The sequence below is a fragment of the Chitinibacter tainanensis DSM 15459 genome, from assembly GCF_000429785.1.
Taxonomy (GTDB): Bacteria; Pseudomonadota; Gammaproteobacteria; order Burkholderiales; family Chitinibacteraceae; genus Chitinibacter; species Chitinibacter tainanensis.
On sequence record NZ_AUCN01000017.1, the window covers coordinates 223,980 to 281,650 of the forward strand.

General features: G+C 58.2%; 47 protein-coding genes, 1 tRNA gene and 1 pseudogene (2 of these 49 cut by a window edge). 20 read left to right on the forward strand and 29 right to left on the reverse strand.

Going from position 1 to position 57,671, the window contains the following annotated elements; all coding sequences use genetic code 11:
- Positions 1–52 carry the 5' end (the start) of a superoxide dismutase gene (locus tag G482_RS0105840; RefSeq protein WP_028449259.1) on the reverse strand. It extends 542 nt beyond the left edge of the window, so the window shows 52 of its 594 coding nt (coding positions 1–52); the start codon lies at positions 50–52; its stop codon lies beyond the left edge, outside the window.
- 198 nt (positions 53–250) lie between these two features.
- Here G482_RS0105840 and G482_RS0105845 point away from each other — a divergent pair, with 198 nt between their 5' ends.
- Both G482_RS0105845 and G482_RS0105850 read left to right on the forward strand, forming a co-directional pair.
- Positions 251–1,171, forward strand: coding sequence for a CobD/CbiB family protein (locus G482_RS0105845; protein ID WP_028449260.1), 921 nt, complete (start codon positions 251–253; stop codon positions 1,169–1,171).
- 12 nt (positions 1,172–1,183) lie between these two features.
- Entirely contained in the window at positions 1,184–1,831 is a 648-nt protein-coding gene (locus G482_RS0105850) for a fumarylacetoacetate hydrolase family protein (RefSeq protein ID WP_028449261.1), read from the forward strand.
- Positions 1,832–1,876: 45 nt separating this feature from the next.
- Here G482_RS0105850 and G482_RS19485 read toward each other — a convergent pair.
- Both G482_RS19485 and tsaD read right to left on the reverse strand, forming a co-directional pair.
- Positions 1,877–2,311 (reverse strand): annotated as a pseudogene (locus G482_RS19485) (FxDxF family PEP-CTERM protein); the annotation flags it as partial.
- Positions 2,312–2,531: 220 nt separating this feature from the next.
- Positions 2,532–3,557, reverse strand: coding sequence for a tRNA (adenosine(37)-N6)-threonylcarbamoyltransferase complex transferase subunit TsaD (gene tsaD / locus G482_RS0105860; RefSeq protein WP_028449262.1), 1,026 nt, complete (start codon positions 3,555–3,557; stop codon positions 2,532–2,534).
- 175 nt (positions 3,558–3,732) lie between these two features.
- Between tsaD and rpsU the strand changes: the two genes are divergently transcribed.
- The 6 genes from rpsU to G482_RS0105890 all read left to right on the forward strand — a co-directional run bounded on the left by rpsU (position 3,733) and on the right by G482_RS0105890 (position 9,039).
- Complete coding sequence (rpsU, locus tag G482_RS0105865) at positions 3,733–3,945, forward strand: 30S ribosomal protein S21 (RefSeq protein ID WP_028449263.1); 213 nt, start codon at positions 3,733–3,735, stop codon at positions 3,943–3,945.
- Between the two features lie 110 nt (positions 3,946–4,055).
- A complete protein-coding gene (locus G482_RS0105870; RefSeq protein ID WP_028449264.1) occupies positions 4,056–4,496 on the forward strand; it encodes a GatB/YqeY domain-containing protein in 441 nt (146 codons plus the stop codon).
- A 54-nt stretch (positions 4,497–4,550) separates the two neighbouring features.
- Positions 4,551–4,934 (forward strand): GNAT family N-acetyltransferase, encoded by a 384-nt coding sequence (locus G482_RS0105875; RefSeq protein ID WP_051258767.1) that lies wholly within the window; start codon positions 4,551–4,553, stop codon positions 4,932–4,934.
- Between the two features lie 4 nt (positions 4,935–4,938).
- On the forward strand, positions 4,939–6,894 hold the full coding sequence (gene dnaG / locus G482_RS17485; RefSeq protein WP_034619014.1) for a DNA primase: 1,956 nt from the start codon (positions 4,939–4,941) through the stop codon (positions 6,892–6,894).
- 116 nt (positions 6,895–7,010) lie between these two features.
- Complete coding sequence (gene rpoD / locus G482_RS0105885; protein ID WP_028449266.1) at positions 7,011–8,948, forward strand: RNA polymerase sigma factor RpoD; 1,938 nt, start codon at positions 7,011–7,013, stop codon at positions 8,946–8,948.
- Positions 8,949–8,962: 14 nt separating this feature from the next.
- Positions 8,963–9,039, forward strand: a tRNA-Ile gene (locus tag G482_RS0105890).
- Between the two features lie 223 nt (positions 9,040–9,262).
- Here the strand turns inward: G482_RS0105890 and G482_RS0105895 are convergent.
- The 3 genes from G482_RS0105895 to ppa form a co-directional block, all read right to left on the reverse strand.
- Complete coding sequence (locus G482_RS0105895) at positions 9,263–9,781, reverse strand: hypothetical protein (RefSeq protein WP_028449267.1); 519 nt, start codon at positions 9,779–9,781, stop codon at positions 9,263–9,265.
- Positions 9,782–9,993: 212 nt separating this feature from the next.
- Positions 9,994–11,196: an ammonium transporter gene (locus G482_RS0105900; RefSeq protein WP_028449268.1), complete on the reverse strand. Its 1,203-nt coding sequence runs from the start codon at positions 11,194–11,196 to the stop codon at positions 9,994–9,996.
- Between the two features lie 334 nt (positions 11,197–11,530).
- A complete protein-coding gene (ppa, locus tag G482_RS0105905) occupies positions 11,531–12,061 on the reverse strand; it encodes an inorganic diphosphatase (RefSeq protein WP_028449269.1) in 531 nt (176 codons plus the stop codon).
- Between the two features lie 177 nt (positions 12,062–12,238).
- On the opposite strand from ppa, the gene G482_RS0105910 reads away from it, so the two are divergent.
- The 6 genes from G482_RS0105910 to G482_RS0105935 all read left to right on the forward strand — a co-directional run bounded on the left by G482_RS0105910 (position 12,239) and on the right by G482_RS0105935 (position 19,853).
- Positions 12,239–14,920, forward strand: a complete 2,682-nt coding sequence (locus tag G482_RS0105910; protein WP_028449270.1) for a bifunctional acetate--CoA ligase family protein/GNAT family N-acetyltransferase — start codon at positions 12,239–12,241, stop codon at positions 14,918–14,920.
- Positions 14,921–14,947: 27 nt separating this feature from the next.
- Positions 14,948–15,352: a DUF4332 domain-containing protein gene (locus G482_RS0105915; RefSeq protein ID WP_028449271.1), complete on the forward strand. Its 405-nt coding sequence runs from the start codon at positions 14,948–14,950 to the stop codon at positions 15,350–15,352.
- Between the two features lie 192 nt (positions 15,353–15,544).
- Complete coding sequence (locus G482_RS0105920) at positions 15,545–16,420, forward strand: mechanosensitive ion channel family protein (protein ID WP_028449272.1); 876 nt, start codon at positions 15,545–15,547, stop codon at positions 16,418–16,420.
- A 111-nt stretch (positions 16,421–16,531) separates the two neighbouring features.
- A complete protein-coding gene (gene phnF, locus G482_RS0105925; protein ID WP_028449273.1) occupies positions 16,532–17,251 on the forward strand; it encodes a phosphonate metabolism transcriptional regulator PhnF in 720 nt (239 codons plus the stop codon).
- Positions 17,252–17,439: 188 nt separating this feature from the next.
- Entirely contained in the window at positions 17,440–18,612 is a 1,173-nt protein-coding gene (locus G482_RS0105930; protein ID WP_211227570.1) for an ABC transporter substrate-binding protein, read from the forward strand.
- Complete coding sequence (locus G482_RS0105935; protein WP_028449275.1) at positions 18,609–19,853, forward strand: GGDEF domain-containing protein; 1,245 nt, start codon at positions 18,609–18,611, stop codon at positions 19,851–19,853. Before G482_RS0105930 ends, G482_RS0105935 begins: the two co-directional genes overlap by 4 nt.
- A 59-nt stretch (positions 19,854–19,912) precedes the next feature.
- On the opposite strand, the gene G482_RS0105940 is transcribed toward G482_RS0105935, so the two are convergent.
- The 13 genes from G482_RS0105940 to G482_RS0105995 form a co-directional block, all read right to left on the reverse strand.
- A complete protein-coding gene (locus G482_RS0105940; protein WP_028449276.1) occupies positions 19,913–20,521 on the reverse strand; it encodes a DNA-3-methyladenine glycosylase I in 609 nt (202 codons plus the stop codon).
- Positions 20,522–20,699: 178 nt separating this feature from the next.
- Positions 20,700–22,145 (reverse strand): FAD-dependent oxidoreductase, encoded by a 1,446-nt coding sequence (locus G482_RS17490; RefSeq protein ID WP_084414482.1) that lies wholly within the window; start codon positions 22,143–22,145, stop codon positions 20,700–20,702.
- Positions 22,142–22,987, reverse strand: coding sequence for a phosphonoacetaldehyde hydrolase (gene phnX, locus G482_RS0105950; RefSeq protein ID WP_051258768.1), 846 nt, complete (start codon positions 22,985–22,987; stop codon positions 22,142–22,144). The genes G482_RS17490 and phnX overlap by 4 nt, the downstream gene beginning before the upstream one ends.
- Positions 22,988–22,996: 9 nt before the next feature.
- The gene (locus tag G482_RS17495; protein WP_051258769.1) at positions 22,997–24,148 is read right to left on the reverse strand and encodes a 2-aminoethylphosphonate--pyruvate transaminase; all 1,152 of its coding nucleotides are present in this window, start codon (positions 24,146–24,148) and stop codon (positions 22,997–22,999) included.
- A gap of 94 nt (positions 24,149–24,242) precedes the next feature.
- Positions 24,243–24,860, reverse strand: coding sequence for a phosphonate degradation HD-domain oxygenase (locus G482_RS17500; RefSeq protein WP_245575251.1), 618 nt, complete (start codon positions 24,858–24,860; stop codon positions 24,243–24,245).
- Between the two features lie 84 nt (positions 24,861–24,944).
- Positions 24,945–25,916, reverse strand: coding sequence for an ABC transporter permease subunit (locus G482_RS20475; RefSeq protein ID WP_211227571.1), 972 nt, complete (start codon positions 25,914–25,916; stop codon positions 24,945–24,947).
- Positions 25,913–26,629 (reverse strand): ABC transporter permease subunit, encoded by a 717-nt coding sequence (locus G482_RS20480; protein WP_211227572.1) that lies wholly within the window; start codon positions 26,627–26,629, stop codon positions 25,913–25,915. Before G482_RS20480 ends, G482_RS20475 begins: the two co-directional genes overlap by 4 nt.
- Positions 26,626–27,756, reverse strand: a complete 1,131-nt coding sequence (locus tag G482_RS0105970) for a putative 2-aminoethylphosphonate ABC transporter ATP-binding protein (RefSeq protein ID WP_051258770.1) — start codon at positions 27,754–27,756, stop codon at positions 26,626–26,628. The genes G482_RS20480 and G482_RS0105970 overlap by 4 nt, the downstream gene beginning before the upstream one ends.
- Before the next feature lie 77 nt (positions 27,757–27,833).
- Positions 27,834–28,850: a putative 2-aminoethylphosphonate ABC transporter substrate-binding protein gene (locus G482_RS0105975; protein ID WP_028449279.1), complete on the reverse strand. Its 1,017-nt coding sequence runs from the start codon at positions 28,848–28,850 to the stop codon at positions 27,834–27,836.
- Positions 28,851–29,075: 225 nt separating this feature from the next.
- Positions 29,076–31,316 carry an alkaline phosphatase D family protein gene (locus G482_RS0105980; RefSeq protein ID WP_034619016.1) on the reverse strand — a complete coding sequence of 747 codons (2,241 nt, stop codon included), beginning with the start codon at positions 31,314–31,316 and terminating at the stop codon, positions 29,076–29,078.
- A 76-nt stretch (positions 31,317–31,392) separates the two neighbouring features.
- Positions 31,393–32,757, reverse strand: a complete 1,365-nt coding sequence (locus tag G482_RS17510) for an ATP-binding protein (RefSeq protein WP_051258771.1) — start codon at positions 32,755–32,757, stop codon at positions 31,393–31,395.
- 3 nt (positions 32,758–32,760) lie between these two features.
- Positions 32,761–33,456, reverse strand: a complete 696-nt coding sequence (locus G482_RS0105990; RefSeq protein ID WP_028449281.1) for a winged helix-turn-helix domain-containing protein — start codon at positions 33,454–33,456, stop codon at positions 32,761–32,763.
- A 90-nt stretch (positions 33,457–33,546) separates the two neighbouring features.
- Entirely contained in the window at positions 33,547–35,328 is a 1,782-nt protein-coding gene (locus G482_RS0105995; protein WP_028449282.1) for a serine hydrolase domain-containing protein, read from the reverse strand.
- 318 nt (positions 35,329–35,646) lie between these two features.
- Here G482_RS0105995 and G482_RS0106000 point away from each other — a divergent pair, with 318 nt between their 5' ends.
- Positions 35,647–36,915: a putative Na+/H+ antiporter gene (locus G482_RS0106000; RefSeq protein ID WP_034619018.1), complete on the forward strand. Its 1,269-nt coding sequence runs from the start codon at positions 35,647–35,649 to the stop codon at positions 36,913–36,915.
- Between the two features lie 349 nt (positions 36,916–37,264).
- Here the strand turns inward: G482_RS0106000 and G482_RS0106015 are convergent, their stop codons facing one another.
- The 8 genes from G482_RS0106015 to G482_RS0106050 all read right to left on the reverse strand — a co-directional run bounded on the left by G482_RS0106015 (position 37,265) and on the right by G482_RS0106050 (position 44,988).
- Positions 37,265–37,873 carry an RBBP9/YdeN family alpha/beta hydrolase gene (locus tag G482_RS0106015; protein ID WP_051258772.1) on the reverse strand — a complete coding sequence of 203 codons (609 nt, stop codon included), beginning with the start codon at positions 37,871–37,873 and terminating at the stop codon, positions 37,265–37,267.
- Positions 37,874–37,889: 16 nt separating this feature from the next.
- Positions 37,890–38,699, reverse strand: a complete 810-nt coding sequence (locus tag G482_RS17515) for an EAL domain-containing protein (protein WP_051258773.1) — start codon at positions 38,697–38,699, stop codon at positions 37,890–37,892.
- 166 nt (positions 38,700–38,865) lie between these two features.
- Positions 38,866–39,864 (reverse strand): sulfate ABC transporter substrate-binding protein, encoded by a 999-nt coding sequence (locus G482_RS0106025; protein ID WP_028449285.1) that lies wholly within the window; start codon positions 39,862–39,864, stop codon positions 38,866–38,868.
- A 397-nt stretch (positions 39,865–40,261) separates the two neighbouring features.
- Complete coding sequence (locus G482_RS0106030) at positions 40,262–41,302, reverse strand: sulfate/molybdate ABC transporter ATP-binding protein (protein ID WP_028449286.1); 1,041 nt, start codon at positions 41,300–41,302, stop codon at positions 40,262–40,264.
- 3 nt (positions 41,303–41,305) lie between these two features.
- Positions 41,306–42,172, reverse strand: coding sequence for a sulfate ABC transporter permease subunit CysW (gene cysW / locus G482_RS17520; protein ID WP_034619019.1), 867 nt, complete (start codon positions 42,170–42,172; stop codon positions 41,306–41,308).
- The gene (cysT, locus tag G482_RS0106040; protein ID WP_028449287.1) at positions 42,172–43,005 is read right to left on the reverse strand and encodes a sulfate ABC transporter permease subunit CysT; all 834 of its coding nucleotides are present in this window, start codon (positions 43,003–43,005) and stop codon (positions 42,172–42,174) included. Before cysT ends, cysW begins: the two co-directional genes overlap by 1 nt.
- Before the next feature lie 72 nt (positions 43,006–43,077).
- Positions 43,078–44,088 carry a sulfate ABC transporter substrate-binding protein gene (locus G482_RS0106045; RefSeq protein ID WP_028449288.1) on the reverse strand — a complete coding sequence of 337 codons (1,011 nt, stop codon included), beginning with the start codon at positions 44,086–44,088 and terminating at the stop codon, positions 43,078–43,080.
- 180 nt (positions 44,089–44,268) lie between these two features.
- Entirely contained in the window at positions 44,269–44,988 is a 720-nt protein-coding gene (locus G482_RS0106050; protein ID WP_028449289.1) for an oligogalacturonate-specific porin KdgM family protein, read from the reverse strand.
- 250 nt (positions 44,989–45,238) lie between these two features.
- Here G482_RS0106050 and G482_RS0106055 point away from each other — a divergent pair, with 250 nt between their 5' ends.
- From G482_RS0106055 to pbpC, 3 genes are all read left to right on the forward strand, one after another.
- Positions 45,239–45,538 (forward strand): DUF2325 domain-containing protein, encoded by a 300-nt coding sequence (locus tag G482_RS0106055; RefSeq protein WP_028449290.1) that lies wholly within the window; start codon positions 45,239–45,241, stop codon positions 45,536–45,538.
- Between the two features lie 261 nt (positions 45,539–45,799).
- Positions 45,800–51,493 carry an alpha-2-macroglobulin family protein gene (locus tag G482_RS0106060; RefSeq protein WP_028449291.1) on the forward strand — a complete coding sequence of 1,898 codons (5,694 nt, stop codon included), beginning with the start codon at positions 45,800–45,802 and terminating at the stop codon, positions 51,491–51,493.
- A gap of 7 nt (positions 51,494–51,500) precedes the next feature.
- On the forward strand, positions 51,501–53,699 hold the full coding sequence (pbpC, locus tag G482_RS17525; protein WP_051258784.1) for a penicillin-binding protein 1C: 2,199 nt from the start codon (positions 51,501–51,503) through the stop codon (positions 53,697–53,699).
- A 112-nt stretch (positions 53,700–53,811) separates the two neighbouring features.
- Here the strand turns inward: pbpC and G482_RS0106070 are convergent, their stop codons facing one another.
- Both G482_RS0106070 and G482_RS0106075 read right to left on the reverse strand, forming a co-directional pair.
- The gene (locus tag G482_RS0106070; RefSeq protein WP_028449292.1) at positions 53,812–54,543 is read right to left on the reverse strand and encodes a YebC/PmpR family DNA-binding transcriptional regulator; all 732 of its coding nucleotides are present in this window, start codon (positions 54,541–54,543) and stop codon (positions 53,812–53,814) included.
- 120 nt (positions 54,544–54,663) lie between these two features.
- Positions 54,664–55,374 carry a glutathione S-transferase N-terminal domain-containing protein gene (locus G482_RS0106075; protein ID WP_211227573.1) on the reverse strand — a complete coding sequence of 237 codons (711 nt, stop codon included), beginning with the start codon at positions 55,372–55,374 and terminating at the stop codon, positions 54,664–54,666.
- A gap of 123 nt (positions 55,375–55,497) precedes the next feature.
- On the opposite strand from G482_RS0106075, the gene G482_RS0106080 reads away from it, so the two are divergent.
- Positions 55,498–55,863, forward strand: coding sequence for a response regulator (locus G482_RS0106080; protein WP_028449294.1), 366 nt, complete (start codon positions 55,498–55,500; stop codon positions 55,861–55,863).
- Between the two features lie 24 nt (positions 55,864–55,887).
- Positions 55,888–57,671: the 5' portion of a chemotaxis protein CheW gene (locus tag G482_RS0106085; protein ID WP_028449295.1), read on the forward strand. The gene runs 346 nt beyond the window's last position; 1,784 of the gene's 2,130 nt are visible here — the first part of the coding sequence; the start codon lies at positions 55,888–55,890; its stop codon lies off the right edge, out of view.

The following is a 57,671-nucleotide window of genomic DNA, read 5'->3' on the forward strand; positions in this document are numbered from 1 at the left end:
AAGGGGCGAGGGCGTCTTGGGCGTATGGCAGTTCTGGCAGTTTGTGTTCCATGAGTGGATTCTCCGGTTGGGTGGTCATCTAGGCTGATATGGCGTTGTCGCAGTGTATTTCAAGTACTTGCATTGTATTTGGTGGCCATGGGGCACTATGGTATCGTGAAAGACGGTGTGTCGCATGGTGTGATGCAGGAAAAACCCAGTGCCAGCTTGCCTTGCCGGCTGGATCTGCGTGCTAGACCCGTGGTGATTTATGAGTATTCTGTCTTTGATTCTGGCGCTGGCGCTGGAGCAGTTGCGCCCGATCAGTAACCGTAATCCGATCTATCTATTATTTGTTCGCCTGGCCAACCAGATGGCGCGGGGGATGAATGCTGGCGAATATCGCAATGGGGTATATGCCTGGCTGCTAGCTGTGGCGCCATTGCTGGCCGGTGCGGTAGGGGGGTATTGGCTGCTGGCGCAGATTAATGTCTTTGCCGCCATGTGCTGGAATGTGGCCGTACTGTATTTGCTGATGGGGTTTCGCCAGTTTAGTTATGCCTTTACCGGGATCTCCAAAGCGCTGCAGCGCGATGATTTGCCGGCGGCCCGCGATTTGTTGGGTGGTTGGACCGGTCAATCGACCTCGGAGCTCAGTGAGCCTGAAGTAGCGCGCCTCACTATTGAGCAAGGCGTGATCGATTCGCATCGTTACGTCTTTGGCACAATTTTCTGGTTTGTTTTGCTGGCAGGGGTGGCTGGCCCGGCAGGGGCCGTGTTGTATCGCGCGGCGAGTTTGTTGCAAGAGCGCTGGGGCGGGCATGGCGATGTGTTTGGCCGGTTTGCCGATACGGCCATGGAATGGATCGACTTTATCCCGGTGCGCTTGGCGGCGATCAGCTTTGCGATTGTGGGCAATTTTGAAGATGCGGTGTACTGCTGGCGTGAGCAGGCGGCGCAGTGGATGGATCAGGAATACGGCATTTTGCTGGCCTCCGCAGCCGGAGCGCTGGGCGTTAAGCTGGGCGAGGCGCTGCATCAAGATCACACTGTGAAATTCAGGCCGGAGCTTGGTGTGGGCGAAGTGGCTACGACGGATGATCTGGTGAGTGCGGTGGCTCTGGTGTGGCGCGCGGCGATCTTGTGGCTGGCGGTGATTTTGTTGTTCTCCATTGCCCAGTGGCTGTCTTAGGCGAGGTGAGTGATGGCGGAAATCCAGATCGGCACGCAAACCCTGAGCGTTAATAATATCTTTTGCGTGGCCCGCAATTACCATGCGCACGCCAAAGAGATGGGCTCGCAGATTGCGGCCGAACCCATGGTATTTATCAAGCCCAATTCAGCGGTGTTGCAGCCCGGGCAGCCGATTGTGTTGCCGAGCTGGTCGGCGGATGTACATCATGAGCTGGAATTGGTGGTGGCGATTGGGCAGGGCGGCCAAAATATCTCGCCTGCGCAAGCGTTGGACCACGTTGCAGCTTATGCCTTGGGGCTGGATCTGACCGCGCGGGATGTGCAGGCCGCGGCCAAAAAAGCTGGCAACCCTTGGACTTTGGCCAAAGGCTTTGATGGCGCGGCGGTAATAACTGATTTTGTACCGTCGGCGGGCATTGAGCCGCAGCAGCAAAGCTTCAGTTTGCAGATTAATGGCGAGGTGCGGCAGCTGGCACACACGCGAGACATGGCTTTTTCGGTGGCTGAGTTAATCAGCTGGCTCTCGCGCTACTTCACCTTGCAGCCTGGTGATTTAATTTACACCGGCACCCCCGAAGGCGTGGGGCCACTACGGGCGGGTGATGAATTATTGCTGGCTTGGGACGGTGTGTTGCAATCCACTTGGAAAGTGCAATAAAAAAGCCCCTTGCGGGGCTTTTTTATTGCGGTAATTGCCGGTGTATTATTTAGCTTTGCGGCGACGTGCTGCCAGCAGGCCTGCCAGACCTAGGCTCATCAGGGCATAGGTTTCTGGCTCTGGTACTGGGGCTACGTTAGCGCTGGCGAACAGGTCGTAATTGCCGCCGTTAGATCCTGTGCCGAAACCTGTTACATGGAAAAAGTATTCACCTGCACCCAGATTGAAGGTGTGTGATTGACCATCAAGCGCAAAACTTGCAAAAGTGGTGTTGGTTGCTTTGCCGATTACACTTACCAAGCCGTTTTGGATGTTAGTGATGGCTTTGCCTTTTGTCGTGAAGGACTGGTTGTTGTTACCTTGACCTGTGGTATTGCCAAAACCAGTCAGCTTGAAGTCGTAGTTATGCTTGAATTCGACGCCTTTGGCGACGGCGACTGCTTCAACATTAACCAGCTCTACAACGGCTGCAGATGCTGAGAAACTGATTGCTAACAATGTTGATGCCAGAATTGATTTTACGAACATGTGTAAGTTATCTCTGTAGTGGAAGTAGTAAATTTATGTGTGTTTTCAATCGGTCAGAAATCAATCACATATGATGCTGGCAAATTTTACGTAGCGCTGACCGTCTTATCAAACAGGGTTTACTAATACTGACTGCCGTTCGTCGGTTTTGATGTAAAGAATGTATTGACGTTCACTGTTTGATTGAAATCGCCTTGAGGCTGGCCAAATCCCAGCGAGGTTGTACGCTGTAAGCGCCGGCGGTTTGTTGATGCTGTAGGCGCTGAGCGCCAGCGTAGGCGATCATCGCGCCGTTGTCGGTGCAGAGCGCCAAGGGCGGGTAATACACGGTGTATTTGCGGCGGGCGGCAGCTTCATCTAGCGCGGCGCGCAGTTGCCGATTGGCGCCCACGCCGCCTGCGATGACCAACCGTTGCAGGCCGGTTTGTTTGAGCGCGGCCAGTGATTTCTTGACTAGCACTTCAACAATGGCGGCCTGAAAAGCGGCGCAAATGTCGGCCTGGGTTTGGTTGTCTAGCTCGCTTTGCGCATTCACTAGATTTAATACGGCGGTTTTAAGTCCCGAAAAGCTCATATCCAGATTGCCGGAGTGCAGCATGGGGCGTGGCAGGGTAAAGCGGTTCACATCCCCTTGCTCGGCCAGTTTGGAGAGCGCTGGGCCACCGGGGTAGCCCAAGCCCAATAATTTGGCCGATTTATCAAACGCCTCGCCAGCGGCGTCATCCACCGTCTCGCCTAATAATTCATAGCGCCCAACGCCGTGTACTGCCATCAGCTGGGTGTGGCCACCCGATACCAGGAGCGCTACAAATGGGAAAGCTGGCGCGGGGTCGGCAAGGCACGGGGATAATAAATGCCCTTCGAGGTGATGAACGGCAATAGTGGGTTTGTCGAGCGCGAAGGCTAGCGCGTTAGCGACCGAGGCTCCCACCAAGAGCGCGCCAGAAAGGCCGGGGCCGGCGGTGTAGGCGATGGCGTCGATGTGCTCTAGGCTGCGGCCAGCCTCGGCCAGACAGGCAGTGGTGAGTGGTAGAACACGGCGAATATGATCGCGCGACGCGAGTTCGGGTACCACGCCGCCGTATTCGCTGTGCATCGCCATTTGCGTATGGAGCTGATGGGCGAGCAAACCCGCTTCGGTGTCGTACAGGGCTACCCCGGTTTCGTCGCAGGAAGACTCGATTCCTAATACCAGCATGCTGTGCGCTCTTTGGCTTAAACAAGATAAGTTGCTATGGTAGCGGGCATGGGCGCAACAATAAAGTCTGTTGCTGCGAAACGGTTTTGACAGTGGAGTGGTTTTCAGGGATAATGCACCCCTTTACTAGATTTCCGGCCAGCTTCTGGCTTTTATTTACCACAGGATTCGATTAATGCCTTCAGTTCGCGTTAAAGAAAACGAACCGTTCGAAGTAGCGATGCGCCGCTTCAAGCGTGCTGTTGAAAAAACCGGTCTGCTCACCGAACTTCGTGCTCGCGAGTTCTACGAGAAGCCAACTGCTGAGCGCAAACGCAAGCTCGCTGCTGCTGTTAAACGTCAGCACAAGCGTCTGCGCAGCCAGCAACTGCCAGCTAAACTCTACTAAGAGTTTCGACTGCCAGTCCGAAAAAGGTCGCCCTGCGCGACCTTTTTTATTTTCTATTCGCGCAGTAGTATGCGCTTTTCCCCGTTGCTGCCGTTGATCTGGAGTTTGCCATGAGCCTGAAAGAACAAATCACTGCCGATATGAAAACCGCCATGAAGGAAAAGCAGGCTGACCGTCTGGCCACCATTCGGCTGTTGATGGCTGCCATGAAACAGCGTGAGGTGGATGAGCGTATTGAGCTGAGCGATGCCGACATCACGGCCATCATCGAAAAAATGCTCAAGCAGCGCAAAGACAGTATCAGCCAGTTTGAGGCGGCGGGGCGGCAAGATCTGGCGGATAAAGAAAAGGCCGAAATGCTGGTGCTGGCCGACTATATGCCGCAGCCATTCAGTGCCGAAGAAATCGCTGCTGCGATCGACGCAGCCGTGGCCGAGCATGGGGCAACCCCTGCAAGCATGGGCAAAATCATGGCCACACTCAAGCCGCAACTGGCTGGGCGCGCCGATATGGCTGAAGTGAGTAAGCTGATTAAAGCGCGTCTGGCTTAAGTTGTGACTGTCCGATTGGCTGGGCAGGCAGATTTGCCTGCATATTTGCGCCTTATGCGCGAATTGAATCCGGAAGACCCTGTTTTGGATCCGGTGGCTGTCGAATCGACGTGGGCACAAATGCGTTCAGGCTCTTTCGTGTGGATTAAAGAGCTGGATGGAGTGCTGGTGGCCACGTGCACACTGCTTGTTGTGCCTAATTTAAGTCGAAATGCGCGGCCGTATGGACTGATCGAGAATGTGGTGACTTTGGCTCCCTTTCGTGGGCAGGGTTATGGTCGCGCAGTGTTACAAGCCGCGTTGACTGAGGCTTGGCAGCGTTCTTGCTACAAGGTGATGCTGTCGACGAGTGCGCGTACCGCTGGTGTGGTGGATTTTTATCGGTGCTGCGGTTTTCAGGATGGTGTCAAAATTGGCTTTGTTGCGACTCCAGATTAGCTAAATGGCGCGTATTCCAGAGGATTTTATTCAGGATTTGCTCAACCGCGTTGATATTGTCGACGTGGTGGAGCGCTATTTGCCGCTGAAAAAAGCCGGCCAGAATTACATGGCATGCTGTCCGTTTCACAAAGAGAAATCCCCTTCGTTTACAGTGAGCCCCACCAAGCAGTTTTATCACTGCTTTGGCTGCGGTGCACATGGCTCGGCGCTGAGCTTTGTGATGGAACATCAGGCGCTGAGCTTTCCGGATGCGGTGCGGCAGTTGGCCGAATCGGTGGGTATGACGGTGCCAAGTGAAGACAAGCCGCCCAGCCCGGCGCAGCAAAAAGCGCCGGGGATTTTTGATGTCTTAAAAACCGCCTTCGATTTTTACCGCGCCCAGCTCAAAACCTCGCCAGCGGCGATTGAATATTTCAAAAAACGTGGCGTGGCCGGTAAAACCGCGGCGAGATTTGGTTTGGGTTTTGCGCCAGGCGGGGAAGATTGGCAGCCTTTAAAAGCGGCATTTCCGGATTACGACTGGAATGCTTTGCTGGCTGAGGCCGGCTTGGTGATCGACAAAGAAGAAACCAAGCGTCGCTATGATCGCTTCCGTGATCGGGTGATGTTTCCGATTATGAATCAGCGTAGCCAAATCATTGGTTTTGGCGGCCGGATTATGGGGCAGGGCGAGCCTAAATACCTGAATTCGCCCGAAACGCCGGTATTTGAAAAGGGTCGTGAGCTGTATGGCTTGCCGCAAGCGCGGGCGGCGATCCGCGATCGCGGGCGGGTGCTGGTGTGCGAAGGCTATATGGATGTGGTGATGCTGCATCAGCATGGTGTCGAATACGCGGTGGCCTCGCTCGGTACCGCCTGCACGCCAGAGCATATTCGCAAATTGCTCAAGCTGGCGGATGAAGTGGTGTTTGGCTTTGATGGCGATAAAGCAGGCCGTCGCGCCGCATGGCGGGCGCTGGAAAACAGCTTGCCCGAAGTGCGCGATGGCAAAGAGCTACGGTTTTTGTTTTTGCCGGCCGAGCATGATCCGGATTCGTATGTGCAGGAATTTGGTCAGGCACGCTTTGAGCAGTTGATCACCCAAGAGGCGCTGCCACTCTCGCAGTATTTGCTTAAAGAGTTGTCGGCGCAGGTGGAGCTCACGATGGAAGAGGGGCGAGCCAAGTTGTTGCGCTTGGCGCAGCCCTATCTTGAACAGCTGAATCTCGCCCCGATCTTGAAATTAATGCTGAGCAAGCGCTTGGCCGAGCTGTGCCAGCTCACCATGGACGAGATGAGCCAGGTTTTATCTGGGGTATCTTCGTCTAGGCAAGCTAATGAAATGCCTGTGGCGCAATACTCGGATGGTGTATATGCCGAGGCTGCATCCGGCTACGCGCCGGCGGCGCCATTCGAGCGCAATCGCGGATGGCGCAGTGCGCGAGCGGGTCGGGATGGGCGTGACAGTGGTTGGACGCCGCGCAGTGGCAAAGGGCAGTGGCGCAATGGCCGTTTTGGCGATCGCGAGCAACGCCCGCCCACTCTGCCGCCACGACCCAAGCAAGATCCTTTGTTGCGGGTGTTGCAACTTGCGGTGCAGCGCCCGGAGCTGGTGGCGGGGAGTGAAGCGCTGGAGCTGGCGTGGGGCCTGGAAGGGCAGGTGGGGCTGGTGCGTGAAGTGCTGCAATATATTCGCAATCAGGCTGACATAAGCTCGACGGCTTTGCTGGAGCATTGGCGCGGCGCGCCAATTTATCCGCGATTGCAACAAGTGCAGCGCGACTCGCAGGGCATGTTTGATAAATTTGCCCACGATGAGCTGCAGGCAGAATTTTGTGACAGTTTGCACAATGCCGCCCAAACCCAGCGACGGGGTTCTACACTGGATCGAAAGGCCGAGCTGGAATACCGCGATGCACACGGTGGGTTAACCGACGCCGAACGTGCCGAGTATCTGGCGTTATTGTTGAAAAAATAAGCCCTTAGCCCCATTAAAACACAGTGGCTTGGGGATAGTAACCATGGTGGCAGGGGCGACAGCCCCCCCAAACTCTGGTATAATTTTCGGTTTTGCTAGACACATCAAGTAGAGTCATGGCAGCAGATAAAAAACACGACAAAGAAAATCCTGAATTGAGCGGCAAGGAAGCGGTTGAGAAACTCGACCCTGAAGCGCGCAAAGCGAAATTCAAATCCCTGATCGTTCTCGGCAAGGAGCGCGGCTACCTGACGTACGCCGAGATCAACGATCACTTGCCAGAAGACATGCTGGATGCCGAACAGATCGAAGGCATCATCAGCATGATCTCCAACATGGGCATTCAGGTCTACGATGAGGCGCCAGATGCCGAAGACCTGCTGATGTCGGATGCGCCTGCTGCAGTGGCTGATGAAGATGCCGCCGAAGAAGCAGAGGCCGCGCTGTCATCGGTAGATGCCGAATTTGGCCGTACCACCGACCCTGTGCGGATGTATATGCGCGAAATGGGTACCGTGGAACTCTTGACCCGTGAAGGCGAAATTGAAATCGCCAAGCGGATCGAAGACGGCCTGCGCCACATGATTACCGCTATTTCCGCCTGCCCAACCACGATTGGCCAGATTATTGATCTGGTTGATCAAGGTTTGAGCGATGAGATCCGCATCGATGATGTGATTGATGGTTTTATCGACCCGAACGCGGTGGAAGAAGAAGAGCAAGAGCCTGATCTGCCCGATCCAGATGCCATCGAAGAAGGCGATGAAGAAGACGAGGAAGAAGACGACGATGGCGACAGCGCTGCTGCTGCATCAAGCGCCAACCTTGAGCTTCTGAAAGAGCAGGCGCGTGAGCGTTTCCTGCTGATTCGTGATCTGTATGACAAAATGCTGCAAGCGCTGGCCAGCGGTGGTACAGCCAATCCGGCCTACCAGCAACACCAGCAAGCCATTGCGGATGAATTCCAGACCATTCGTTTCTCGGCGCGCCAAGTTGAGTCACTGTGCGATGTGATGCGCTCGATGGTGGATGACATCCGGACGCACGAACGCCAGATCATGGATCTGTGTACGCGTCGGGTTGGTATGCCGCGTGATCATTTCATTAAAGTATTCCCGGGTCGGGAAACAGATATGGAATGGGTGAACGAAGAAGTTTCGGCCGAGCATTCATACTCGGGCGTGATGTTCCGTTACAAGCACGCGATCATGGAAAAGCAGCAAAAGCTCAATGAGCTGCAAGAGCAATCAAAAATCAGCATTAAAGAGCTGAAAGAGATTTCTCGGCAGATGAGCACCGGCGAAGCCAAGGCCCGCCGTGCTAAGCGTGAAATGATTGAAGCCAACTTGCGTCTGGTGATTTCGATTGCCAAGAAATACACCAACCGCGGTCTGCAATTCCTTGATTTGATTCAGGAAGGCAATATCGGCTTGATGAAAGCGGTGGATAAATTCGAATATCGCCGTGGCTACAAGTTCTCAACTTATGCCACCTGGTGGATTCGTCAGGCGATTACCCGTTCGATTGCCGATCAGGCGCGCACGATCCGGATTCCGGTGCACATGATCGAAACGATCAACAAGATGAACCGCATTCAGCGGCAAATCTTGCAGGAAACCGGCCTGGAAGCCACGCCGGAAGAATTGGCGATCCGCATGGAAATGCCGGAAGACAAGATTCGCAAAATCTTGAAAATCGCCAAAGAGCCGATTTCGATGGAAACCCCAATCGGTGATGACGATGACTCGCACTTGGGCGACTTCATCGAAGACCAGAACAATATGGCGCCGGCTGATGCCGCTGTCTATGCCGGTCTGCGTGAAGCTACCCGCGAAGTGCTCGATACCCTGACACCACGCGAAGCCAAAGTGCTGCGCATGCGTTTTGGTATCGATATGAGCACTGATCACACGCTGGAAGAAGTGGGCAAACAGTTTGACGTGACCCGTGAGCGGATTCGTCAGATTGAAGCCAAGGCGCTGCGTAAGTTGCGCCATCCAACTCGTTCAGAAAGATTGAAGAGTTTTATTGAAAACGCCGCCAGCGACCAGTAAAATGCTCACCTTTCGGGCCTTTAGCTCAGTCGGTTAGAGCAGAGGACTCATAATCCTTTGGTCGCGGGTTCGAGCCCCGCAGGGCCTACCAAAGAAATCAAGGGCTTAGCTTCGGCTAAGCCCTTTTTTTGGCCTCTCTCAGGCAACTCCCAATTCTGTAAGCGGATACAAGTGTCTAACTTGCTGAAGATCTATTAGGGGGTGGTGGTTTTGGGCTGCGTAAGTATGTTTCTCATCGCATGAGAATTTGCGAAGCTGCAGAAGATGACCTCCAAAAATATGGCGCCCTTGGCGCCATTATTTTTGGAGGTCATTTAGATGGAAGGACAACTACCGGGCTGAATTTGCACTTGGGTCATGCCATTGCTTTGCGTAATGCTGAAATGGTTATCACCATTAAAATTAATCGTCGGGCTTAGCTCAGTTGGAATCTGGGCTTTATTGCCTGCATTAATGCGTAGCCAGGTATCTGGCACTTGATAGCGATTTGCTGCCACAGCCTTAATATAAACCGGTAAACGGATCGCTGGATCGCTGCTGCTATTGCTGTTGAGCCCCGTGAGCGCCATGCTTTCGCGTTGGCCATTGGGCGAGTGGTATTGGCTGAAATAATCTACCGGCGAAATAGTGTTAAGTTGGCAAACATACACGCGCAGCTCAAGCAGATCATTCTCTTTGACTTCTTTTGTGGTCCCATTGATTAGTAATTGCCAGCTATTTTTGGGCGAAGGGCTGGGGCTCGGGATTGGGCCAATACTGATACCGCCACCACCGCAGGCACTGAGGGGGGCGATGGCAAGGGCGGTCAGTGCCAGCGAGTTGAGTTTGAACATCGTGTTTTTCCAGAGCTGGGGCGTTAGCCCCTAGGTTTTATGTCATCAGCGTAGGGGCGGATTCTAGAGTGATTGCTTGGGCGTTTCGTAGCAAAATTAACTCTAAAAGCGCCAAGCAATACGCTTGACGATGCTCTGGAAGGCAGGGGCGATGGCCCTGTGGCAAGGTCTAGCCAAGGGCCATCGATATTGATGGATTTAAACGGCTGGTGTTACCAATTGGTCTCACGCTCCGGGCTGGCGGAGATTTGGTGGATGCTCAGATCGGCGCCGTTGAATTCTTCTTCATCGCTGAGGCGAATGCCGACGGTTTTCTTGAGTAGCCCATACACGATCCAGCCGCCGGCAAAGGCAATGGCCACCCCCAGAGCGGTGCCGATGAGTTGCGATAGGATACTCACCCCACCCATACCGCCCAGTGCCTCGCTACCAAAGATACCGGCGGCAATACCCCCCCAGGCGCCACACAGGCCGTGCAGTGGCCAGACGCCCAGCACATCATCGATTTTCCATTTGTTTTGCGTCACGGTGAACAGGTACACAAACATGCCACCTGCGATGCCACCGACTACCAGTGCGCCCAGTGGGTGCATGATGTCCGAGCCGGCACATACGGCCACCAGGCCGGCGAGCGGGCCATTGTGGATGAAGCCGGGGTCGTTTTTGCCCATGAACGTGGCCACCAGCGTGCCGCCCACCATGGCCATCAGCGAGTTCATGGCCACGAGGCCCGAGATGCCTTCGATTTTTTGCGCGCTCATCACGTTAAAACCAAACCAGCCAACGATCAGAATCCAGGCGCCCAGCGCCAGAAAGGGGATGCTTGACGGTGGGTGGGCAGCGATGCGGCCTTCTTTGCTGTAACGGCCGCGGCGTGCACCAAGATGTAGCACGGCGGCAAGGGCAATCCAGCCGCCAACCGCGTGCACGACTACCGAGCCGGCAAAATCATGGAAAGTGGCGCCAAAGCTGGCTTTCAGCCAATCTTGCAGCCCGTAGTTGTTATTCCAGATCATGCCTTCAAAGAAGGGATACACCAGCCCCACCAGCAAAAATGTGGCGGCAGTTTGCGGGTGAAATTTGGCCCGCTCGGCAATCCCGCCCGAAATAATGGCGGGAATCGCGGCCGCGAAGGTAACAAGGAAGAAAAACTTCACCAGCCCATAGCCACTAGCAGCGGTGAGGGTTTGCACCGGCCCGAGCAAGCTCACGCCATAGGCCACGCTGTAGCCAATGAAATAGTAGGCGAGGGTGGAAACGGCAAAATCGGTCAGGATTTTAACCAGGGCGTTCACCTGATTCTTTTTGCGTACCGTACCCAGCTCCAGAAAAGCAAAGCCGGCATGCATGGCCAGAATCATGATGGCGCCCAGAAGGATAAACAGTACGTCCGTACTGGTGCGAAATGCGTCCATGTGTGCTCTCTCAAATCGTCATTTTTATGGCGCGTTTGCTAGCAAAGTTTGTGCCAATGCGCTGGCATGGTGCAAAGCCAGATTTGCTGCGGCCTTGTGGTGCGCACGGCATGCCGAATGTGCGTATTTATGGTGCGTGGCACGTATTGCGCACAAAAATAGTGCGCTTGTGTATGAAGGGAGTGGCGATGAAGTGGGAGTAAAATTTAGACTGTATGGGTATATAGATAAATGCATTTCAGGGGAATGCTTCTGCGTCTATACCTTAGTGGGGTATGTTGCATCTGGGCGTAAAAAAACCCGCCGCAGCGGGTTTGGGCTAGCTGGTGAGCACTTAGGCTTTTTGTGCGCGCTCGTAGCTGGTCATGATTTCGGCTTCGGCCGCGGCTTTATCGCCCCAACCGGTAACTTTCACCCACTTACCTTTTTCCAGGTCTTTGTAGTGTTCGAAGTAGTGTTTTACCTGGGCCAGCAGCAATTCTGGAATGTCTTCCAGTTTTTCGATGTGGGCAAACATCGCGCACACTTTCGGTACTGGTACGGCAATGACTTTGGCGTCCATGCCTGATTCGTCTTCCATGCCCAGCACGCCCACCGCGCGGCATTTGATCACCATGCCTGGGGCCAATGGGAATGGGGTGTACACCAGTACATCGACTGGATCACCATCCAGCGACAGGGTGTGTGGCACGAAACCGTAGTTCATCGGGTAAGACATCGAAGTACCCACAAAGCGGTCAACGATGATGGCGCCCGATTCTTTGTCGAATTCGTATTTTACCGGTGGCGCATTGGCTGGGATTTCGATAATAACGTTGAAATCTTCCGGCAGATTTTTGCCAGCGGCAATTTTGCTGATGTCCATTGTTTCAATCCTGCAGTGTGTAAGTAGGAAAACCGCGCAATTATATCTTGCCACCTGCCAAAGCGGTGAGCCGGTGGTGGGCTGTCATGGAAATTTCCTTATTTTGCACTGCAAAATTAGAGCTTGTTGCCAAGCGCATATACAATAAAGCAAGTAATTCTGACGGATGCCCCCACCATGAAAGCCCACTACCTCGCCGCCTTGTTTGATCCGCGTTCCATCGCCGTGGTGGGCGGCTCGGAAACCCCGGGCTCGGTGGGGGAAAAAGTGATGCGCAATCTGTGTGAATCTGGCTACACCGGCAAGGTGTATCCGGTGAATCTGCGCCATCAGACGGTCTTTGGCCTGCCCACGGTCAAAACACTGGCCAAGCTTAGCGAAAAAGTCGATCTGGCTATTCTCACTACACCCAGTAAAACGCTGGTGGAGCTGATTGAAGCCTGTGGCAAGCAAGGCATCCGCTTTGTGATGATTATGTCCTGGGATTTTGTCGGTACCGATGCCAAGGGTAAAGTGGTGTTGGATAAGCTCTTGGCGCGAGCGCGCCAGTATGGCATCCGTATTCTGGGCCCCACCGCATTTGGCTTTGTGCGCGCTCCCAGCAAGCTATTGGCCTGTAATTATCAGGGCAAAGTAAAAAACGGCAGCATGGCGCTGGTGTCGCAGTCGTCGGCGGTGACTTCAGCGATTCTGGATTGGGCCGAATCGCATGAACTGGGTTTTTCGTCGGTGGTGTCGCTGGGCGCGGCGGCAGACATTGATGTGGGCGATGTGCTCGATTATCTGGTGGCCGATCCTAAAACCAAATCCATTCTGCTGTATATCGAAGACCTGAAAGATGCGCAGCTTTTTATGTCGGCGCTACGGGCCGCTTCCCGCTCGAAAGCCGTGCTGGCGCTGAAAGTGGGGCGCTATGAAAACCACACCCTCACCACCGGTAGCACGCATTCCGAACGCCTGATCGGCAGCGATGATGTTTTTAACGTCGCGCTCAAGCGCGCGGGGGTATTGCGGCTGCGCTCGATTAATCAGCTGTTTACCGCTGCGCGGGTGCTGGATGGCTCGTATAAAACCAAGGGTCGCCGGCTGGCCATCATTACCAACGGCATTGGCGCCGGCATGATGGCGGTGGATCGGGCGCATGAATTGCATGTGCAATTACCGCGCCTGAGCGAGGCCACCATCGCCGAGCTGGATCAGCTCTTACCACCGCAGGCACAGCATTTTAATCCGGTGGATATTCTGGGCGATGCGGGGCCAGAGCGCTTTAAAGCCGCGACGGAAATCGTCTTGCGCGATCCGAATGTCGATGGCGTGCTGGTGGTATTTACCCCGCAGGCGGGCACCAATGATATGGCCACGGCCGAGGCAATGATTGCGCTGCGCAAGACCACCGATAAGCCGATTTTGCTGTCGTGGATCGGCGGCAAAAAAGTGGAAGGCAGCCGCAAGCTGCTGGCCAAAGCGCAGTGCGCCCATTTCAGCGCGCCGGAAAGCGCGGTGGAAGTGTTTTATTCGCTGGCCTCCTGGCAGTACAACCAGCAGCTCTTGCTGCAAACGCCGGCACCCATGAATGATATGGCGCCACCCGATTTTGAAACCGCACGCATGATTGTCGATTCGGTGCTGGCCAGCGGCCGCACCGTGATGGACGAGGTGGAATCCAAAGCGCTGCTGCGCTCGTTCCATATCCCGGTTACGCTCACAGTGCGGGCCAAATCGGCCGATGATGCGGTCACCGCGGCGATGGGGCTGGGCTTGCCGGTGGCGCTGAAAATCGATGCCGAGGGCATCATCCACAAAACCGATATTGATGGTGTGGTGCTGAATGTGGGCAGCCTGGTGCAGGTGGCCTCAGAGGCGAACAAAATGCTGGCCAAGGCGCATGATCGCCTCGGCAGCGATAAGGTCCGCGGCCTGGTGATTCAGCCCATGCATGGCAAAAAATCCGGCCGCGAGCTGATGGTGGGCGTAGCCCGAGATCGCGCGTTTGGGCCGGTGATTACCTTTGGTTTTGGTGGGGTAACGGTCGAGGTATTTAACGATGTGGCGGTGTCTTTGCCGCCGCTGAATGAATATTTGGCCGAAAACCTGATTCAGCGCACGCGGGTGAAAAAAATGCTCGGCGCCTTCCGTGGGCAAGCGCCGGTGAATCTGGATGCAGTGAAGCATGTGTTGCTGCGCGTATCGGAAATGGTGTGCGAGCTACCACAAATCCAGCAGATGGATATCAACCCGCTGGTGGCCGATGAGCATGGCGTGATCGCGGTGGATGCCAAGATTATCCTGGGCCCTGTGCCGGAGCAGGTACGCCGCTACAGCCATATGGCCATTCACCCTTATCCGGCGCATCTGGCCAGCATTACCCAGCTGAAAAACGGCATGCCCATGTGCTTGCGCCCGATCCGGCCGGAAGACGCGGCCCTAATCGCCGAATTTGTGCGCAATTTATCCGATGAAAGCCGCTACAACCGCTTTATGAATACGCTGAAAACCTTGCCGCAAGCCCTGCTGGCCCGGTTTACCCAGCTCGATTACACTCGCGAGATGGCGATTGTGGCCACGGTGGAAGCGCATGCAGGCGAAATGATCATTGGCGTGGCGCGCTTTACCGCCAACCCCGATCGCGATAGTTGCGAATTTGCGGTGGTAATTAGTGATGATTGGCAAGGCAAGGGCTTGGGGGTACGCTTGATGGACGCGCTGTTTAACGCAGCGCGCGATATGAATCTGAAGGTCATCGAGGGCGAAGTGCTCACCAGCAATAAAACCATGCTGGCCTTCATGAAACATTTGGGCTTTAGCATCCAAACACACCCGGATGATGATGGCCTCAAATGGGTGGTTAAACAGCTCTGATCAATCTTTGAGAAACAGGAAATCGGCATGACTGCAATTATCGACATCGAAGGCATCGGCGAGAGCTACGCCGCCAAATTACAAGCCGCGGGCGTTAGCACCGTGGAGGCGCTGCTGGAGCAAGGCCGCACCCCGAAAGGGCGCGATACGCTGGCAGAAACCACCGGCATCAGTGGCAAACTGATTCTGAAATGGGTGAACCACGCTGATCTCTTTCGCATCAAAGGCGTAGCCGGCCAATTTGCCGAGCTGCTGGAAGCTGCGGGTGTGGATACCGTGGCAGAGCTGGCTCGCCGCAATGCCGCTAATCTCGCCGATGCGCTGGCGGCGACCAATGCCGAGAAAAAACTGGCCGGAAGCACCCCGAGCCTGGCGCAAGTCGAAAAATGGATTGCCGAGGCCAAAGAGTTGCCTCGCGGTGTTGAGTATTAATTAGCCCTTCGCAGGCGGTAGTCCCAGGCGGCGCAAGCCGCCTTTTTTGTTCGAGCCGCGGCGCACGTCCGTGGTGATCGTCGCCGAAGCGGCTACTGCCGCTGGCTGATCCCGGCCAAACCGAGTTAATGTCTGACCCCGCCGTGCGGCCTTGTTGGGCGCCACGGCGGCATGTTTTTTTAGGAGTAGCAAATGGCCACGATTGATTGGCGCACGATTCTTACCCCACCCACATTAGACAAAGCCACGATCGCCTCTCTGGTTGTTACCGCCGTGTTTATTGTGGTGCTGTTGGTGGTGCGCTTTTTGGCCAAGCAGGCGGTGATGCGCCGCACCGATCTTAGCCCGGAAAACAAGCGCCGCTGGCTGGTGACGCTGCGCAATCTGTGGCTGGTGATCTGGCTGATTGGGCTGTTTATTATCTGGGGCTCTGAGCTGCAAACGCTGGCCGTTTCGATGGTGGCGATTGCCGCGGCAATTGTGCTGGCTACCAAAGAAATGATTATGTGTCTGATGGGCTCGATTTATCGCACCAGCACGCATACCTTTAGCGTCGGCGACCGGATCGAATTTAACGGCCGGCGCGGGCAGGTGATTGATACCAATCTGCTGTCGTTTACCCTGAATGAATCCAGCCACGCCACCAATCAGCAAGGTACGGTGGGGCGGCAGATTACTTTTCCCAATAGCCTGCTGCTGGGCAACCCGGTGTTTAATGAAACGCGGCAAGGCCTGTTTGTTTTGCAAACCGTGCACGTCGAGATTGAGCGTGGCGCCGATTGGGCCAAGGCCGAACAGGCGCTGCTGGCCGCGGGCGAGGCCATGCTGGCCGAATATCGGGATGAATTAGAGCAACACCTGGCCACACTGGCCAGCGAACAAGCGGTGAATCTACCCCCTAGCGAGCCACGGGTGCGGCTGGATCTGGATGAGGCCGACACCATCGCTTTGCAATTACAGCTCTTGGTGCCCTTGGGCCAGCGCGCCAAAATCGAGCAACAGATCTTGCGGCAGTTTTTGCGCGCCACACAGTCGGCGGGGTATGAGCCAGTAGGCCTTACGCAATAATCGCTGGGGCAATATACCGCAATGGGTATGATCACAAAGCTTGTTATCTGACTGCAATCTGTCCGTCATATAATAGCGGATATTCATTCACGCGCATCTGCAGGAGTTCGCATGGCTGTGCAACGGGGGGGCGAGCGCGCCATCTGGCGGCAAATCGCCGCGACTTTGGCTAATGAAATTGCCGCCAAAACTTTGCAAGGCCAATTGCCGGTCGAGGCCGCGCTGGCCAGCCGTTTTGCGGTGAACCGGCATACGGTACGCCGCGCGCTACAAGCGCTGGAAAGTCAGGGCCTGGTGCGCATCGAGCAGGGGCGTGGCACTTTTGTGCAGGAAGACCTGATCGCCTATCGCATGGGCCGGCGCGAACGCTTTTCGCATAGCTTGGCCTCGCAGCGCCTGCAAGGCAGTAGCGAAGTGGTCGGCCACAGCGAAATCAGCGCCAATGATGAGCTGGCGCGCATTTTCGAGCTGCCGGTGGGTAGCCCCTTGCTGCAGATTGATTTGCTCGACAAGGTTGAGCAGCAGGTGCTGGGGGTGTGTACCGAGTATGTGCCGCTGCCGCGTTGCGCTGGGGTGCTGGCCGCGCTGCAGGAAACCGGCTCGATGGTGGCCGCACTGACGGCCGTAGGGATCGAAGGCGTTAATCGTCGCCAGTCACGCGTTACCGCTCGCATGCCCAAGCCGCAAGTGGCGGCGCAGCTGGCGCAGCCCAAATCGCAGCCGGTGTTGTATGTCGAAAGCGTGTACCAAGATGCCGCTGGTCAGGTGGTGGAATACGGCATTACCCGGTTTGCCGGCAATGCCATTGAGCTAACTATTACCCCCGACTAATACCCTACCGTGTATTGCTCTCAAGGCTAGTAAATATAAGCCTTGTGGCGATATACCCATAATGAGCAAGCCCGCCATTCCTTCGCTATGCTGAAGTGAGCCGGTTGGGCGGCTGCAGTGTATCCCTGACTGCGGTTCAGCCGGCAGGCGCGTATGATGCGCGCCTCATTTCGGCGGAGCCCGCGGTCTTGCTGCGATTTTTCTTCCTCTTTGGCTATAGCGGCAAGCTCGCCGCGGTGGGCCGCGCTGCGCTGCAGCGGGTCATGCTGGCGCTATGCCTGCTGATCGGCTCGGGCGTGGCCGTGGCAGGTGCGCAGCCGCAGGTATTTTTTATCAACCCCGGGCATGCCGATGAAGCCTTCTGGCGCACCTCCAGCGCCGCCATGCAGGCCGCTGCGCGCCAGCTGGGCTTTGATTTGCAGGTGAGCTATGCCGGGCGCGACCCTTTGCGCGCGCTCGAAATCGCCCGGCTCTTGGCCGCACGCCCGCGCGATACCCAGCCCGACTTTATCTTGCTGAGCAATGATTTTGGAATCGCCCCCGATTTGCTGGGGCTGCTTGCTGGCACGCGCAGCCGGTTTTTCCTCGTGTATAGCGCGCCGGATCGGCCCGAAGAAATCGCCCGCGTGGGGCGCGCCCGTGAGCGTATCTCACATTGGCTGGGGTCCTTGGTACCCGATGCCGAAATGGCCGGCTATCAAACTGCAAGTCGCTTGATACAGCTGGGGCGTACCAGCGGGCTGCGCGCGAGCAATGGCAAATTAAAGCTAATGGCCATTGCCGGCGATCGCGCCACCACCAGCTCCATTTTGCGCACCCGCGGGATGCAGCGGGCGATTGCCGCCCATCCCGATGCCCAGCTGGTGCAGCTAGTGTATGGCAAATGGTCGCGCGCCAAGGCTCGCGAGCAAAGCCAGTGGCTGTTTGAGCGCCACCCCGAGGCGCGGCTGATCTGGGCGGGCAGCGATCAGATGGCTTTTGGCGCGATGGATAGCCTGCGCGCCCGCGAAGGTGTACCGGGGCAGGATGCGCTGTTTACCGCCATTAATACCTCGCCGGCGGCCTTGGCCGCGGTGCAATCAGGCGAGCTATCGGCCTTGGCCGGTGGGCATTTTATGGCTGGCGCCTGGAGCCTAGTGGTGCTCTATGATTACCTACATGGGCGCGATTTTGCCCACGACGAGGGCCTGACGCTGCAACAGCCGATGTTTGCGCTGCTGACGCCTGCGCGGGCAGCACGGCTAATGCGGCAATTTGGTCAGGATGATTTTTCGAGTATCGATTTTCGTCGCTACAGCAAGGTGCTCAATCCCAAGGTGCGCCACTATGAATTCACTTTGCCCAGCTGGTTAGGCTCATGAAACCCACCCTGCATTTTCAACCGCTGGCCCACCAGCTGTTACGCCAGATTATGTGGCTGGCTCTGGCTACCGTCTTGCTGATGGGCGGCGTACGGGCCTGGCTGGTGTATCAGCAAAGCCAGACCGAGCAGCGCAATATGCTGCGCACAGTGGCTGAGGTGTATGTGCCGCAGCTGGCGGTGAGCGTGTGGGATATTGAGCCGGCCAATCTGCGCAGCTTGCTCCTGAGCATGGTGCAGTACAACCGGCATATCGCGTATGTGGAATTACAGCTGCGTACCGGGCGGGTGTTTCGCGCCGGCGATCAGGCGCATACCCACGGCAGCCCGCCGCTGGTGTTTGCGCTGTATGCCCCTGATGCGGCGCAGTATCCGATTGGCGAACTGCGGGTGTATGCCGACCGAGAGGCGTATCAGCATCAGCTCTGGCAAAGCGTGGGGCTGGCTATTGGCGGCTATCTGCTGCTGACCATCACCATCTGTGGCTGGGTTTTGCTGGTGCTGCGCCGGCATTTGCAACAGCCCTTGCAAGAGATCGCCAGCTTTGCCGCCAATCTTAATGCCGAAGCCTTGCTCACCCCGCTAAAACTCACCCCGCGCCCGCAGGCGGCGCCCACCGAGATCGATTTGGTGGCCAGCAGCATCGATATGCTGCAAAACGAGCTGGCCCAGCACATCAACATGCTGGATCAGCGGGTGGCCGAGCGGACCAGTCAGCTGGAAATGGCGCTGCAGTCGATTCAGTTATTGTCGATGACCGACCAGCTCACCGGCTGCTACAACCGGCATTATCTGAATGAACAGCTGGATCATATCTTTGCCAGCGCGGCGCAGCAGCCGGTGGCGCTGGTGTTTACCGATATTGATCATTTCAAGCGGGTGAACGACACCTACGGTCATAAAACCGGCGACGATGTCTTGCAAGCGGTGGGGCAGACTTTGCGCGGTGGCCTTCGCGGTGAGCAGGATTGGGTGGCACGCTATGGCGGGGAAGAGTTTTTGCTGGTGCTGCCGCAAACAGCGCTGGCCCGCGCCGGTACGGTGGCCGAGCGACTACGCCAAAGTATTGCCGGCCTGGCTTTTAGCCACCGGCTGGGCGAATTTAGCGTGAGCAGCAGCTTTGGCGTGGTGGAGCAGCGGCCGGGCGAGAGCCTCAATAGCCTGCTCGAGCGCGCCGACCAGCTGCTGTATCGCGCCAAGCAGCGTGGCCGCAATCGGGTTGAACTGCAGGATACCCCGTAAGGTATAGCCGTTTAGATTATGATTTTACTGGCTTGTAGGGTAATACCCTTGGTGGCCGCTCAAGCGCGGCGTCGGGCCAGCGCCTCCGCCCGGGCAGCGGCGGCCAGTGGCCGAGTCACGCAGCCGGCCGCGTGATCGTTGACTAAGCCCATGGCCTGCATGAACGCATACATGGTGGTGGGGCCGACAAAGCGCCAGCCGCGTTTTTTCAGGGCTTTGGATAGCGCCAGCGATTCAGCTGACTGGGCAATCACCTGCGGGCCAGGGTCGCTGGCTGGGGCGTAGCGCCAGAAAAAATCCGCCAGCGAGCCGGCTTCGGCCACCAGCTCCAAAGCGCGCTGGGCATTATTGATAGTGGCGGTGATTTTGCCGCGATGGCGCACAATGCCCGCATCGGCCAATAGGCGGGCGACATCGGCCTCGCTAAACTCGGCCACCACGCGAAAATCAAACTGGGCAAACGCAGCGCGAAAATTCTCGCGCTTTTGCAAAATCGTGCGCCAGCTTAAGCCCGACTGAAAACCTTCGAGGCAGATTTTCTCAAACAGGCGCTGATCGTCTTCTACCGGAAAGCCCCATTCTTGATCGTGATAAGCCAGATATTGTGCGGTGGCGCTGCACCAAGGGCAGCGCGCCTGGCCATCTGCGGGCAGATATAAATTTGTCATAAGGCACCGGTGGGCAATAGAGAGCCTCAGTGTGCCGCGCCGGCGGCACTTTGCCAAGCAATCCAACGGGCGGGGGGCGTCGCGTGGGAAAGGCAAGGCGCTGGGCTGATTTGGCCCGGGGGGTATTGATGTATACCCCAGACCAAATCTCACCTTCTGGCTATACGGCGGGGGGTATTTAGCCCTTATCCGCTTTGCCGGCCGCTTGCGCGAGCTTGGCTAGCTGGCAATCCAGCCACCACGGCGCCTCTTCGCGGTCTTCCATCGCTTCTTTGCGGCGGATGGCGTTGCGCACCAGCTGGCTGCCCACCCAGCGAAACGGCTCGGGTGGAAAATAGCCGCGCGGGCCGTGCGTTAGGCCGCTGCGCGTCCAGGCGTTATCCAGTCCCAGCACCAAGCTACTGAGAATCTGCCCGCCCAGATAGCTTGGCCCCACGCCATTGCCCGAATAGCCAAAGCCGTAAAAGACGTTATCCGTACCGCTGAGCCGGCCAAAAAATGGAAAACCGGTCACCGAGCGATCGGAAGCGCCATTCCAGCTGGCGGCAATCGGCACGCTGGCCAGCGCCGGGAAAAACCGCCGTAGGGACTGTTGCAGCTGTGGCAGATAGCGGCTGGGTTGATCAAACTCGGCCAGCATGCGTCCGCCAAAGGCAAAGGTGTTGCCGCCTTTACCCAGCATCAGCCGGCCATCGGGCGTGCTGCGCCAGTAGTGCACGAAAATGCGCGAATCGCACACCGCCGCGCCATGTTGCAAACCCAGCTCCGCCAGCGTGGCCGGCACCGGCTCGGTGATCAGCATATCGGACGACACCACGGCAATCGTGCCGGCAAACTCGCGAAATTGCCGCCCCATCCAAGCATTGGTGGCCAGCACCACCTGCCGCGCTTGTAGCTGGCCGGTGGGGGTGCTGAGCTGAGCCGGCTGGCCGCGCGGGCTATCCAGCGCGGTCATCGGGCTGTGCTCATAAATCGTCACCCCCAGCTCACGGGCCACGCGCGCGAGCCCCAATACCAAGAGGCCCGGGTGCACGCTGCCCGCCGCCGGGCTATACACGCCTTCGAGCATGGCGGTGGAGCCCGCCAGCGCTTGCACTTGCTCGATCGGCAACGTGCGCCAGCTGCTTGCTTCCTTGGCCGCCAGCGCGGCCATTACCCCTTGCATGCTGCCGCGCTGGCTGAGATTGGTGGCGGTATACAGTGCCCCATCGACTCGCACTTCGGCGTCAATGGCGTAGCGGCGGCAAAAATCGCGGATGGCGTACACCGCGTCTTCCGACGCGCGCACCAGCCGCAGTGCTTCGCTTTCGACAAACAGCCGCCGCAAGGTCAGGTATTTGGCCGACCAGGTTAAGAGGCAGCCGCCATTGCGCCCGGAGGCACCAGCGCCGATCCGGTCTTGCTCGATCAATGCCACCCGCAGCTGCGGCTGCGCTTGCTTGAGCATGATGGCGGTCCACAAGCCGGTGTAGCCGCCCCCCACGATGGCCACATCGCAGCTTTGCTCCCCTTGCAGCACTTGTGGTGGTGGCGGTGCTGCCCGGCGGTAGGCATCGGCAAACCACCACGGGCGAAACGCGCTGGGTGCATCACTGGGCTGTGTGCGGAGGTCGGCGGCGTTCATGCTGGGCTCTCGCCGCGGGCCAGGCGCTGATTGATCGCCGCAATCACCGCCGGCAATTCGGCCACGGTATCAATCACATAATGCGCGCCGGCTTGGGCGAGTTTTTCGGCCGCGCGCTGGCGGCGTTGTTGTTGCTCGCTGGCGCTTAAGGCCAGCCATTCGCTTTGGCTTAAGCCCACTTCATTGCCCGATACCGCCAGACCCACGGTCCACATCCCGGCATTCAGCCCTTCGGCGATGCCCACGGCGGTGTCGTCGACTTTCACGCAGGCGGCAACATGCTTGATGCCCAGCTCAATCACATTGGCCAGCGCCATCCATGGCCCCGGGCGCGCGCCGGCGGCCAGATCATCGGCGGCAATCACGCAATCGGGTGCAATGCCCAGCTCCGCGGCCAGCGGTAGCAGCGCATTCATCACGGCGCGCGGATAACCGGTGCAGCTGCCGATTTTCAGCCCTTGCGCCCGCAGCGTGGCGAGGGTCTCGAGCGCACCCGCAATCGGTTGCGAATACGCCCCGACGCGGGCGATCTGGAGAGGCATAAAAATCTCGTAGATCTGATCGACATCAGCGTCGGTCATCGGCGCACCAAATTTGGCCTGCCAGCGGCGGGCAACGTCGGGGAGCTGGCCCAAGGTCTGAATATGATCCCATTTGGCCATGCCCATCGGCACCCGGGCTTCGGCCAGCGACACTGGCAGGCCGATCTCGGCGAAGGCATCGACCAGCACTTGGGTGGGGGCAAACGAGCCGAAATCGACAATGGTGCCGGCCCAGTCAAAAATCACGGCTTCCAGCGGGCCGCAGTAGCGACGTTGATAGGTGTAAGTGTGTGCAGTCATGATGGGTCCTTAAGCAAAAATGGCAGTCGTGGCGTGGTGGTGCTCAGCGGCGGTCGGGAGCGGCGTGAGCCAGCCCAGCTCGGCCAGCGCCCCGCGGATGGCTTCGGCGGCTTGGCGAATTTCCACTTCATCAATCGCGCCAATGCAGCCCACGCGGAAAGTCTCAACAGTGGTCAGCTTGCCCGGATACAGCACAAAACCGCGCGAGCGCACCGCCTGATACAGGCGGCTAAAGTCGTAGTCTGGGTGCGCTGGCGCGTGGAAAGTGAGAATGATCGGCGCTTGCCATTCGTGCGGTAAAAAGAGCTGCAAACCTGCCGCGCCCAGCAGGCTAATCAAGAGCTCGGCATTGCGGGTATAGCGCGCTAAGCGAGCTAATCTGCCGCCTTCAACCAGATACTGGTCGATGGCAGCGCGCAAAGCCGCCACCACATGGGTGGGCGGAGTAAAGCGCCATTGGCCGGTTTGCTGCAGATATTGATATTGGTCGGCCAGATCGAGCGCCAGCGAGCGGCTTTGGCCGGCGCTGGCGGTGAGGGCTGCTTGCTCCACCAGCACAAAGCCCATCCCAGGCACGCCTTCCAGGCATTTGCCTGATGCAGCAATCACTGCTTGAACTGGCGTGGTGCGTAAATCCAATTCCAGCGCGCCAAATGAAGACATCGCATCCACCAGCAGCGCGCGACCCGCGCTGCCTACGACCTGGGCGATGGCCTCCAGCGGGTTCAAAAGGCCAGTGGCGGTTTCGCAGTGAATGACCCCCACGTGGCTAATGCTCGGGTCAGCCGCCAGCGCGGCGGCCACGGCGGCGGCATCGACTGGTGTGCCATCCGGCCAGGCAAGGGTTTGGTGCGTGAGACCAAGACGCTCGGCGATTTTGGCCATGCGCAGACCATAGGCGCCATTGGCCAGCACCAAAAGCTTGCCACTGCGTGGCACCAGTGTGCCCAGCGCGGCTTCCACGGCAAAAGTGCCCGAGCCTTGCAGCGGCACGCACACATGGCTGGCTTCGCCGTGGGCAATGGCCACCAGATCACGGCATACGCTGGCGGTGAGCGCATTAAAGGCGCTATCCCACGAGCCCCAGTCGCTGAGCATGGCCAATTTGGTGGCCGGGCTGGTGGTGAGTGGGCCGGGGGTCAGTAAGATCGGTTCACGCATGGGTTTTCTCCCGCAATAAATTAAGGTCTAGACAAGTGTTGAGATTCAGAAAAAGGCGGCTAAGCCGCCCACTGCGCTGTGCGCCAGTAATCATTTACACCGCCACCGCACTGTGTGTGCCCGCGCCCGTGTTTGGGGCGGGGCTCGGGGTGGGTGTAATCAACTGCTGTGCCAGCGCCAGGTAATGGCTGAGCGGTGGCGTTGCCAGCTGCGGTACTTTGGCCAGCTCGTCGTAGCGGCGCAGTGCCAGCGCTTCGCTGGCATAGGCGCGCTGGCGAAATTGCGCCACTTCTTCGGGCTGCATCGGCCCACCTTGCAGCGCCAGCGAGCAGCGCGAAGCCGGCGAGAGTTGCGCCAGATAGCCCGCATCAGTGGCACATAAATACCGCTTGGCGGCCACATGCAGGGCAATCGGCTGATACACGGCGGGGCCAAACAGGCCATGCAATGCGCTGGCGCCGATGGCTTCATGCCGATCATCAATGCCGTTGGCCAGATCATCATCCTGCTGGCCGGTGAGCAAATGCCCCACATCGTGCAGCAGTGCGGCGATGATCAGCGCCACAGGCGCGCCATCTTGCTCGGCGGCATAGGCGGCTTGCAGGCCGTGTTCCAGCTGGCTGATGGCCTCACCGCCGTAGAGCGATGTCCCCGCGCTGTGGTAGAGCGTGCTTAGGGTGTGCAGGTTGGTGATGCGTTCGGTGCTCATCATAAGTGTGCTAATTAGTATTCAGTGGGGGGTATATGCCACTAGCCTATTTTTGATCAGCGTAGTGGCGCTATACCGGTGTGGGTATCACTCGCTACGGGCCCGCCAGCGCTGGGTGCGGCGCAGTAAAATGGTTTGCAAAATGGCAAACAGCCCACAAGCCAGCGCTGAGCTCGCCACAATCAGCGTGGCCATCGCGGCGGCCGCGGCGGTATCGCCGGCGTCGTCCATATTTAGCACCGCCACCGAGGCCAGCGTGGTTTCCGGGCTGTAGATGAAAATCACCGCCGACACCGTGGTCATGGTTGCGACAAAGAAATAGCGGGCGACTTCCAGCATGGCCGGCAGACACACCGGCAAGGTCACTCGCCACGCGGTTTGCCAGTAGGGCACTTTCAGCGAAGCGGCCACGGCTTCAAATTCGCGATCGAGCTGGCGCAAAGCGGTAACGGCGGTCAGGTGGGCGGTGGTATAAAAATGCGCCACCGAGCACAGCACCAGAATCGCCATCGTGCCGTACAGACCATGCAGTGGATTGCCCGGCTGATTAAAAAACAGCACATAGCCCAAGCCCAAGACCAGGCCCGGCACGGCCATGGGCAGCATGGCCAATAAATGCAGCGGCCGTTGCAGGCGGCGCGCGCCATCGACTTTTTCGGTCAGCCACGCGCCGATAAACACCAAGACCGTGCCCAAGAGCGCCGTCCAGCCGGCCATGCGTAGGCTATTGCCAAAGGCCTCGGTGCCGCCGCCATCGACATTGCTGAAATCAAAATGATCGAGTGTGAGGCTGAGGTTATACGGCCACAGCTTGATCAGCGCCGCGGCCACGGCCGTGCCCAACAGCAGCAGCAAACTGCCGGCTACAACGGTACAAAACAGCAGGGCCAAACCATCGCGCACGGGTTGCGCACGCACTTGCAGCGGCTGGGCGCGGGCCGTGAGCAGCGCTTGCTGGCGGCGCTGGGCCAGATGATCGACGGCAAAGGAGATCAGCGCCGGAATCAGCAGCAGCAGGCCAATCACCGCGCCGCGCGGGAAGTTTTGCTGGCCAATCACCGCTTGTAGGCTTCGAGCGCCAGCACACTGTATTGCCCGCCAATCACTTTGGGCACACCAAAATCGGTGATTACCAGTGTAAACACCACCATGGTGGCCGAGATCAGGCCAAAGCGCGCACCAGGCAGCGTCACGGTCAGAAAACGGCGCAGGCCATTGGCGCCCAGCGCATGGGCCGCCTCATACAGCCGGCCATCGGCCACTGCCAAGGCGGTAAGCAAAATCATCAGCGCGTGCGGAAAGGTATAAAACGCCTCGCCCAGCACAATGCCCCAAAAGCCGTAAATGCCATCCGGAAACAGCCCTTTGAGCACGCCCTGATTACCAAACAGATACACTAGCGCAATCCCCGGCAGTAGCGAGGGCGCCAAGAGCGGAATCAGCGCCAAGGCGCGAAACAGGCTTTTGCCCGGCATGCAGCTGCGGGTGAGGGCGCTGGCATAGGCATAGGCCAAGGGCACCACCAGCACGCAGGTGGTGAGGGCCACCGCCAAGCTGCGCTGCAGTTGTTCCAGCAGGCCGGGGCTGGCCAGTGTTTGCTCGATGGCTTGCCAGCTCAGCGCGCCAGTGGCCGGGTCGCGCACCGCTTGGCCCAGAATGGCCACCAGCGGCATGGCCAGCATGATCAGCAGCGCCACCAGCACGGTGCCTGCGAGCAAGATGGGGGTTAAGTTGGGCCAACGGCTGGGCGCGGGCAGGGCGAGGGTACTCATTCGCTATGCTCCGTGCTAAAGCATTGCAGGCAATTGGCCGGTAACTGCACCGGTATGCGCTGCCCATCGCGGAAATTCAGGCTGGCCAGCTGGTGGTGATTCAGATCGGCTTGCAGCGTAATACCGCCCCAATCGGCCACTTGCAACGTCATGCGGTATTGGCTGCCCAGGAGTTCCAGCTGTTTGAGTTCGCCCAGCGCCATATTCGGGCCGGCTTCCCAGCGCGGATGCAAAATCACATCTTCCGGGCGCAGGAAAACTTCCACCTGCCGGCCGGTCGGGTGATGGGCGAGGCTGTGCGCGGCAATCGCGGCATTACCCAAGCGGAAATAGCCGGGCGAGAGCACCGTGCCGCTCAGCCAATTACATTGGCCCACAAAATCGGCCACAAAGCGGGTGGCGGGCTTGCGGTAGATGGTTTCCGGGCTGCCAATCTGCTCGATCACGCCGTGGTTCATGACCACGACGCGGTCGGCCATGGTGAGGGCTTCTTCCTGATCGTGGGTCACCATAATGGTGGTCACGCCCAGTTTGCGTTGCAGTTGTTTGATTTCGTGGCGCAGGTGTTCGCGCACTTGCGCATCCAGCGCCGACAGCGGCTCATCCAGCAGCAATAAGCTTGGCGAAGTGGCCAGCGCGCGCGCCAGTGCCACCCGTTGCTGTTGCCCGCCTGAAAGTTGAGCCGGATATTTGCTGGCAATGCCGGCCAGCCCGATCAGATCGAGTAGCTCATCGACCCGGCGCTGGCGATCTTCGCGCCGGCCTTTGAGGCCATAAGCGATGTTGGCCGCGACGGTCAGATTGGGAAACAGCGCATACGATTGAAACACAATCCCGTAATCACGTTCCGCCGGCGGAAGTCGCGTGATATCGCGCTGATGCAGCATGATTTGCCCGCGGTCTGCGTGCTCTAGCCCGGCCAGAATGCGCAGCAAAGTGGTTTTGCCGCAGCCTGAGGGGCCCAGCAGCGATACAAACTCACCTTGGCGAATATCCAGATGAATGCCAGCCAGCGCGGTGAAGCGGCCAAACTGTTTATGAATATCGTTCAGCTGCACATGCAGGCTGGGGGCGGCGCCATGCGGTGGGCGCTCGGTGTTTTGGTGTTCGGGTAAATCGCGCAACATCGGACTTCCAATAGGCAAAAGGCCCGCCAGCAGCGGGCCGGGCCATCACCCGGCATGGCCGGGTGATGCAGTCAGGCTTATTTCTTTTCTGATTTGGCGTCGTAGCGACGAGTCCACTCGGCCAGAATCTTGTCGCGGTTGGCCGCTGACCAGCGCAGATCTTGTTTCACCAGGCGTTTTTCATAGTCAGCCGGGATATGCGCATTGGGCTTGGCGATGCCAGGCATAGCCACGATGGCGAAGTTTTTCTCATACAGCTCGTTGGCTGATTTTGAAGCTGACCAGTCGGCCAGTTTTTTCGCCGCTTCGAGGTTTTTGCTGCCTTTCATGATGGCCGTTGCTTCCAGATCCCAGCCCAGACCTTCTTTCGGGAATACCAGATCAATCGGCGCGCCACCGTCTTTGAGCTTGGCCGCACGATATTCAAACGAAATGCCGACCGGGAATTCGCCCGCTGCAGCTTGTTTGCATGGTTTTGAGCCAGAGTGGGTGTACTGCGCGATGTTGTCGTGCAGTTTGTCCATATAGGCCCAGCCTTCTTTTTCGCCGAACATTTGCAACCAGGCGGTCACATCAAAATAGCCAGTGCCGCTTGAGGCTGGGTTGGGCATTACGATCTTGCCTTTGAATTCAGGCTTGAGCAGGTCTTTCCAGCTTTCTGGCTTTTTCAAGCCCAGCTTGGCGGCTTCAACGGTGTTGAAACACACGGTGGCGCCCCACACATCCATCCCCACCCAAGTTGGTGGCGTGCTGTCATCCACATATTGCTTGCTCAGTTTTTCCACGCCTTTGGGGGCGTAGGCTTGCAACATGCCTTCACGCTCCAGCACCAGTAGCGAGGATGCAGCCAGACCCATCACCACATCGGCTTGCGGGTTGGCTTTTTCGGCCAGCAGTTTGGCGGTGATAATGCCGGTAGAATCACGTACCCATTTCAATTTGATGTTCGGGTATTCTTGCTCGAATTTTTCCTGATAGGCTTTGAGCTGGTCGGCTTCCAGTGCGGTGTACACAGTCAGCGTATCAGCCGCAAAGCTATGCGCGGCAGCGAGTGCCGCCAGCAGGGCAGCGGTCAGACGAGTTACGGTTTTCATTTGGCGCAAATCCATCTTGTTGTGGGATGCGGGCATTGTGCCTAGGCAAGATGACAATGCGGTTACGTCTAGACGAATTTTTCGGGACAGTGCGCAAAGGTCTAGTTCCGCGCGCGGCGGATAAAAAAAGCCCCACCCGAAGGTGGGGCGAAGACCAGCGGGCGACGGCCAGCCCGATGGCGATACGCACAACACAACTTAATACGTCAGCCTGCGCGTGGCGGCTTAGCTCACCACGCTGACATCGGCTTTACCGCTGGCAATCCGCACCCGGGTTTCGCCCGCCAATGGCGCGCTTGGGGCAGCGCCATTGCTGAGGCGACGCATTTTGCGGAAAGTACATTGCACTTCACTTGGCGTTACGGTGACCACGGCATAGCCTTGAGCGTCGGTATCGGCGTGCTTGATCCACGGATTATTCACCGGCGCTTTGCCGCTAGCCTGATCGGCAAATGGATTCAGGAATGGCTGCACCGCGCTGGCAGGCACATTCGCGGCCGGGATTTGCATCTGGCTGGCGATTTTGCCGGCCACCAAGCCATACAAGGTTTGCGCGGCCACCGAGGCTTTGCGGGCCGCCAGACTGGCGATGGTGCTGGCAATGGTCTGCCCCAGACCGCCACCCAGCAAATCATTGAGAGTGTTGATTTCGCTGGTGGCGAGGCCAGCCGTGGCTTGTACGGCCGCGGCTGGAAGCTGGCCCGCCTGAATGGCCGCGCCCACCGCCTGCTGAATGGCGGCTTTGTCGCCTAAATTGCTCACGCCAGCTTGCTGGGCAATGGCAAGGCTGAGCATCTGAATCGCAATCGCTTCGGCACCCGCTTCGCTGGTAAAAATCAGGGCCTGAGCGCTGGCTAAAGACGGGTCGCGCACTGCGCTAGCCAGATAGCTATAGAACGAATCACTGCTGATCCCGGCGGTCACCAGATCGACCACCGCAGGGGTGTCTTGGCTGTAATCGGCGTGCGCCACCCCGGCATAGAAGCTATGAATATCGCCGGTCACCGCGACGACGTTCTGGATATTCTGGCTGCGGATATAACCCAGGATATCGCTACGTTCGGCGTTAAAGCCATCCCACTGATCGGCGTTAAGCACAAATTCTTGCTGCAGCTCGGCCGGTACGCCCGCCAGCTTGCGTGCATCCAGCCGCATGCGCAGCAGCGAGACTTCATTACCCCAGAAATGCCATTGGGCGCTGGAGGTTTTCAGTTTGTTTTTAAACCAGTCGCGCTGGGTTTTGCCCAGAATCGAGGTCAGCGCCAGCGGGTCGCCACCTGCGGCGGCCACTTTCATCTTTTGCGCTTCGGCCGCGGCCAGATATTGCGTTGGCACCATATAGCGGCTGCCGTTGGCGCTGCCTACCTGGGCTTCGGGCAAAACGTGGTCGGTGCGGTACAGGCGCTGGTCGGTCATTACCAGCTGCATCAGCTGACCAAACTGGAAATCGCGATAGAGGCGGATGGTCTGAAAGCCGGTGGCATTGGCATCAAAGGCCACATCGGCCGGCATAAATTCATACCAGGCCTGATTGGCGGCGCGGCGGCGGGCGGTTTCGTGCTTGTTGTCGCCGCCTTTGGCCGGATCAAAGCTGCCGTTGTCGTAGGTGGTGGCATCGCCCCAGCAATCATCGGAAAACTCGTGGTCATCCCACACCGCAATCATCGCAAAGCGGGCATGCACTTGCTGCAGGCGCGGATCCATCCGGTATTGTTTATACAGGGCGCGATAGTCGTCGATGGTGTTGGCATAGCGCGCGCCGCTGTTGCCGCTCTTGTACGGGCCATTGGGCAATTTCAGCGCCGGGTGGGTAGCTTCAACTGCGCCTTTCTGGAAGGCTTCGCCCACGGTTTCGTAGATGTAGTCGCCCAGATGCACGATAAAATCCAGCTCTTCCTTGGTCAGCAAATCAAACGCGCCCCAGTGGTTCACGCTCCAATCCTGGCAGGACAAAAAGGCAAATTTCAGCTGATTCAGGGCCACATTGGCGGCAGCGGCGGTTTTGGCGCGGCCAATCAGCGAGCGGCTAGTGCCGGCTACAAACTGATAGCCATAGACAGTATTGCCATTCAGGCCGCTGAGCTTGTGGCGCACGCTGTGATCCCACTCGGTCAGCGCGGCCAGCTGCACGCGGGCAACGATCTTGCCGGTCAGCTCGGCGGTGGTGCCCACGGCAGCGCCCGGGTCGCCCTCGGTCACGATCAGTTCCAGTGTGCTATTGGCACTGGCCGGGTGAACGGCGATGGGGTCGAGCCCGGCAGGCAAGGCGCGAGTCCAGAAAACGAGGCTATCCGCTTTCGGATCGCCGCTGGCTACCCCTTGCGGAAACTGCAGCAGCAGCGGTTTGGGGCTGGCTGTCGGCTGCGGGGCCTCGACGCTGGCGCCGCCACAGGCGCTTAATAAAACCGGGGTGGCCACGCTGGCGGTCATAAAACCGGCCATGCGCAGAAATTGGCGACGATCCATCATGCAATCCTTTCGGGCAGATACAAAGGATGGCGATAATGCGCGGCGACTATTACAGAGGTTTAAAACAATCGTTTCAATTTAATGTCGGGGGTATAGATGACTGATCTATATCTTTATTTTCCTGCTGGCCGATACCGGCAGGGGTATATTGCAGCGGCCAGCGCAATTGCAGCCGTGCCCCACCTAGCGGCGATTGGCTGGCGCTCACCTCGCCACCATGCCATTGCGCAATCCGCCGCACCACGGCCAGTCCCAGCCCAAAGCCGCCGCTGGCACGATTGCGGCTTTGATCGAGCCGGGTAAAGGGCTCGAACACCCGCAGTCGATCATCCGGGGCAATCCCGGGGCCATCATCATCCACTGTCAGCACCCAGTGCTGCGCCTCGGCAGTCAGCCGCACCTCGACCCGTTGCGTGGCATAGCGCAGCGCATTGCGCAGCAGATTACTCAGCGCCCGCGCCAGCAGCCGCGGCTCGAGCTGGCAGTGCTGTGCCGGCGCCTCGCCAATCAGCGTAACCCCATATTGGCGCGCTTCCAGCTCGGCATCGGCCAGTGCGCTGGCCAGCCAGTCGGCGGCGGGTACGCTTTGCCAGGGCTGGGCCTGCTGTTGCAGCCGGCAGTAGCTGAGCATTTCGCTGATCAGTTGCTCCAGCTCCTGAAGCTCGCTGCGCAGCTCGGTTTGCAATTGCTGCTGCTCCGCGGCATCGCTGCTGGCGGCGAGTAAATCCAGCTCAAAGGCCATGCGCGCCATCGGGGTGCGCAGCTCGTGCGCCACCCCGTGAATCATCTCGTTTTGCTGCGTGACCAAGAGCTGCAGCTGCGCCGCCATCTGATTAAAATGCGTGGCGAGCTGATGCAGATCGGATTTTTTCGGTAAATCGGCCCGTACTTCCAAATGGCCTTGCCCCATGGCACGGGCGGCTGCGCCCAGCTGGGCCAGATCGCGCCAGTGGCGGCTACTCCAGTGCCACAGCAGCGCCGCCAGTAGCGCAAAGACCACCAGATTGGCGCCGAGGCTGGCCCAGCCGAGCCAGCTTGGGTCGGGCGGGATCGTCACCTGCAACCATTGCCCGCCCTGCAAGGGCAAAATCAAAGCCGAATCAGTGCTGGTGAGCGCGCCATCTTCGCTTAGCACGACAAAATCACCGGCTGCCAGCTCGCGCTGTTGCGCGCGGCTCAGCGCCAGCCCGCCAGCCGGATGCAAACTCAGCTGCAGGCCAAAATGCGCTTGCAGTGCAGTGAGGGCAGCCGGGCGCGCTCCGGGGGTGAGCGGATTAAAATACTGCTGTAGCTGATACACCTGCCCGCTGGCCATTGCACGGGTCATGCGCAGGTTTTCCTGTTTCATAACGCCATACAGGGCGTAATTCACGCCGGCCACAAATACGATAAACCCCAAAATCAGCCGCAGATACAGCCGGAAAAACAGCCGCAACATGGCTTAGCCCTCCCACTGGTTGGGGCTAAATAGATAGCCTTTGCCCCAGACGGTTTTGATGCGGCGGGCTTCGCGCGGATCGTCCCCCAGTTTTTTGCGCAGCTTGCTGACGCATACATCTACGGTGCGATCGAGGCCATCAAACTCAATCCCCCGCAGCGCCTGAATAATTTGCTCGCGCGAGAGCACCTTGCCCGGCTGGCTGGCCAGTAAATTCAAAAGCTCAAATTCGGCACTGCCCAGCGGGATGTCTGCCCCGGCCAGTGTCACTTGCCGATTGGCGGTGTCGATACTGAGCTGGCCGTATTGCAGCAAGCCGGCCGGGGCGGGCAGATGGCCTTCTTGCCGGCGCAAAATGGCGCGAATTCGCGCCAGCAGCAGCCGTGGCTCCACCGGTTTCACTACATAATCATCGGCGCCCAGCTCCAGCCCCAGAATTTGGTCGTATTGCTCATCGCGGGCGGTGAGCATTAGTAGCGGCACCGCGCTGTGCTGGCGCAGCTCGCGGCAAATTTGCCAGCCATCTTTGCCGGGCAGCATCACATCCAGAATCACCAGATCGGGCTGAAACGCACTGTAGGCGGCCAGCGCCTCGCGCCCATCGTGCACACAGCGCACGGTGAGGCCTTGCTGGCTCAGGTAGCGGCTGGTCAGGCTCGCCAGTTTGAGATCATCTTCAATTAGCAAAATGCGGCTCATGTGCGCTCCTTCGGTGGCTGGCGCAGTGTACCGCTTTTCGCGGGCTGCGCCTGTACCCAGCCGCGCCAAGTGGTGCGGCTGGGGGTGTGCCTAGTGGGTATCTTTGATCAGCCTAACGTTTTCAATACCTAGGCCCTGATACAGTACCCCGGTATCGGTAAAGCGCAGCACATCACCCCGCCCACGGCCTTGTCCGGCCACGACGGCAGTCTGGTCATCCAAGGGCTCAATGATGTACAGCGGTTGATCATTGGCTAAGAGCAGCAACAGACCATCCAGCACTTCCCAGCTCAGCGTGAGATCGCCCACCTGCAGCGGCGTGGCAATGCGCTGCTGCCAAGCTGCGCTGAGTGGCTGGGCTTTGAGGCGCTCTGAATGCAGCGCCCGGCCATCGCTGGTTTGTGCCACCAGCATTTCGCGGCCGGCCAGTGTTTGCAGCTGGATGCGTGCATCGCTCACGCCTTGCAGGCGATACCAGCCATTCTGGTCGCGCTGCAGCGGTATTGCCGGCGCGGTGGGGTCGGCCGACTGCGCAAGGAGTTGGCCCTGCTGCACCTTTAGTTGCAAGGCGGCGGCGGGTAAATCAATCGAGTGCAGGTAATACCAGCCGGCATAGCGTTGCAGCTCGGCTGCGCTAGGCTGCGTGATTTGCGCGGCGGGCAGGGTGGTTTTTTTCACCGCTTGGCCAGTTTTCTGTTTGAGTAAATCGGCCAGCAAATCGCGCGCCAGTTGGCTCAGCTGGTCCTGATCATCGCCATTGACCGCGATAAACACGCCCAGCTTGTGTTCGGGCTGCACGCTTAGCTCGGCATTAAAGAGCTTGGTGGAGCCGCCATGCTGCACCACCCGCCAGCCATCTCCCAGCTTGGGGGCGCCGCATTCATTGGCAAACCAGCCCAGTCCGGTCTGGCAATCCAGATCCAGCGGGGTATCGGGGTTTTGCGCCTGCCACATTTGCTGCAAGCTCGCGCGCTGCAAGACTTGCTGCCCTTCTAGTTGGCCACCATTGACCGCAAAGCGTAAAAAGCGGCTCATCTCATTGGCGCTGCTCCATAGCCCCCCGGCTGGCATATGGTCATAGTCATTCTGGTAGCCCACCGCCTGCCGCCCGGCGTGCGCTTGGGCGTAGCGGTTAAAGGGGGCACTGGCGGGGGCAAAGCTCGATTGGCGCATCCCTAGTGGCAGCAAAACCTGACTGCGGATTAGCTCGGTAAACGGTTGCCGATAATGCTGGGCCAAGGCCGCGCCCAATAAATCGACGCCGTAATTGGAATACGCATATTGCTCGCCCGGCCGATGGGCGAGCTCTACCCCTTGGCTACAGCGGGTGAGCGCGGCATCGTATTGCTGCAGGCAGGCGACCACCACTTCCGGTAAGCCTGCGTGGTGGCTCAAGACGCGGCGCAGCGTCACGCTTTGCTGGGCGGCGCTAGCATTGGCCGCAAAGCGCGAATGCACGCTAAAACCCGGCAAGAGGCTAGGCAGGCTTTGCTCGAGCTGCCATTGCTGCTGCTCCACCAGCTGCATCACCGCAGTGGCGGTAAACAGCTTGGAAATCGACCCCACCCGAAATAGCGTATCGGCCGTGGCGGGCTGCCCGCTGGCCAGATCAGCCACGCCTAAGCCCTGCGCCCACACAACGTGGTCGCCATCCACCACCGCAATACTTAGGCCCGCCAGCTGTTGTGCGCTTAAAAACTGCTGGAGCTTGGTTTGCCAGGCGCTGATGACCGGCGCGTAGTTCACCGGCGCCGGAGTGGGCAGCGCGGTTGGCGCTGGAGTGGGGCTAGGGGTAGTAGGGCCTGCGCCACCGCAAGCTGCCAGCGTAAAGGGTAGGGCACACAAAAGCGGAATCGTCAGCGAAAAATGCATGGTACACCTCGGGTTGGAGAAGATGCCGCCATGCTAAAGAGCCGCGCCAACGCAATCCGGCGCAAAGTTTGCTTAGTTGTAAACAATTGTGAAAAGGGCGAGGCCAGATGTAGCTACCGGGGTATGGCGCGCTGGGTCTTGATATTAATAGGGCTGTGGGCAGTACGGGGTGGGGTATCTGGCGCAACTGCGCTAGATGATCACTAGCGTGTTGGCAAAAGTACCACTGAACTCCGGCACGGTTTCGCCAGTCTCACAGTGGCGGTAGGCTATGCACGGCACTGCCGCATACAACAATGAATCTGACAGGGAACGCCGATGGATCAATCACCCAGCACTTTTCAGCTGCTGGCGGCCGCAATTTTTGCCGTCGCTATTTTGCACACCTTTGCCACCAAATATTTTGAAGGGCTGGCCCACCGTTACCCTCGCCACGGCGGCATCTGGCATTTGCTGGGCGAAGTGGAGGTGGTGTTTGGCTTTTGGGCGCTGGTGCTGATGCTGGCGATGTTTGGCCTGGTGGGCGTACCTGAAACCAAAGAATATCTGAACACCCGCAATTTCACCGAGCCGCTGTTTGTGTTTGCGATTATGGTCATCGCCGCCACGCGGCCGATTCTGTATGTGGCCGGTGAGCTGATTAATCTCTTGGCGCGGCTGCTGCCGCTACCGGGGCGGGTGGGTTATTTTCTGGTGGTTATGATTTTTGTGCCGCTGTTGGGCTCGTTTATCACCGAGCCGGCGGCCATGACGCTGGCCGCGCTGATTATCAGCCAGCAATTTTTTGCCCAGCCTTTGAGCCAGCGCTTTAAATACGCCACCTTGGCCGTGCTGTTTGTGAATATTTCAATCGGCGGCACACTCACCCCGTTTGCCGCGCCGCCAGTCCTGATGGTGGCCGGCCAATGGGGCTGGGATCTGCACTTTATGCTGACCCAGTTTGGCTGGAAAGCGGCGATTGCCGTGACGGTAAATGCTGTCGGCCTCACGCTGCTGTTTTGGCGCGAGCTGGCGCAGCTGCAAGCGCCAAGCGCGGATAGCAGTAGCGCGCCGAAAGTGCCCATGGCACTGGTGATTACCCATTTGCTGTTTCTGCTTGGGGTGGTGGTGTTTGCGCATTACCCGCCCATTTTCATGGGGCTGTTGCTGTTTTTTATCGGCATTACCCATGCCTATGAGCGCCATCAAGACCGACTGATTTTGCGCGAGGCGCTGCTAGTGGCGTTTTTCCTTGCCGGCTTGGTGGTGTTGGGGGGGCATCAGCAATGGTGGCTGCAGCCGGTGCTGATGAGTATGAGTAGCGATGCGGTGTTCTTTGGTGCGACTGCGCTGACCGCCTTTACAGACAATGCGGCGCTCACCTATCTGGGCTCGCTGGTACCGGGGCTCTCGCCCGAGTTTCAGTATGCGCTGGTGGCCGGTGCGGTGGCAGGTGGTGGTTTAACCGTGATTGCCAATGCGCCCAATCCGGCGGGCCTGACGATTTTGCGTGGGCATTTTAGCGATGGCACGGTGAACGCCGGCTATCTGGCGCTGGCTGCGCTCACCCCCACCCTCGTGGCCATGGCGGCGCTGCGCTTCTTATAAAGTAAAGGTGTTTACAGGCGCTCGGGGCTTCTGGGCACTGAGTACCGCAATAAAAAAGCAGCCGTGAGGCTGCTTTTTTATTGGGCGGTGGCTGGCTTAGGCTGGCTTAGGCATTGGCCCAGGCGAGCAGTGCCCCAGCCAGGCTAAGCCCGCCGGTGCCGGCCATAATGCCGGTTTCGACTTTATCGGCTTTTTGCACCTACATGCTCACCAGGGCAAGCAGGCAGGCGGCGGCGAAAATCAGTAAAAATAAACTCAGTTGCGGCATAGCGGCTCCAGCGCGGGCAGTGACATATTGCTCTGGCATGGAGTGGCCGGCGGGCAAAAAGTTCAGCCTGCCGGCCGGGCTTTATTCATCCTGATCGCCATTCACAATCTGAATCAGCTTGGCCAGCAATTGCAGCCCTTCCGGCCATTCGCCGTGGCCGGAGGCAATATTGATATGCCCGGCGTTTTCAATCAGCGAGAGCTTGCAGCGCCAATTGAGTGCCAGCTGGCTGGCGCGGTCGGTGCTGCAATGCGGGTCGGTGGTACTGGCGATAATCCAGCTAAAAAACGGCAGCGGTATGATCGGCAGCGGTGCAAAGCCGGTAAATGCTTCGGGTGCTTCCGGGCGCATTACATCGGCAGGCGCGACCAGCAGTACGCCTTTCACTGAGCTCTCGCGCCCATGCAGTGCGGCCCAGTGCGCGAGCGTTGGGCAGGCGAGGCTATGGGCCACAATCAGCGCCGGGGCGCTACTGGCGCGCACGGTCTGATCCAGCTGGCGCACCCAGTCGGCGGCGACGGGATAATCCCAATCGGGCTGCTCTACCCGCTGCATGGCCGGAAATTGCGCTTGCCATTCGCTTTGCCAATGCCCGGCGGGCGAGTTTTTCCAGCCCGGGGCGATCAAAATGCGTTTACCCTCGGCCAGCCATTGTTCGATTTCTAGCGGCCATTGTTCGCTTACTTGCATCAGCTCTCCCTTGCGCTTAGAGCGGGCGAGGGCGGGGATGGGCAAAGTAAAAACCTTGCAGCCCATCCACACCACTCGCCAGCGCCAGCTGCTTGTGTTCTTCGGTTTCAATGCCTTCGGCAATCACTTGGGTGCCGGCATTTTTGAGTAATTGCACCAGCTGGCCGTAGCCGGCGCGTGCTTTGCTTTGCTGCGCGGCCAGCGCGATCAGATGGCGATCCAGCTTCACGTAGTCGGGCTCAAGCAGCCATAGGCGATCCAGATTGGCCATGCCATGGCCAAAATCATCCAGCGCAATCCGGTAGCCTTTCTTGCGGTAGTTGTGCACCGCGCGCGAAATATCGACCGCATCGCTGGACAGTGTTTCGTGTTCCAGTAGCTCCAGCACAATCTGCTGCGGGCTAAACCCAAGGCTACTTAAAATCCGCTCAAAATACGCGCCATGATCGTTGATCTGCACCAGCAGCTCCGGATGCACATTCAGAAACAGCAGCCGATCCGGCTGGGCGTAGCTGGCAAAATTCATCACATGCAGGGTGCGGCACAGCCGATCAAAGGCAATCAGCTTATGGCCTTGCCGCGCCGCGCCAAAGGCCTGCTGCGGGGCGATCGGCCGCTCGCGCACGGTGGCACGTAGCAGGGCTTCATCGGCAAAGCGCTGGCCGTTGCGATCAAGCAGTGGCTGAAACGCCGATGAAAGCGTCGAGCCCATGGCTTTCACCACCACGCCTTTGAGGCTATCGATCTGAAACAGGCTTTCCGGCCAATCCTGGCGGATTTCCGGGGGCACCGGGTAATTGAGAGGGGGCTGCACGATCTGATTCATGGCGACATTCTCCCGCCCGCGCCCAGTGTACGCACGCACTAGACCAAAGCGGTTTAAAAGATCAGGGGTATAGTGCTGTGATGCTTATAGTGATTGATTTGCAGCGCTATACCTAATAAAAAATGCCGCACGCAGCAGGGCGTGCGGCAGCGGGTGGCCCGCAGGATTACTTGCTGTAGATCTGGTCGAACACGCCACCATCGCTAAAGTGGGTTTTCTGCGCTTTGGCCCAGCCGCCAAATTCGTCGTCGATATCAAACTGCTTCACCGCTGGGAATTGCTTGGCGTATTTGGCAAACACTTCTTTATCGATCGGGCGATAGTAGTTTTGGGCGGCGATTTCCTGGCCTTCTTTCGAATACAGATAGCTCAGGTATTCGGTGGCCACTTTGCGGGTGCCTTTTTTATCGACGTTTTTATCGACAATCGCCACAGGTGGCTCGGCCTTGATGGTGAGTGATGGGGCCACCACTTCAAATTTATCGCGACCCAGCTCGCGGAACACCAGCTCGGCTTCGTTTTCCCATGCGATCAGCACATCGCCGAGGCCGCGCTGGGTGAAGGTGACGGTTGAGCCACGGGCGCCGGTATCCAGCACGGGCACGTTTTTATACAGCTTTTGCACGAAATCACGGGCTTTGTCATCTGAGCCGTAGGTTTTCTTCGCCCAGCCCCAGGCGGCGAGGTAATTCCAGCGTGCGCCGCCCGAAGTTTTCGGATTCGGGGTAATCACTTTGACATCGGGGCGAATCAGATCCGACCAGTCTTTAATGCCTTTCGGATTGCCTTTTTTCACCAGGAACAAAATGGTGGAAGTGTAGGGCGATGAGTTTTCTTTAAATTGTTTTTGCCAGTCGGGTTTGAGCAATTTGCCTTGGGTGGCCAGCTCGTCGATGTCATAGGCCAGTGCCAGTGTCACTACATCGGCTTCCAGGCCATCGAGCACGGCGCGGGCTTGCTTGCCCGAGCCACCGTGTGATTGCTTGATGGTGACATCATCACCGGTTTTCTTTTTGTAGTAAGCGGCAAAGGCCTTGTTATAGTCCTGATACAGCTCACGCGTCGGATCGTAGGAGACGTTCAAGATTTCAAAGCTGGCGGCGAAGGAGCTGCCAGCAAAGGCGGTGAGGAGCAGACCGGCAAGGTGAGCGCGAGTGGTTTTCATCGTGGTTTTCTCTGTGGTGTGGAGTTGATGTAGCCATCATGCCGGATTGTTTTTAGTTTACTAAATACTTTGAAATGCTTTTTTTATATTCCGATGTTATTAAATAAATTGAGTTAATTGAAGCTGCTGCGGTGCGGTTTGCGCGAGCCAATGGCGAAGAAAAAACCGCCCTTGCGGGCGGTTTTAGATTGATTACAAACCCCACTCGCAAAGCGAGGCTCCCCTCAAGGAGGGGACGGGAGGGGTGGGAATAAAAAATAAAGGCGGCAGATTCAAGCCCTTATTTCCTAGGCTCGGCTTTGCCGAGACTTGAAAAATCGTGGTTTCTACTTTGTTAGCAGCCTGAAACCGCCCATGCGGGCGGTTTTGGGGCGTTCTAGCCTTGAATTTCGCTGCATTAAGCCGCCGTTGAATACACTTTGGCTTCGCGCGGAATCAGATATACCGTCTCGGCAATTTGCCAGCCGCCTTCCTGCTGGCGCTCGCGCGTTAGCTCGACTTCCACCACATCATGCTCGGCTACTTCCACTTCCAGCCGCACCGTGGCGCCCAGCAGACGAATATGCGTGATGGTGCCGCGAATGGCATTGGCGGTGGCCACCCGGCTGAGGTCAATCTCATGCGGGCGCACATACACGGTGGCGTGCTCGCCATCGCTGGCAAATTTGGCGTCGCCCACCTGTGCCCAGCCATCATGCACGCGTGATTGGAATAGATTTACATCGCCCAAAAACTGATACACAAATGGCGTGGCCGGATGATCGTAAACTTCGCTCGGTGTGCCGATCTGCTCGATCTGGCCTTTATTCATCACCACCACCCGATCGGCGACTTCCAGTGCTTCTTCCTGATCGTGCGTTACAAACACCGAAGTGATGTGCATTTCATCGTGTAGGCGGCGCAACCAGCGGCGCAGCTCTTTTCGTACCTTGGTATCCAGCGCGCCAAAAGGTTCGTCCAGGAGCAGCACTTTAGGCTCGACTGCCAGTGCCCGCGCCAGGGCGATCCGCTGGCGCTGGCCGCCCGAGAGCTGGGCCGGATAGCGATCGGCCAGCCAATCAAGTTGCACCAGATTGAGTAATTCATGCACTTTGCGTTTGATTTCAGCATCCGTGGGGCGCGTGGCCTTGGGGCGCACGCGCAGGCCAAAGGCCACATTGTCAAACACCGTCATATGGCGAAACAGCGCATAGTGCTGAAACACAAAGCCCACTTGCCGCTCGCGCACATGGCGCTCGGTGGTGTCTTCGCCATGAAACAGAATCTGCCCACTGTCGGGGGTTTCCAGGCCGGCAATCACCCGTAGGAGCGAAGTTTTGCCGCAGCCCGATGGGCCCAGCAGCGCCACCAGCTCGCCAGAATCAATCTGTAACGACAGATCATTGAGCGCCTTGAACTCGCCAAAGCTTTTCACGATATTGCGAATTTCGATACTCATGGTTTATTCCTCGGTCGCGTGTTTGCGATCTTCGGCGGCTTGCTGCTCGGTGCGCCATTCGATGTAGCTCTTGATGGCCAGCGTGGCCAATGCCAAGAGAGCTAGAATCGAAGCGCAGGCAAAAGCGCCGACAAAGTTGTATTCGTTATAAAGAATCTCGACGTGCAGCGGGATGGTGTTGGTCATGCCGCGGATATGACCCGACACCACCGACACCGCGCCAAATTCACCCATGGCGCGGGCATTGGCCAGAATCACGCCATACAACAGACCCCATTTGATATTGGGCAGCGTGACATGCCAGAAGGTTTGCCAGCCCGAGGCGCCCAGCACCAAGGCGGCTTGCTCTTCTTCGCTGCCTTGCGCTTCCATCAGCGGAATCAGCTCACGCGCCACAAAGGGGAAGGTGACAAACACCGTCGCCAGCACAATGCCGGGCACCGCAAAGATGATCTTGATGTCATGCTCGGCTAGCCACGGCCCCCACCAGCCGTGCGCGCCAAACAGCAGCACATAAATCAGGCCGGCCACTACGGGCGAGACGGCAAAGGGCAGGTCGATCAGCGTGATCAGTATGCTTTTGCCTTTGAAATCAAACTTGGCAATCGCCCAGGCTGCTGCCACGCCGAACACCAGATTCAGTGGCAGCGAAATCGCGGCTACGATCAGCGTGAGTTTGATCGCGGCGAGGGCATCACTTTCCAGCAGCGAATCTTGATACAGCTGCCAGCCTTGATGCAGCGCTTCATAAAATACCGATAACAGCGGCACGATCAGCAAGAGAGTAATCAGTGCCAGTGCCAGCGTGGTGAGCGTGTAGCGGATCCACGGCGCTTCGGTCGTGGCGAGGCTTCGCGTTGTTGTCGCCATTATTTGCGTCTCCCCAGGCGTTTGGCCATCCACCATTGCAGGCCGTTAATCAGCAGCAGCAGGGCAAACGACACCAGCAGCATCACCACGGCAATCGCGGTAGCGCCCAGATAATCATATTGTTCAAGCTTGGAGATAATCATCAGCGGGGTGATTTCCGATTTGAACGGCATATTGCCGGCAATGAAAATCACCGAGCCAAATTCACCAATCGCGCGGGCAAAGGCCAGCGTAAAGCCGGTGAGCAGCGCCGGGAAAATCGTGGGCAAAATCACCTGGCTAAAAATCTGCCAGCGGGTGGCGCCGAGGCTTGAGGCGGCTTCTTCCAGCTCGCGCTCCATGTCTTCCAGTACCGGTTGTACCGTGCGCACCACGAAAGGCAGCGTAATAAATGTAAGCGCCAGTACGATCCCGGCCGGGGTAAAGGCGATTTTAATGCCGAGCTTTTCCAGCGGCTCGCCCAGAAGACCATTGGGCGCATACAGGGTGGCCAGCGCAATCCCTGCCACCGCAGTGGGCAAGGCGAAGGGCAGATCGACCAGCGCATCGATAAAGCGCTTGCCGGGGAAGGGGTAGCGCACAAGCACCCAGGCAATCAAAAGACCCACAAAGAGATTAATCAACGCCGCCAGTAGCGACGCACCAAAGGTCACCTGATAGGTGGCCACCACGCGCGGCTCGCTGACGGTGGCCCAAAATTGGGCCCAGCTTAAGCCGAGCGATTTGCTGATCAGCGCCGCCAGCGGCAGCAGCACAATCAGTGAGAGATACAGCATGCTGTAGCCCAGCGAGAGATTAAAGCCGGGCAGCACACTGTGCTGTTTGAACTTCATGGGATTTCCTTTTGCAGGGTATTGCTCGCCAGCCAAGCTTGGGATTGGCTTGGCTGGCTATACCTAGTGGGCTTATTTCTTTTTGGCGATGTCGGCGGCAATCTGATCGTAAATCGCGCCATCATCAAAGAATTTTTTCTGCGCCGCTTTCAGGCCACCAAAATCGGCCACGCCAAACAGTTTGATCGCCGGAAATTGCTTCGCGTATTTGGCTGCGACCGCTGCATTGCGGGGGCGCAGGTAGTTTTGCGCGGCGATTTCCTGGCCTTCCGGGCTCCACAGATAGCTCAGGTATTCGGTGGCGGCTTTGCGGCTGCCTTTTTTGTCGACCACTTTATCCACCACGGCCACGGGCAGGTCGGCATCAATCGATACGCTTGGGTAGATCACCTCGAAATTGCCGCGGCCAAATTCGCGCGCAATCATTTCGGCTTCATTTTCAAACGTAACCAACACATCGCCAATCTGGCGCTGCATAAAGGTCGTGGTGGCTGCGCGGCCGCCAGCATCCAGCACCGGTACATTAGCAAACAGCGCTTGGGTGAATTCGCGCGCTTTGGCTTCGTTACCGCCATTTTGTTTCAGCGCTGCGCCCCAGGCCGCCAGGAAAGTGTAGCGACCATTGCCGCTGGTTTTCGGGTTGGGTACCACCACCTGAATGCCGGGCTTGGTGAGATCCGCCCAATCCTTAATGCCTTTGGGGTTGCCTTTGCGCACAATCAGCACTTGCAGGCTGGAAAATGGCGCGGCCTCATTCGGGAATTTCTTATCCCAGCCTGCGTTGATCTGTTTGCCTTTCTCGACAATCGCGTCAATATCGGTGGCCATATTCATGGTGACTACATCGGCTTCCAGCCCATCAATCACCGAGCGCGCCTGTTTGCTTGAGCCGCCGTGCGATTGCTGAATAATCACTTTGTCTTTGAATTTGGCTTCGTAGTATTTGCTAAAGGCCGGGTTGTAATCTTTATAAAAATCGCGCATCACATCGTAGGAGACGTTCAGCAAAGTGGTATCGGCGTGGCTCAAGGCTGCGGCTGAGCCCAAAGCAAGGGCAACTGCCCAGTGGCGCAATGAAGTCATGGTGAAGCTCCAAATTGATTGAGGTGACCCTGACTGTAACAAGCAGCCGAAGCTAGAACAAAGAATTTAAGGTGATTTTGATATAACCATTTTATCTTTGGGCATAAAAAACCCCTTTGCGCGCAAAGGGGTGAATCGGAGGCTTAAGCGGCCAGCCTTGTGTTACGGTGGGGGCGTGCCTTAGAAGCTGTAAACCAGACCCAGCCGGAAGCGCCAATCGTCGGTCAGTGCTTTGTTTTTGATCAGCGCATCAGGCAGGTAGCCGATCTCAGCATAAGGCTTGAAGTTGGCGTTCAGCTTGTAGGCCGCGCCGACATTGTGCTCGTAAAGATTGCTGCTTTTATCTGGGTAAGCGTAGTTATTCAGCTTGTGATCCCAGCGGAAGTTGTAATAGGTTTCCAGATCTTTATTGAAGGTTTTGCGCAGCCATAACTCGCTGCGGGTGGTGTCATCGTTATCCCATTGCTTGGCCAGATCGCGGGTGTCGCGGGTTTTGTGCTCGTAGCGTACGCGGGCATCCAGGCGCCAGGTAGGGGCAAAAGCCCAGTTGGCGCGCAAGCCGATCTTGGCGATGTCGCCGCTGGCCTTGGTATCTTGGAACAGTACGCTCGGTAGCAGCGTCAGGGTGTCGCTGACTTTGTATTTGTAATACAGCTCCAGCTCGTTTTCTTTCCAGCGCGCCTGATCAATGCCTTCACCTGCTTTGCTGGTATTGTCGACTACATACTCAAAGCCAGCGCCAATGCCATTGCTCCACTCATGATTCAGCAAAACACGGGATTCAAATTTATCTTGCTCGCTGCGATATTGGCCGCGGACATCCACGCTGGCGGCACTAACGCTGCCAGCCAGCACGCTCAGGCTTAGGGCCAGAGCCAGAATAGGGGTTTTGTTATGCATGTGCTCATCCTCAGGTAGGGTCAAAACTGGGTGACTGCGCTGTGGCAGTGCTGATGAGCTGCATCCTACTGGATGTCACTTAAATTTAATAATACTTAAATGTGATTTTAATATAACTGTTCTTCATTATTGTTCGGGATGGATTTTTGATGTTTGGTTATGTAAAACTAACAAATAATAATTAAAAGAAATATAAAGGTGGTGTTAGTCTGGGTGCTCACTCTGTTCGCCGCATAACAAGGAGCTCATCATGCAGGCACTGATCGTCGGCGCTGATCATCTGGGCGCTATCCCCGCGACGCTGGCCGAGTTTGGCATTTCGGTCGGTCATCATGTGACCGGCCGCAATCCGGTGCACCAGCGCAGCCCGAAAAACCTCAAAGGCATGGAGGTGGTGATTTTGTTTACAGATTTTCTCAATCACAACACCATGCGCAATTACCGCGATCTGGCCCAGCATCGCCAGCTGCCTTGCGTGGCCTGCCGGCGCAGCAGTGCTGATTTGATCCGCACACTGGAAAGGCTGGGCGCTAAACGCCAGCTGCAATAGCTGAGCCAGCGCTGGTCTGCTGGCCGTGGTGTGGGGGCCTGCGGGTGGCCGGGTTTCCAACCGTGTAGCCAAGGGCAACGCGCGACGGCGCCATTGGCCAAGCCACGCTAGGCCCTGTGTTTCGCGCATGGCAAGTCTTGGCGCGCTGTGCGCTAGCGCACCGTCTGTGTGGCTAGGGTTCTGCTCGCCTGTCTTCCCAAGTACAATCCTGTAATCAATTTGAAAGCACGGGTTGTTTATCCCGGCAGACGAGGACAGGCTATGCGCAAGCAATCGGCGGCAATCATCCTAAGTGGACTACTGGGCGGCCTGACCGCGCTGGCGCAAGCCGCCACGGTGGCGGTGTTTAGCCCGCAGGGCGAAGTGAAACAGGTCGATCAGGTTAGAGTGAGCTTTGCTGCGCCGGTGGTGGCGCTGGGCAATAGCGCAGCCCCCGCGCCGCTGACCTGGAACTGCCCACTCAAAGGCCAAGGTCACTGGGTGGATGACAAAACCTGGGTGCTTGATCTGCAGCAGCGTTTGCCTGCCAAGACCGATTGCCGCTTTACCCCCAAAGCCGGCTGGAAAGATCTGCAAGGCCAGCCGCTGCCGGCTAATCTGAGTTTCCGTTTTTATACCGGCCTGCCGCAAATCACCCGCAGCTGGCCGGAGGAAACACTGATCGAAGAAGAGCAAGCCTTTGTGCTGCAATTTAATGGCCAGCCGCCGGCGATTGAGCAGCTGTATTGCCAGGCCAGCAGTCTGCCCGAGCGCCTGCGCATGCAGCTGGTGTCGGCCAGCGAGCGCGAGCAAATCGTGCAAGCGCTGGATTTGCGCAAAGTGGCGGGGCAGTTAATCGTGGCGCGTTGCGCCCAGCCACTGCCGGCGGAGAGTGATGTCCTGATTGTGCATCAGCGTGGCCAGAGCCAGCCGGATCGGCTGCGCTTTAAAGTGCGCGCGCCATTTAAAGCTACGCTCAGCTGCGAGCGTGAAAATGCCAAGGGCGCGTGTATTCCATTCAAGCCCATCCGGCTGCAATTTAGCTCGGCCGTGCCGGCTGCATTGGCCAATGCGATTCGGCTGGTGGGCGATGGTGTCGAGCGCAGCCCTGAGGTTGACGGCGCCAATCGGGGTGAGCCAGTAGAGGGCATTAGCTTTAAGCCGCCGTTTCCCGCGCTGGCCGAGCTCACGGTTAAATTACCCGCCGATTTGGTCGACGAAGTGGGGCGGCCGCTGGTGAATGCGGCGCGTTTTCCTTTGCCGGTGAAGCTGGGTGATTATCCACCGCTGGCCAAATTTGCCGCGGCGCCTTTTGGCATTATCGAATCAGGCCCCGATGCGCTGGTGCCGCTCACCCTGCGCGGGGTGGAAAAAAACCTTGCGATTCAAAGTGTGCAGCTGGGTGGGCAGAGCCTGCAGCTCAAATCCGACGCCGACATCATGGCCTGGTACAGCAAGGTCAATGATTACCACGAGACCACGGTGCGGCTAAACAATAAAGACGTGCAAACCCGCCGCTTGTCGTTGCTAAGTAAAGACCCGCATGCACAAGCGCTCAAACTCCCCAGCCAGCCCGATCAGCAAGGGCGCTGGCCATTTGAGGTAGTGGGCGTGCCGCTGCCACAGCCAGGTTTTTATGTGCTGGAAGTCTCATCCCGCCTCTTGGGTCGTGCCTTGCTGGGGGCGGATAAGCCGATGTATGTGCGCACCACGGCGCTGGTCACCAATCTGGCGGTGCATCTGAAAACCTCTTCCAATAATCAGGCGGTGTGGGTGACCACGCTGGATAAAGCCAAGCCGGTAGCCGGGGCCAAGGTGGCGATTTACGATTGCCGCCGGCAGGCCTTGTGGCAAGGGCAGACCAATGCGCAGGGCTTTGTGATGGTGGAGCGTGCGCTCACCGAGCGGCGCGATTGCGACGATGATCGTGATCTGTATGTGTTTGCCCGGGCGAAAGATGCCAAAGGGCAGAAAGACGTCTCGTTTGTGCGCTCCAGCTGGAATCGCGGGCTGGAAGCTTGGCGCTTCCCTTATCCGAGCTATTTTGACGAAACCTCGGCCATTGCCGCGCACAGCGTGCTGGATCGCAGCCTGCTGCGCGCTGGTGAAACCGTCTCGATGAAGCATTACTTGCGCTTGCGCACCCCGCGCGGGCTGAAGCTGTTGCAAGCCGAAGCGTTGCCGCAGCAGCTGCGCATCGTGCACGAAGCCAGCGGCGATGAATTTAAATTTCCGCTCAGCTGGCGCAAAGGCCGCTATGCCGAGAGCCGTTTTACCTTGCCGGCGGCAGCCAAGCTGGGTGAATACAGCCTTTACATTGAGCGCAAAGGCATGCGCCAGCGCGAAATGCACGGCGAGGCCGCCAATCCTGTGCTGGATGGCTACTCGCTCCAAAGCGGCACTTTCCGGGTCGAGCAATTCCAGTTGCCGACCATGACCGGGGGTATTGTCGCCAACAAGAACGCTGGTGTGGCTGCCAAGGAAATACCCCTGGCCCTTTCGCTGGCATGGGGCAATGGTGGGCCGGCGAAAAACTGGCCGGTGCAAGTGAGCGCCATGCTGGCTAGCCGCTTTGGCTCGCCGGCCAATTACGAAGCGTTCACCTTTGATCCCCCCCGCGCGGCCAATCAAAGCGAATCGTCGCTAGATGGCAAAGTGGTGCTGGACAAAGCCGCCGTCAAGCTTGATGCCAATGGCAACGGCAAGGTGGTGGTGAAAAATCTGCCCGCCTTAGATCGCCGCTACGAGCTGGTGAGCGAAATGGCCTTGGCCGACCCGAATGGCGAAGTGCAAACCATCAGCCGGCGCATTCCACTCTGGCCCGCGGCCTTGCAAGTGGGCTTGCAGATGGATAGCTGGATTACCACCGCACGGGCTTTGCAAGCCAAAGCCGTGGTGCTGGATACCAATGATCAGCCGGTGAAAGGGCAGAAAGTCAGCATCAAGCTGCGCGAGCACCGCTACCTATCTAGCCGCAAGCGGCTGGTAGGCGGCTTTTATGCCTGGGAGCACAACGAAGAGATTGAAGACAAAGGCGAGGTGTGCAGCACCACCACCGATGCGCAGGGCTTGGCGTATTGCGAGGTGAATTTTAAAGCCGCCGGCAATATGGAGCTGGTGGCCGAAGTGCAGGATGCACAAGGTCAGCGCGTGCGCAGTGCGCAGGAAGTCTGGGTGAGCCAGCATGACGAGTTGTGGTTTGATGGCGATAACAACGACCGCATCGACGTGCTGCCCGAGAAAACCAGCTACGCCCCCGGTGAAACCGCGACTTTCCAGGTACGGATGCCGTTCCGCAAAGCCACGGCCTGGATCGGGATTGAGCGCGAAGGCATTCTGGAAACCCGCGTTGTCGAGCTGGAGGGCAAAACCGCTAGCTTTAGCCTGCCGATTGCCGCTGACTGGACGCCGAATGTGTATGTGTCGGTGCTGGCGGTGCGCGGTCGCGTGCGTGATGTGCCGTGGTATTCCTTCTTTACCTGGGGCTGGAAATCACCGGTGGAATGGTGGCAGGCCTATTGGCAGGAAGGGCGCGACTACACCCCGCCAACGGCCTTGGTTGATCTGTCGCGGCCGGCCTTTAAATATGGGGTGACGGAAATCAAGGTGGGCGAAGCGGCCAAGCGGCTGCAGGTCAGCGTTACCCCGGCGAAGGCGAGCTATGGTATTCGCGAGCAGGCCGAAGTTACCGTGAAAGTCACGCTACCGAATGGCCAGCCAGCGCCCGCCGGCACCGAGGTGGCCTTTGCTGCGGTCGATCAGGCCTTGCTGGAATTACAGCCCAATGAGAGCTGGAATTTACTGCAAGCTATGTATCAGCGGCATAGCTTTGGGGTGGAAATCGCCACCGCGCAGCTCGAAGTGGTCGGTAAGCGCCATTACGGCCGCAAAGCCTTGCCACCGGGCGGCGGTGGCGGCAAAGCCCCCACCCGCGAATTACTGGAAACCCTGCTGACCTGGCAGCCTGCCGTGGTGCTGGATGCCAAGGGTATGGCCAGGGTGCAGGTGCCGATTAATGATGCGCTAACAACCTTCAAGCTGGTGGCGGTGGTGGATGCCGGGCCAGATTTATTTGGCACCGGCGAAGCCAGCTTTACCGTGCGGCAAGATCTGCAGCTGACCGCGGCTGTGGCGCCATTGGTGCGCGAAGGCGATCAGCTGGCGGCTGGCGTGAATGTGCGCAATGGCAGCGAGCGCAAAATGGCGGTGAAAGTGACGGCCAGCGCCTCGGGTGTGGCTGCGCTGACGCCGCAGCAGGTGGAGATTCCGGCAGGTGAAGCGCGCTTTGTGAGCTGGCCGCTGACCGTGGGGCAAAATCTTAGTCAGCTAGCGTGGCAGTTCAGCGCGCAGGAAGTGGGCGGCAAGGCCAGCGATCGCTTGGCCGTGCAGCAGCAAGTGGAGCCGGCGGTGCCGGTGACGGTGGAGCAGGCCACCTTGCTGCGGGTGAGTAGCGCTGGTGTGACTGTACCGGTGGGCTTGCCGCCCAATGCGTTGGCGGGCCGTGGCGGTATTCGCATCAGCTTGCAAAGCAAACTGGGTAATGAGCTGCCGGCGGTGAAACGCTGGTTCAGCGAATACCCGTATTCCTGCCTAGAGCAGCGTACTTCGGTCGCGCTGGGGCTGGGGGATAAAACCCGCTGGCAGCGGCTGATGAGCGAATTGCCGCTGTATCTCGATCAAGATGGTCTGGCATGGTATTGGCCGGTCAGCGAATCAAATGGCAGTATTGGCAGCGATACCCTCACGGTGTATCTGTTGGCGGCGGCGCAAGAAGCCGGTGAAACCCTCCCCGATGCGCCGCGGCAGCGCATGCTCAATGCGCTGGTGGCACTGGTGGAAGGCCGTTTGAAACGCCAGCTGCCACTGGGGCGCCAAGATCAGGAAGCTCGGTTGCTGGCCGCAATGGAAGTCTTGGCGCGCTATGGCCAATTCAAGCCGGCCATGCTCGATGTGCTGGAGCCTAATCCGCAAAAAATGAACACCGCCATGCTGATCGATTGGCTGTCGCTTTTGCAGCGCGCCAAGGCCAGCCTGCCGGCGAGCTTTAATCTGGCGGCCAAGCAGCAGGAAGCCAGCAATCTCTTGCGCGCCCGCCTGACTTACCAAGGGCCGCGACTTGGCTTTAGCACCGAGCGAGATGATTATGCGTGGTGGCTGATGGGCAGCCCCGATGTCAATGCCGCGCGGCTCTTGCTGGTAGCGCGCAGCCTGCCCGATTGGCAAGGCGATATCCCACGCTTGCTCACCGGCTTGTTGGCGCGCCAACAAAAAGGCCATTGGCAAACGACCACAGCCAATCTGTGGGGCACGCTGGCGGTGGCGGCCTTCTCGCGGCAGTATGAAACCGTGCCGGTATCGGGGAGCACAAGCGCTCAGCTGGGCGAGAAAACCCTGGCGCTGAATTGGCCTAAAGAGGGCAGCCAAGCACTGGGCCTCTTGCCTTGGCCAACCGGCGGTAAGGGCAATCTGGCCTTGAAACACAACGGCAGTGGCGAGCCATGGGCCACAGTGCAGGCCGAGGCGGCGCTTGTGCTCAAAGCCCCGCGCTATGCCGGTTATGGCATCAAGAAAACTGTGACCCCGGTCAGCCAGAAAGTCGCCGGCCAGTATCAGCCGGGCGATGTACTGAAAGTGCGGCTCGAAATCACCGCCCAAAGCGATATGACTTGGGTGGTGGTGAACGACCCCATTCCGGCCGGGGCCACGATACTGGGCAGCGGCTTGGGCCGCGATTCGGCGATCGAGGCCAAAACGGCCACTGGTGATGGCGGTGCGGATTATGTGGAGCGGACTTTCAGCAGCTATCGCGCCTATTACAGCTATGTGCCGCGCGGCGAGCTGGTGCTGGAATACACGGTGCGGCTCAATCAGGTGGGTACTTTCCAGATTCCGCCAACCCGGGTTGAAGCGATGTACGCGCCCGATGTGTTTGGTATGTTGCCCAATGCGGCGCTGAAGGTGCAGCCCGCGCCGTAGGATGGTGATGTTAGGTTTGAAAATCACCGGGCCACGTGCTTGGGGCGTAGGGCTGGCGGCGCTACTGCTGGCCAGTCAGATGGCCTTGGCTAACCCGAGTTTTCGCGAGGTCAGGGCCGCTTGGCGCTCCTCCGATGTGCTGGTGCTGGATCGTCAGGGCCAGCCGCTGCAACGGCTACGGGTGGATATGCAGCAGCGCCGGCTCGATTGGGTGGCGCTGGCTGATATCTCGCCCGCCATGCGCTATGCGCTGGTGGTGTCGGAAGATCGGCGCTTTTATCAGCACAGCGGCGTCGATTGGTCGGGCGTGGCCGCCGCGGCCTGGGCAAATTTATGGAATACCCGCACCCGGGGTGCCTCGACACTCACCATGCAGCTGGCGGGCTTGCTGGATGCGGATTTGCGCGCTGGTCAGCAGGGCCGCTCGCTGTGGCAAAAAGTCGGGCAGGGCTGGTCGGCCAGCTGGTTGGAAACGCATTGGCAGAAAAGCGAGATTCTGGAAGCGTATCTCAATCTGGTGAGCTTTCGTGGCGAGCTGGTGGGGCTGAGTGCCCTTAGCCACACCCTGTTTGGCAAATTGCCGCGTGGCCTCAATGCCACGGAGGCGGCGATTGCCGCTGCTTTGCTGCGCGGGCCCAATGCGGATGTAGCACGAGTCGCCAGCCGGGCCTGCAAAATTTTGCAAGACATGGCCAAACCCCAGCCTTGCAGCACTGTGCGGGTGGAGACCGAGATGGCACTGTCGCGTAGTCGGGCGGGCAATGCGCTGGCTGAGCACGATGCGCCGCATTTTGCGCGCAAACTGCTAGCGCAGCGGCCGCTCACGGCGGGCAGTACGGTGCGCAGTACCGTGTCTTTGCCCTTGCAGCGCTTTGCAACTGCCGCACTACAGCGGCATTTGGCGGCGCTGGCCAAACGCAATGTGCAAGATGGCGCCGTGGTGGTGCTGGATAATGCCAGCGGCGATATTCTGGCCTGGGTGGGCTCGGCCGGGGCGGGGCTGTCGAATGCCGCCGAGGTGGACGGAGTAACCGCGCTGCGGCAGGCGGGTTCAACGCTCAAACCCTTTTTGTATCAGCTGGCGATTGAGCGCCGTTATCTCACCGCCGCCAGTTTGCTCGACGATAGCCCGCTGGATTTGCAAACCGCCGGCGGCCTGTATGCGCCGCAAAATTACGCCAAAGATTTCAAAGGGCTGGTGTCGGTGCGCAGCGCCTTGGGCGCATCGCTGAATGTGCCGGCTGTGCGCACGATTGAAATGGTGAGCCCCACAGCCTTGCGGGATCGCTTGGCGGCGCTGGGGCTCAGTAGCTTGCAGCAAGACGGGGATTATTATGGCGCCAGCCTCGCGCTCGGGGCGGCCGATGTGCGGCTATTGGAGCTAACCAATTCCTATCGCACGCTGGCCAACGGCGGCCAAAGTAGCGCGCTGCGCTGGCTGCGCACTGATCCGCTCCCGCGCCGGCAGGCGCTGCTCAGCCCCGCTAGCAGTTTTATCGTGGCGGATATTCTGGCCGATCGTACCGCTCGGGTCCGCACCTTCGGGCTGGAAAGCGCGCTGTCTACGCGCTATTGGAGCGCGGTGAAAACCGGCACCAGCAAAGACATGCGCGATAACTGGACGATCGGTTTTTCCCGTCAGTTTACGGTCGGGGTGTGGGTGGGCAATGCCAGTGGCGAGCCGATGTGGGATGTCTCGGGCATGCATGGCGCGGCGCCCGTATGGCTGGCGGTGCTGGATCGGGCGCAGCAAACTGCCCCGGCCAGCCGCGCCCCCGCGGCGCCCGCCGGCGTTACCCAGCGCACGGTGCACTATCAGAATCAGATCGAAGCCAGCCGGGTGGAATGGTTTTTGGCCGGCACCGAACGCGAGTTGATCGTGGCCGAAACCCAGGCGATCCGAAATCAGGCGCCGGGCATCATCAGCCCGCTGGATGGCAGTATTTATGCCGTCGACCCCGATGTGCCGCCCAAGCATCAGCGCGTAATGCTGCGCGCCCGCGGCGTCAGCCAGCCGCAATGGCTGCTGGATGGCAAGCTCATTTGCCGCGCCAACCCTTGCAAATGGTTTCCGTGGCCCGGCCGGCATCAGCTTGAATTACGCGATGGGCGTGGTGCAGCAATTGAAAGCGTGAAATTTGAAGTGCGCGGCGCCTTTTTGCGCCCGCCGGCGAGCGCGCCCAAAAGCAAACCCGTGAGTCCGTGAAGGACCGTAAGTTGTAACGCAGCAAAAAACAAAGCCCGCATTAGCGGGCTTTGGGGTATATGGCTAAACCCTTTTTCGAGTAAGGCTTAGCTAGCTATACGGCTGGGGTGTATTAGTCTTGTTCGTCGAACACCGCAGTGGTGTAAACGTTTTGAACGTCATCCAGCGCTTCCATCGCATCGATCAGTTTTTGCATTTTGATCGCATCGTCGCCGGTGAGCTCGGTTTCGCCCTGCGGACGCATCGTCGATTCGCCCATTTCGGCGCTAAAGCCGGCGGCTTCCAGCGTTTCTTTGATTGTTACAAACTCGTACGGCGGGGTGATGACTTCGATCGAGCCGTCTTCATTGGTGACAACGTCTTCGGCGCCAGCTTCCAGCGCCGCTTCCATCAGGGCATCTTCATTAGTGCCGGGGGCGAAAATCAGGTAGCCGCAGTGTTTGAACTGAAAGCTCACGCAACCGTCGGTACCCATATTGCCGCCGTATTTGCTAAACACGTGGCGTACATCCGCGACGGTACGGGTGCGGTTATCGGTCAGGCAATCCACCATCACTGCCGCGCCGCCCAGGCCATAGCCTTCATAGCGGGTTTCGATGTAATCCACGCCTTCCAACGAGCCAGTGCCGCGTTTGATGGCGCTTTCGATATTGTCTTTGGGCATCGACTGCGCTTTGGCTTTATCGATGGCCAGACGTAAGCGCGGGTTCATTGCCACATCGCCGCCGCCCATTTTGGCCGCAACGGTAATTTCTTTGATCAGCTTGGTGAAGACCTGGCCGCGTTTCGCGTCCTGACGGCCTTTACGATGCTGAATATTTGCCCATTTACTGTGTCCAGCCATGATGCACCTTGAAATCAGTTCATTCGAAAAATGAAGCGTATTCTAGCACGAGCCGCCACCGCCCCGACAGCGCTGCGCTTGCGCTGTATCAAGCCGGCTGAGCGTCGTCCTGTCGTCGATTTATTCACCTAGGTGGCAAAACACCGGCGCTTGGCCTGCTTGCCATGGGCTGTAGTTGCGCATGCACTCGGTTAATAAATTACTGCCCGTCAGCTGGGCTAGCCAGGCTTGCAGCGGCGCGCTCATCTGCGTGGCAAAGGCATGGGCATTCACGGCGGCACATTGGCGGATAAAGGGCACAATGGCCAGATCGGCAAGACGGAGCTCATTGGCAAAAAGATGGGTATTGTCCGCTAGCCTAGGTTCGATATGGCTTTGCAGCCAATACAGGGCGAGGTATTGGTGTTCATCCGCGGTTTTGTCTGGGTGGCGGTCGGCATATTTATAGCGATCCAGTAGCGGCTTGAATTCGCGATCATGCGCCTGGATCAGCGCGAGTTGTGCGCTTTCATCCTGCAGTAATGTCGCCAGCTCGGGTCGTTGCGCCAGCGCCCAGCGCATGATCTCCAAGCTTTCAGTAATGGCTTCGCCGTTGGGATTGACCCACACCGGCACGGTGCCGGCAGGGTTGCAGGCCCAGAGTTCGGCTGGTTTGGCTTTCAGGCTCACTTCGCGAATTTCCAGTGGAAGCTTGGCCAGCCACAAGGCCAACCGTGCGCGCATGGCATAGGGGCAGCGGCGGAAAGAATACAAAATGGGCAGGGGCGAAATCAGCGGCATGATGGTTTGGACTTCGTTAAAGCTGGCATAAAAATCAACATAACTTGACAAGGGTTGAAAATAAGACGGGCTGCGCCATGGCAATCCGCCGAACTCTTGCCTATAAAAAAACAGGTTCTCGTCATGTTGCACCCGCAGCATGGTGGCGTAAACGATATTGTACGAGGGGGGAGTATGGCCAAGAAGATATTGGCGGTTGACGATTCTGCATCCATACGTCAAATGGTGAGTTTCACCTTACGCAGTGCAGGGTATGAAGTGGTCGAAGCACCGGATGGTAATGCCGGGGTGAATCAGGCCAAAACCACACAGGTCGATCTGGTGCTCACCGATCAAAACATGCCCGGCATGGATGGCCTGACCCTCATTCGCACCTTACGCGGTCTGCCTCAGTATGCCGCCACGCCGATCTTGATGCTAACCACCGAATCCAGCGATGCGATGAAACAGCAAGGCCGCGCAGTGGGCGCTACTGGCTGGTTGGTTAAGCCGTTTGATCCGCAGAAATTACTCGAAGTCGTACGTAAAGTCATTGGCTAGCCGCAGCGCGGGTTAGGGGGATGTATGTCTATCGATATGAGCCAGTTTATCGCTGTCTATTTTGACGAGGCGGCAGAACATTTGGCCAATATGGAATCCTTGTTGCTCGAACTGGATGTTGGCAGCCCCGATCCCGAAGACCTGAATGCCATTTTCCGCGCCGCGCACTCGATTAAAGGCGGCGCCGCTACCTTCGGTTTTGCCGATCTGGCCGAAGTAACCCATGTGCTGGAAAACCTGCTGGATCGGGTGCGTAAACAGGAAATCACCCTCACTGCGGCGATGGTGGATATTTTTCTGCGCGCGGGTGATGTCTTAAAAGACATGCTCGCCGCCCATCGCGACAATGCCCCTGTCGATACAGCGCCGATTGCCGAGATTACCGCCCAGCTGAATCAGCTTTCTAGCGAGCAAGTGCTGCCCGTGGCCAACCCGCAGCAGGCACTAACGGTGATCATCGCGGCAGGTGAAGGTTTCGAGCATGACGTGCTGTGCCATGAATTGCAGCGGCATGGTGAGCTGGAAGACTTCTCACCGGGCGACGCCCAGACTCCGTGGCGATTCCGTCTGAAAACCGCCAGCAGTCAGGCCAAGCTCATTGATGCGATGGCTTTTTTGCTCGATCCGGCCCGCATCAGTATCGAGGTAACGGGGCAGCAGGATGAAGATTTTGGTCTGTTTGCGCCTTTGCCGCTCCCGGCTACTGATTTAAGCGTGGATGAAGGTTTTGGCTTTTTTGACCCCTTGCCCGCGACGGCAGCGCCCGCTTTGCAGGATGGGGAAGGTTATGGCTTCTTTGCTCCGCCGGCGCAGCCAGTGACGGAACAAGGGGGCGAGGGTTATGGTTTTTTTGTGCCGGTTGCGGGTAGCAATACGCCCGCCGGCGTGGCTACGAAGCCGGTTGAGGCTAAACCCAGCGCAGTGCGCGCCAGTAGCGAGCGCCAGGCCGAGCGTGGTGGTGATACTTCGATCCGGGTTAGTGTCGAAAAAGTCGATCAGCTACTCAATCTGGTTGGCGAGCTGGTGATTACCCAGTCGATGCTGGCGCAAAACGCCTTGCAGCTTGACCCCGTTACACATGAGCGGCTACTGGCTGGGGTGGCGCAGCTAGAACGCAATACCCGCGAGCTGCAAGAATCTGTGATGTCGATCCGCATGATGCCGATTTCGTTTGTGTTTAATCGCTATCCACGGTTGGTGCGTGATCTGGCGGGTAAATTGAATAAGCAAGTCGAGCTGCGCATGATCGGTGAAAACACCGAGCTGGATAAAGGCTTTATCGAAAAACTGAGCGACCCCTTAACGCATTTGGTGCGCAATAGCCTCGATCACGGGATTGAAGCGCCAGAAGTGCGCCTTAGCCGGAATAAACCGGCGCAGGGCACGCTCACGCTCAAAGCCTTTCATCAAGGCGGCAATATCGTCATTGAAGTCAGCGACGATGGCGCGGGGCTCAATCGCGAGAAAATCCTCGCCAAAGCCCGCGAGCGTGGTCTGAATGTCCACGACAATATGAGCGATAACGAAGTCTGGATGTTGATTTTCGAGGCTGGCTTCTCCACCGCCGCTGAAGTCACCGATGTGTCCGGTCGCGGTGTAGGGATGGATGTGGTGCGCAAAAACATCCAGGCTATGGGCGGCCGGGTTGAAATCCAGTCCATGACCGGGGTGGGCTCAACCATGAGCATTCGCCTGCCGCTAACGCTGGCCATTCTGGATGGCATGTCGATTTCCGCCTCTGACGAGCTCTACATTATTCCGCTCACCTTCATTATCGAATCGCTGCAGCCGCGCGCGGCTGACATCAA

Coding starts and splice junctions, on each gene's coding strand:
- G482_RS0105845 (WP_028449260.1), top strand. CDS start 251: ATGAGTATTCTGTCTTTGATTCTGGCGCTGGCGCTGGAGCAGTTGCGC.
- G482_RS0105850 (WP_028449261.1), top strand. CDS start 1,184: ATGGCGGAAATCCAGATCGGCACGCAAACCCTGAGCGTTAATAATATC.
- tsaD (WP_028449262.1), bottom strand. CDS start 3,557: ATGCTGGTATTAGGAATCGAGTCTTCCTGCGACGAAACCGGGGTAGCC.
- rpsU (WP_028449263.1), top strand. CDS start 3,733: ATGCCTTCAGTTCGCGTTAAAGAAAACGAACCGTTCGAAGTAGCGATG.
- G482_RS0105870 (WP_028449264.1), top strand. CDS start 4,056: ATGAGCCTGAAAGAACAAATCACTGCCGATATGAAAACCGCCATGAAG.
- G482_RS0105875 (WP_051258767.1), top strand. CDS start 4,551: ATGCGCGAATTGAATCCGGAAGACCCTGTTTTGGATCCGGTGGCTGTC.
- dnaG (WP_034619014.1), top strand. CDS start 4,939: ATGGCGCGTATTCCAGAGGATTTTATTCAGGATTTGCTCAACCGCGTT.
- rpoD (WP_028449266.1), top strand. CDS start 7,011: ATGGCAGCAGATAAAAAACACGACAAAGAAAATCCTGAATTGAGCGGC.
- G482_RS0105895 (WP_028449267.1), bottom strand. CDS start 9,781: ATGTTCAAACTCAACTCGCTGGCACTGACCGCCCTTGCCATCGCCCCC.
- G482_RS0105900 (WP_028449268.1), bottom strand. CDS start 11,196: ATGGACGCATTTCGCACCAGTACGGACGTACTGTTTATCCTTCTGGGC.
- ppa (WP_028449269.1), bottom strand. CDS start 12,061: ATGGACATCAGCAAAATTGCCGCTGGCAAAAATCTGCCGGAAGATTTC.
- G482_RS0105910 (WP_028449270.1), top strand. CDS start 12,239: ATGAAAGCCCACTACCTCGCCGCCTTGTTTGATCCGCGTTCCATCGCC.
- G482_RS0105915 (WP_028449271.1), top strand. CDS start 14,948: ATGACTGCAATTATCGACATCGAAGGCATCGGCGAGAGCTACGCCGCC.
- G482_RS0105920 (WP_028449272.1), top strand. CDS start 15,545: ATGGCCACGATTGATTGGCGCACGATTCTTACCCCACCCACATTAGAC.
- phnF (WP_028449273.1), top strand. CDS start 16,532: ATGGCTGTGCAACGGGGGGGCGAGCGCGCCATCTGGCGGCAAATCGCC.
- G482_RS0105935 (WP_028449275.1), top strand. CDS start 18,609: ATGAAACCCACCCTGCATTTTCAACCGCTGGCCCACCAGCTGTTACGC.
- G482_RS0105940 (WP_028449276.1), bottom strand. CDS start 20,521: ATGACAAATTTATATCTGCCCGCAGATGGCCAGGCGCGCTGCCCTTGG.
- G482_RS17490 (WP_084414482.1), bottom strand. CDS start 22,145: ATGAACGCCGCCGACCTCCGCACACAGCCCAGTGATGCACCCAGCGCG.
- phnX (WP_051258768.1), bottom strand. CDS start 22,987: ATGACTGCACACACTTACACCTATCAACGTCGCTACTGCGGCCCGCTG.
- G482_RS17495 (WP_051258769.1), bottom strand. CDS start 24,148: ATGCGTGAACCGATCTTACTGACCCCCGGCCCACTCACCACCAGCCCG.
- G482_RS17500 (WP_245575251.1), bottom strand. CDS start 24,860: ATGATGAGCACCGAACGCATCACCAACCTGCACACCCTAAGCACGCTC.
- G482_RS20480 (WP_211227572.1), bottom strand. CDS start 26,629: ATGAGTACCCTCGCCCTGCCCGCGCCCAGCCGTTGGCCCAACTTAACC.
- G482_RS0105970 (WP_051258770.1), bottom strand. CDS start 27,756: ATGTTGCGCGATTTACCCGAACACCAAAACACCGAGCGCCCACCGCAT.
- G482_RS0105975 (WP_028449279.1), bottom strand. CDS start 28,850: ATGAAAACCGTAACTCGTCTGACCGCTGCCCTGCTGGCGGCACTCGCT.
- G482_RS0105980 (WP_034619016.1), bottom strand. CDS start 31,316: ATGGATCGTCGCCAATTTCTGCGCATGGCCGGTTTTATGACCGCCAGC.
- G482_RS17510 (WP_051258771.1), bottom strand. CDS start 32,757: ATGTTGCGGCTGTTTTTCCGGCTGTATCTGCGGCTGATTTTGGGGTTT.
- G482_RS0105990 (WP_028449281.1), bottom strand. CDS start 33,456: ATGAGCCGCATTTTGCTAATTGAAGATGATCTCAAACTGGCGAGCCTG.
- G482_RS0105995 (WP_028449282.1), bottom strand. CDS start 35,328: ATGCATTTTTCGCTGACGATTCCGCTTTTGTGTGCCCTACCCTTTACG.
- G482_RS0106000 (WP_034619018.1), top strand. CDS start 35,647: ATGGATCAATCACCCAGCACTTTTCAGCTGCTGGCGGCCGCAATTTTT.
- G482_RS0106015 (WP_051258772.1), bottom strand. CDS start 37,873: ATGCAAGTAAGCGAACAATGGCCGCTAGAAATCGAACAATGGCTGGCC.
- G482_RS17515 (WP_051258773.1), bottom strand. CDS start 38,699: ATGAATCAGATCGTGCAGCCCCCTCTCAATTACCCGGTGCCCCCGGAA.
- G482_RS0106025 (WP_028449285.1), bottom strand. CDS start 39,864: ATGAAAACCACTCGCGCTCACCTTGCCGGTCTGCTCCTCACCGCCTTT.
- G482_RS0106030 (WP_028449286.1), bottom strand. CDS start 41,302: ATGAGTATCGAAATTCGCAATATCGTGAAAAGCTTTGGCGAGTTCAAG.
- cysW (WP_034619019.1), bottom strand. CDS start 42,172: ATGGCGACAACAACGCGAAGCCTCGCCACGACCGAAGCGCCGTGGATC.
- cysT (WP_028449287.1), bottom strand. CDS start 43,005: ATGAAGTTCAAACAGCACAGTGTGCTGCCCGGCTTTAATCTCTCGCTG.
- G482_RS0106045 (WP_028449288.1), bottom strand. CDS start 44,088: ATGACTTCATTGCGCCACTGGGCAGTTGCCCTTGCTTTGGGCTCAGCC.
- G482_RS0106050 (WP_028449289.1), bottom strand. CDS start 44,988: ATGCATAACAAAACCCCTATTCTGGCTCTGGCCCTAAGCCTGAGCGTG.
- G482_RS0106055 (WP_028449290.1), top strand. CDS start 45,239: ATGCAGGCACTGATCGTCGGCGCTGATCATCTGGGCGCTATCCCCGCG.
- G482_RS0106060 (WP_028449291.1), top strand. CDS start 45,800: ATGCGCAAGCAATCGGCGGCAATCATCCTAAGTGGACTACTGGGCGGC.
- pbpC (WP_051258784.1), top strand. CDS start 51,501: ATGTTAGGTTTGAAAATCACCGGGCCACGTGCTTGGGGCGTAGGGCTG.
- G482_RS0106070 (WP_028449292.1), bottom strand. CDS start 54,543: ATGGCTGGACACAGTAAATGGGCAAATATTCAGCATCGTAAAGGCCGT.
- G482_RS0106080 (WP_028449294.1), top strand. CDS start 55,498: ATGGCCAAGAAGATATTGGCGGTTGACGATTCTGCATCCATACGTCAA.